General features: G+C 64.0%; 53 protein-coding genes and 1 pseudogene (2 of these 54 running past the window's edge). 28 read left to right on the top strand and 26 right to left on the bottom strand.

The window, feature by feature from the left end; all coding sequences use genetic code 11:
- Positions 1-267: the 5' end (the start) of a PadR family transcriptional regulator gene (locus tag TMO_RS03690; RefSeq protein WP_014744248.1), read on the bottom strand. The gene continues 390 nt to the left of window position 1, outside the view; 267 of the gene's 657 nt are visible here — the first part of the coding sequence; the start codon lies at positions 265-267; the stop codon falls past the left edge of the window.
- A gap of 192 nt (positions 268-459) precedes the next feature.
- On the opposite strand from TMO_RS03690, the gene TMO_RS03685 reads away from it, so the two are divergent.
- Positions 460-1050 (top strand): biotin transporter BioY, encoded by a 591-nt coding sequence (locus tag TMO_RS03685; protein WP_014744247.1) that lies wholly within the window; start codon positions 460-462, stop codon positions 1048-1050.
- Between the two features lie 7 nt (positions 1051-1057).
- On the opposite strand, the gene TMO_RS03680 is transcribed toward TMO_RS03685, so the two are convergent.
- Complete coding sequence (locus tag TMO_RS03680) at positions 1058-2113, bottom strand: DUF418 domain-containing protein (protein WP_014744246.1); 1056 nt, start codon at positions 2111-2113, stop codon at positions 1058-1060.
- 126 nt (positions 2114-2239) lie between these two features.
- Between TMO_RS03680 and TMO_RS03675 the strand changes: the two genes are divergently transcribed.
- A complete protein-coding gene (locus TMO_RS03675) occupies positions 2240-2824 on the top strand; it encodes a TetR family transcriptional regulator C-terminal domain-containing protein (protein ID WP_014744245.1) in 585 nt (194 codons plus the stop codon).
- Between the two features lie 31 nt (positions 2825-2855).
- On the opposite strand, the gene TMO_RS03670 is transcribed toward TMO_RS03675, so the two are convergent.
- From TMO_RS03670 to TMO_RS31990, 5 genes are all read right to left on the bottom strand, one after another.
- On the bottom strand, positions 2856-3608 hold the full coding sequence (locus TMO_RS03670; RefSeq protein WP_014744244.1) for a hypothetical protein: 753 nt from the start codon (positions 3606-3608) through the stop codon (positions 2856-2858).
- Positions 3609-3687: 79 nt separating this feature from the next.
- On the bottom strand, positions 3688-4008 hold the full coding sequence (locus TMO_RS03665; protein ID WP_014744243.1) for a zinc ribbon domain-containing protein YjdM: 321 nt from the start codon (positions 4006-4008) through the stop codon (positions 3688-3690).
- Between the two features lie 79 nt (positions 4009-4087).
- Positions 4088-4408, bottom strand: coding sequence for a hypothetical protein (locus tag TMO_RS29010; protein ID WP_014744242.1), 321 nt, complete (start codon positions 4406-4408; stop codon positions 4088-4090).
- Between the two features lie 271 nt (positions 4409-4679).
- Positions 4680-5768, bottom strand: coding sequence for a glycosyltransferase family 4 protein (locus TMO_RS30235; protein ID WP_014744241.1), 1089 nt, complete (start codon positions 5766-5768; stop codon positions 4680-4682).
- Between the two features lie 49 nt (positions 5769-5817).
- Positions 5818-6942 carry a nitroreductase family protein gene (locus tag TMO_RS31990; protein WP_228382259.1) on the bottom strand — a complete coding sequence of 375 codons (1125 nt, stop codon included), beginning with the start codon at positions 6940-6942 and terminating at the stop codon, positions 5818-5820.
- 282 nt (positions 6943-7224) lie between these two features.
- On the opposite strand from TMO_RS31990, the gene TMO_RS30230 reads away from it, so the two are divergent.
- A protein-coding gene (locus TMO_RS30230) for an IS630 family transposase (protein WP_086015130.1) occupies positions 7225-8297 on the top strand; the annotation gives its coding sequence in 2 pieces (ribosomal slippage) (positions 7225-7717 and positions 7717-8297; 1074 coding nt in all).
- Positions 8298-8561: 264 nt separating this feature from the next.
- Positions 8562-9403, top strand: a pseudogene (locus TMO_RS03635) (IS5 family transposase).
- Here the strand turns inward: TMO_RS03635 and TMO_RS03630 are convergent.
- From TMO_RS03630 to TMO_RS03590, 10 genes are all read right to left on the bottom strand, one after another.
- On the bottom strand, positions 9366-10844 hold the full coding sequence (locus tag TMO_RS03630) for a hypothetical protein (protein WP_041604814.1): 1479 nt from the start codon (positions 10842-10844) through the stop codon (positions 9366-9368). The pseudogene TMO_RS03635 and the gene TMO_RS03630 sit on opposite strands and share 38 nt — an antisense overlap.
- A gap of 20 nt (positions 10845-10864) precedes the next feature.
- Complete coding sequence (locus TMO_RS03625; RefSeq protein WP_041604813.1) at positions 10865-11668, bottom strand: hypothetical protein; 804 nt, start codon at positions 11666-11668, stop codon at positions 10865-10867.
- Between the two features lie 28 nt (positions 11669-11696).
- Positions 11697-13118 (bottom strand): mannose-1-phosphate guanylyltransferase/mannose-6-phosphate isomerase, encoded by a 1422-nt coding sequence (locus tag TMO_RS03620; RefSeq protein WP_014744234.1) that lies wholly within the window; start codon positions 13116-13118, stop codon positions 11697-11699.
- Positions 13119-13286: 168 nt separating this feature from the next.
- Positions 13287-14312: a glycosyltransferase family 2 protein gene (locus TMO_RS03615; protein ID WP_014744233.1), complete on the bottom strand. Its 1026-nt coding sequence runs from the start codon at positions 14310-14312 to the stop codon at positions 13287-13289.
- Positions 14313-14663: 351 nt separating this feature from the next.
- Complete coding sequence (rfbF, locus tag TMO_RS03610; protein ID WP_014744232.1) at positions 14664-15470, bottom strand: glucose-1-phosphate cytidylyltransferase; 807 nt, start codon at positions 15468-15470, stop codon at positions 14664-14666.
- Between the two features lie 278 nt (positions 15471-15748).
- Positions 15749-18313, bottom strand: a complete 2565-nt coding sequence (locus tag TMO_RS29005) for a YjbH domain-containing protein (RefSeq protein WP_014744231.1) — start codon at positions 18311-18313, stop codon at positions 15749-15751.
- Between the two features lie 12 nt (positions 18314-18325).
- Positions 18326-21031, bottom strand: coding sequence for an SLBB domain-containing protein (locus TMO_RS03600; RefSeq protein ID WP_187297807.1), 2706 nt, complete (start codon positions 21029-21031; stop codon positions 18326-18328).
- 220 nt (positions 21032-21251) lie between these two features.
- Positions 21252-22604 (bottom strand): nucleotide sugar dehydrogenase, encoded by a 1353-nt coding sequence (locus TMO_RS30225; RefSeq protein ID WP_014744229.1) that lies wholly within the window; start codon positions 22602-22604, stop codon positions 21252-21254.
- Between the two features lie 6 nt (positions 22605-22610).
- The gene (locus TMO_RS03595; RefSeq protein ID WP_014744228.1) at positions 22611-23597 is read right to left on the bottom strand and encodes an NAD-dependent epimerase/dehydratase family protein; all 987 of its coding nucleotides are present in this window, start codon (positions 23595-23597) and stop codon (positions 22611-22613) included.
- Positions 23598-23756: 159 nt separating this feature from the next.
- Positions 23757-24440, bottom strand: coding sequence for a sugar transferase (locus tag TMO_RS03590; RefSeq protein ID WP_014744227.1), 684 nt, complete (start codon positions 24438-24440; stop codon positions 23757-23759).
- Positions 24441-24920: 480 nt separating this feature from the next.
- On the opposite strand from TMO_RS03590, the gene TMO_RS03585 reads away from it, so the two are divergent.
- The 8 genes from TMO_RS03585 (at position 24921) to TMO_RS03550 (ending at position 32946) form a co-directional block, all read left to right on the top strand.
- Positions 24921-25724 (top strand): NAD-dependent epimerase/dehydratase family protein, encoded by an 804-nt coding sequence (locus TMO_RS03585; RefSeq protein ID WP_014744226.1) that lies wholly within the window; start codon positions 24921-24923, stop codon positions 25722-25724.
- Positions 25724-26746 (top strand): dTDP-glucose 4,6-dehydratase, encoded by a 1023-nt coding sequence (locus TMO_RS03580; RefSeq protein WP_014744225.1) that lies wholly within the window; start codon positions 25724-25726, stop codon positions 26744-26746. The genes TMO_RS03585 and TMO_RS03580 overlap by 1 nt, the downstream gene beginning before the upstream one ends.
- Before the next feature lie 253 nt (positions 26747-26999).
- Positions 27000-28046 (top strand): sulfate ABC transporter substrate-binding protein, encoded by a 1047-nt coding sequence (locus TMO_RS03575; RefSeq protein WP_014744224.1) that lies wholly within the window; start codon positions 27000-27002, stop codon positions 28044-28046.
- A gap of 5 nt (positions 28047-28051) precedes the next feature.
- Entirely contained in the window at positions 28052-28900 is an 849-nt protein-coding gene (cysT, locus tag TMO_RS03570) for a sulfate ABC transporter permease subunit CysT (protein WP_014744223.1), read from the top strand.
- A 4-nt stretch (positions 28901-28904) separates the two neighbouring features.
- Positions 28905-29759: a sulfate ABC transporter permease subunit CysW gene (gene cysW / locus TMO_RS03565; protein WP_014744222.1), complete on the top strand. Its 855-nt coding sequence runs from the start codon at positions 28905-28907 to the stop codon at positions 29757-29759.
- 203 nt (positions 29760-29962) lie between these two features.
- Positions 29963-31021 carry a C4-dicarboxylate TRAP transporter substrate-binding protein gene (locus tag TMO_RS03560; RefSeq protein ID WP_014744221.1) on the top strand — a complete coding sequence of 353 codons (1059 nt, stop codon included), beginning with the start codon at positions 29963-29965 and terminating at the stop codon, positions 31019-31021.
- Between the two features lie 74 nt (positions 31022-31095).
- Positions 31096-31602: a TRAP transporter small permease gene (locus tag TMO_RS03555; protein WP_014744220.1), complete on the top strand. Its 507-nt coding sequence runs from the start codon at positions 31096-31098 to the stop codon at positions 31600-31602.
- Between the two features lie 3 nt (positions 31603-31605).
- Positions 31606-32946, top strand: coding sequence for a TRAP transporter large permease (locus TMO_RS03550; RefSeq protein WP_014744219.1), 1341 nt, complete (start codon positions 31606-31608; stop codon positions 32944-32946).
- 74 nt (positions 32947-33020) lie between these two features.
- Here TMO_RS03550 and TMO_RS03545 read toward each other — a convergent pair whose 3' ends face one another.
- The 3 genes from TMO_RS03545 to TMO_RS03535 are packed head-to-tail and all read right to left on the bottom strand — an operon-like array spanning position 33021 to position 36552.
- Positions 33021-33824: an enoyl-CoA hydratase/isomerase family protein gene (locus tag TMO_RS03545; RefSeq protein ID WP_014744218.1), complete on the bottom strand. Its 804-nt coding sequence runs from the start codon at positions 33822-33824 to the stop codon at positions 33021-33023.
- A complete protein-coding gene (locus TMO_RS03540) occupies positions 33821-35404 on the bottom strand; it encodes a class I adenylate-forming enzyme family protein (protein ID WP_014744217.1) in 1584 nt (527 codons plus the stop codon). The genes TMO_RS03545 and TMO_RS03540 overlap by 4 nt, the downstream gene beginning before the upstream one ends.
- The gene (locus TMO_RS03535; protein WP_014744216.1) at positions 35401-36552 is read right to left on the bottom strand and encodes an acyl-CoA dehydrogenase family protein; all 1152 of its coding nucleotides are present in this window, start codon (positions 36550-36552) and stop codon (positions 35401-35403) included. Before TMO_RS03535 ends, TMO_RS03540 begins: the two co-directional genes overlap by 4 nt.
- A 167-nt stretch (positions 36553-36719) precedes the next feature.
- Here TMO_RS03535 and TMO_RS03530 point away from each other — a divergent pair, with 167 nt between their 5' ends.
- The 8 genes from TMO_RS03530 (at position 36720) to TMO_RS03495 (ending at position 44324) form a co-directional block, all read left to right on the top strand.
- Positions 36720-37625, top strand: a complete 906-nt coding sequence (locus TMO_RS03530; RefSeq protein ID WP_014744215.1) for an SDR family NAD(P)-dependent oxidoreductase — start codon at positions 36720-36722, stop codon at positions 37623-37625.
- Positions 37626-37748: 123 nt separating this feature from the next.
- Positions 37749-38198, top strand: a complete 450-nt coding sequence (locus TMO_RS03525) for a MarR family winged helix-turn-helix transcriptional regulator (RefSeq protein ID WP_014744214.1) — start codon at positions 37749-37751, stop codon at positions 38196-38198.
- 26 nt (positions 38199-38224) lie between these two features.
- Positions 38225-39373, top strand: coding sequence for a CaiB/BaiF CoA transferase family protein (locus TMO_RS03520; RefSeq protein WP_014744213.1), 1149 nt, complete (start codon positions 38225-38227; stop codon positions 39371-39373).
- An 89-nt stretch (positions 39374-39462) separates the two neighbouring features.
- Positions 39463-40377, top strand: coding sequence for a MaoC/PaaZ C-terminal domain-containing protein (locus TMO_RS03515; protein WP_014744212.1), 915 nt, complete (start codon positions 39463-39465; stop codon positions 40375-40377).
- Positions 40374-40793, top strand: a complete 420-nt coding sequence (locus tag TMO_RS03510; protein ID WP_014744211.1) for a Zn-ribbon domain-containing OB-fold protein — start codon at positions 40374-40376, stop codon at positions 40791-40793. Before TMO_RS03515 ends, TMO_RS03510 begins: the two co-directional genes overlap by 4 nt.
- On the top strand, positions 40790-41935 hold the full coding sequence (locus tag TMO_RS03505) for a thiolase C-terminal domain-containing protein (RefSeq protein WP_014744210.1): 1146 nt from the start codon (positions 40790-40792) through the stop codon (positions 41933-41935). Before TMO_RS03510 ends, TMO_RS03505 begins: the two co-directional genes overlap by 4 nt.
- Positions 41932-42741: an SDR family oxidoreductase gene (locus TMO_RS03500; RefSeq protein ID WP_014744209.1), complete on the top strand. Its 810-nt coding sequence runs from the start codon at positions 41932-41934 to the stop codon at positions 42739-42741. The genes TMO_RS03505 and TMO_RS03500 overlap by 4 nt, the downstream gene beginning before the upstream one ends.
- A 41-nt stretch (positions 42742-42782) precedes the next feature.
- Positions 42783-44324, top strand: a complete 1542-nt coding sequence (locus tag TMO_RS03495) for a class I adenylate-forming enzyme family protein (protein WP_014744208.1) — start codon at positions 42783-42785, stop codon at positions 44322-44324.
- Between the two features lie 60 nt (positions 44325-44384).
- On the opposite strand, the gene cysC is transcribed toward TMO_RS03495, so the two are convergent.
- From cysC to cysD, 3 genes are all read right to left on the bottom strand, one after another.
- Positions 44385-45263, bottom strand: a complete 879-nt coding sequence (gene cysC / locus TMO_RS31985; protein WP_416069004.1) for an adenylyl-sulfate kinase — start codon at positions 45261-45263, stop codon at positions 44385-44387.
- Positions 45264-45361: 98 nt separating this feature from the next.
- A complete protein-coding gene (locus tag TMO_RS31980; RefSeq protein ID WP_014744206.1) occupies positions 45362-46315 on the bottom strand; it encodes a GTP-binding protein in 954 nt (317 codons plus the stop codon).
- 19 nt (positions 46316-46334) lie between these two features.
- Positions 46335-47138 carry a sulfate adenylyltransferase subunit CysD gene (cysD, locus tag TMO_RS03485; protein ID WP_014744205.1) on the bottom strand — a complete coding sequence of 268 codons (804 nt, stop codon included), beginning with the start codon at positions 47136-47138 and terminating at the stop codon, positions 46335-46337.
- Between the two features lie 266 nt (positions 47139-47404).
- On the opposite strand from cysD, the gene TMO_RS03480 reads away from it, so the two are divergent.
- Positions 47405-48082, top strand: a complete 678-nt coding sequence (locus TMO_RS03480) for a YjbF family lipoprotein (protein ID WP_014744204.1) — start codon at positions 47405-47407, stop codon at positions 48080-48082.
- A gap of 88 nt (positions 48083-48170) precedes the next feature.
- On the opposite strand, the gene TMO_RS03475 is transcribed toward TMO_RS03480, so the two are convergent.
- Complete coding sequence (locus TMO_RS03475; RefSeq protein WP_014744203.1) at positions 48171-48419, bottom strand: hypothetical protein; 249 nt, start codon at positions 48417-48419, stop codon at positions 48171-48173.
- A gap of 265 nt (positions 48420-48684) precedes the next feature.
- Here TMO_RS03475 and rfaD point away from each other — a divergent pair, with 265 nt between their 5' ends.
- Complete coding sequence (gene rfaD / locus TMO_RS03470) at positions 48685-49671, top strand: ADP-glyceromanno-heptose 6-epimerase (RefSeq protein WP_014744202.1); 987 nt, start codon at positions 48685-48687, stop codon at positions 49669-49671.
- Positions 49672-49681: 10 nt separating this feature from the next.
- Here the strand turns inward: rfaD and TMO_RS03465 are convergent, their stop codons facing one another.
- On the bottom strand, positions 49682-50113 hold the full coding sequence (locus tag TMO_RS03465) for a cupin domain-containing protein (protein WP_014744201.1): 432 nt from the start codon (positions 50111-50113) through the stop codon (positions 49682-49684).
- A gap of 186 nt (positions 50114-50299) precedes the next feature.
- Here TMO_RS03465 and TMO_RS03460 point away from each other — a divergent pair, with 186 nt between their 5' ends.
- Together TMO_RS03460 and rfaE1 are read left to right on the top strand one after the other, a co-directional pair.
- Positions 50300-50914 (top strand): SIS domain-containing protein, encoded by a 615-nt coding sequence (locus TMO_RS03460; RefSeq protein ID WP_014744200.1) that lies wholly within the window; start codon positions 50300-50302, stop codon positions 50912-50914.
- Between the two features lie 40 nt (positions 50915-50954).
- Positions 50955-52469, top strand: a complete 1515-nt coding sequence (gene rfaE1, locus TMO_RS03455; RefSeq protein WP_014744199.1) for a D-glycero-beta-D-manno-heptose-7-phosphate kinase — start codon at positions 50955-50957, stop codon at positions 52467-52469.
- 4 nt (positions 52470-52473) lie between these two features.
- Here rfaE1 and TMO_RS03450 read toward each other — a convergent pair whose 3' ends face one another.
- On the bottom strand, positions 52474-53361 hold the full coding sequence (locus TMO_RS03450) for an alpha/beta hydrolase (RefSeq protein WP_014744198.1): 888 nt from the start codon (positions 53359-53361) through the stop codon (positions 52474-52476).
- A gap of 184 nt (positions 53362-53545) precedes the next feature.
- Between TMO_RS03450 and TMO_RS03445 the strand changes: the two genes are divergently transcribed.
- The 4 genes from TMO_RS03445 to TMO_RS32525 all read left to right on the top strand — a co-directional run.
- Positions 53546-54139: a DedA family protein gene (locus TMO_RS03445; RefSeq protein WP_014744197.1), complete on the top strand. Its 594-nt coding sequence runs from the start codon at positions 53546-53548 to the stop codon at positions 54137-54139.
- A 94-nt stretch (positions 54140-54233) separates the two neighbouring features.
- Positions 54234-55142: an alpha/beta fold hydrolase gene (locus tag TMO_RS03440; protein WP_014744196.1), complete on the top strand. Its 909-nt coding sequence runs from the start codon at positions 54234-54236 to the stop codon at positions 55140-55142.
- A 221-nt stretch (positions 55143-55363) separates the two neighbouring features.
- Complete coding sequence (locus TMO_RS03435) at positions 55364-56359, top strand: BMP family protein (RefSeq protein ID WP_014744195.1); 996 nt, start codon at positions 55364-55366, stop codon at positions 56357-56359.
- A gap of 133 nt (positions 56360-56492) precedes the next feature.
- On the top strand, positions 56493-57228 hold the 5' portion of the coding sequence (locus TMO_RS32525) for an ABC transporter ATP-binding protein (RefSeq protein WP_051045295.1). 875 nt of this gene lie beyond the right edge of the window; the window shows 736 of its 1611 coding nt (coding positions 1-736); its start codon is at positions 56493-56495; its stop codon lies off the right edge, out of view.

The raw sequence follows: 57228 nt of genomic DNA, 5'->3' as shown, positions 1-57228 counted from the left end.
ATGGCGCGGCTGCATCGAGATCAGCTTCAGCAGCACCAGCCGCAGCTGGCCCGCATCGAAGAAGCGCCGGCGGCCGCCCCGCTCCGACATCCAGTCCTCGCCAGAGCGGCCGCGGCCGAAACCGCGGCCGAAGCCGCGGCCCCAGCCATGGCCGCCCCCGGACTCGCGACCAAAATTCCCATCAAGGCCGTCGCTCTCATGCCCGTGACGGCCTTCGCCGTAAAACCCGCGGCCGCGACGGTCGCACTGCCTGTGTCCGAAACGCATCTGCGTCACTCCTCTCTTCCAGACAGGTCTAAGATATATCTTAGACTATCCCAGAACAAGCCCTGACGTTCTCGAACACCAGAAACCCGAAGAACAATCAACTTGTGAGATGGATTTCGCGCCCATGCTTTCTTATGGTTGCATTTTGGGTCGATGTCTCGCCCGCCGCAACCATCCAGGGGTCCGCATCCCATGTCCGACACCAGCCTCCGCAGCTTCAGCCCGCTCCGCCCCGAGACCCGTCCGATCGGCTGGCGCGGCGCCGCCGTGCTGATCGGCGCCGCCCTGCTCGCCGCCTCGTCTTTCGCCGAAGTGCCGATGGTGCCGGTGCCGATGACCATGCAGACCTTCGCGGTCTTCGTGATCGGCGCGCTCTATGGCTGGCGGCTGGGCGGGCTCACAATTCTGGTCTGGCTGGCGGCCGGTGCCGCCGGTCTGCCGGTGCTGGCCGACGGCACCGCGGGCATCGACCGCTTCACCGGCGCGACCGGCGGCTATCTGATCGCCTTCCCGATCGCGGGGGCCCTGACCGGCCTGCTTGCCGAACGCGGCTGGAACGGCGAACGACCGGTGCGTGCGCTGGCGGCCATGATCCTTGCCCATGCGATCTGTCTGGCGCTGGGAGCTGCCTGGCTGTCGACGAAGATCGGTCTCGACCGTGCCATCGAACACGGCGTCCTGCCCTTCATCGCCGGCGGGCTGGTGAAATCGGCGCTCGCGGTGGCGGTGCTGATGCTCCTGGCCCGCCGGTCGTCTGGCGATCGGTCAGCTGACCGACGCTGAAGGCGCGTCAGGCCCCCGACATCCGGCGCAGCAGCCGTTCCAGCGGTCCGCGGCCAGCGACCACCGCCCAGGCGGCCAGTGCCAGAATGGCCGCCCCGGCCAGCGGCAAGGCCACGACCAGCAGCCGCGCCTGACCCACGCTGCCATGGCCGACCAGATAGAAGGTGACACCCCCCAGCACGCCCTGCAGCACATAGATCGACAGCGAGTTGCGGCCGGCCGCGACCAGGATCTCGGGCAGCGGCCGGCGCCGCGTCAGCCGCAGGATCAGCGCCAGCCAGGCGGCTGCCAGGATCGGCGCCCCCGGCGCCAGCGCCCAGACCCCCGCCAGCGTCGTCAGCGCCCATTCCGCCGGCAGCACCCCGCCGGTCGCTGCGGCATGGAACAGGTTGAGCGGCAGGCCGATCACCAGCAGCCAGGGCAGCGCCCGGTCCAGCCGGCGCTGCCACGGATGGTCGGGGGCGAAGAAACCGCTCTTGCCCGCCGCCAGCCCCAGGCAGAACGCCCCGAAGGCGAGCGGGCCCTGAAAGACCAGCAGAAAACCCAGCGTCGACAGCCACTCGTCGATCCGCCGCGACAGCGCGTCGCCGGCCGGAGGCTGACTGAACGCCGCTTCCGGCAGCGACACCCAGAGCACGGTCAGACAGAGCGCCGCCAGCGGCAGCATCGCCAGCGCAAGCCTGGCCAGCGCCGGCGGAGACAAATGCCGCACCGCCACCAGCCCGCAGCCGAGCAGGGCATAGATCACCAGGATATCGCCCGGAAAGACCAGGATGCCGTGCAGGCAGCCGATCACCGCCAGCGCGACCATGCGGCGCAGATGCCGGCGAGCGGGGCTGGCGCCGGCGCGCCGTGCCGCCAGATCCTGAAGATGGAAGCTCCAGCCGAACACGAAGGAGAACAGCAGGAAGAACTTGGCCTGGAACAGTGTCTCCACCATCAGCATGGCCAGGCGGTCGAGGCCGGCATCGGGCAGCACCAGCCCGGCCGCACCCGGCAGGGCGATGAAGGGCAGATTGACCACGCAGATCCCCACCAGCCCGACCAGGCGGATGGTGTCCACGGCTGTATCGCGCGCTGATGTGTTGCGAGCCGGTGTGGTGCGGAGTGGGCCCGGCATGATATCCTCCCGCCATTGAGCATGCGCTCAATTTATTGAGCAACCGCTCAACGAGTCAAGGAGGGACATGTGGCACGGCATGACGATGCGCCCCGCGGCCGGCGGGATCTCATCCTTGCCGCGGCGGCCGAGGTGCTGCTGACGGCGGGGCTGAAGGCGGCGACCACCCGGATGGTGACCGACCGCGCCGGCGTCGGCACGGGGCTGCTGAACCATTATTTCCGCTGGCCGGAACTGCGGGCGCTGGCCTGGTCGGCGATCTTCGACGCCGTGGCCGGGGACATCAACGACGGCAACCGGCCGCCGGCAGTGGCGATGGAGCGCTATCTCGCCACCGCCTTCGCGCCCGATGCCTGGATCTACTGGCGGCTCTGGATCGAGGCGACGGATCTTGCCGGCACCGACACAGCGCTCGCCGAAGCGCTTTCGACCGCGCGGCAGCGCATGCAGGACAGTCTGGCCGCCATCCTGCGCGACGGTCACGCCGCAGGCTGCTGGCGGGCGGATGACCCCGACGCCACGGCGCTCAGGCTGGGTGCGCTTTATGATGGCCTGGCCGGGCTGCTGCTCTCGGGCGCCCAGGGGCTCGATACGGCGGCCGCCGAAGCGCATCTGCGCACCGCCTTCCGCCTGGAATGCGGCGGGGGCGGCTGAGCCAGGGGGCCAGATGGCGACAGGGTCGGCCTCACCAGGGCGGCGTGGAGCCAGGCAGCCAGCGGTCGCGCAGCCAGCGCCGGGCGGCGGCGACGAGCTTGTCGGTATGGCCGGGATACTCGGGGCCGATCAGCGGCAGCCCCATCCCGGCAATGGCGGCGGCGATGCCGTCATCGTCCAGCGCATGGCCGGCCGCCACGGCATGGCGGGCGATCTCCAGCTCCTGGCCCCAGAAATAGATCGCGCCGGCCTGCACATTCGCCTGCATCTGTCGCACCTCGTCCACCCGGCCGTCATTCAGCATCGGCAGCCAGATATCGGGCATCAGCAGGTCGACCGGCCGGTCGGGCACATAGGCATAGGCGTCGCCCTGCACGATCTTCAGCTTGGTCCGCGCCGCCTCGGGCAGCTGTGCCGCCAGATCCAGCTCTTCATGCAGTCCGATCACATCCGGGTCGAACTCGACCACCGTCACCGCGGTCACCGCATCCTGAAGCGCGCTCGCCAGTGCCGACCAGCCCATGCCCATGCCATAGATCAGCACATGGCCGCGTGCCAGATGCACGCCGATCTCCTGGCTTTCGATCTCGAGCGGGGTGGTCGACATCCAGCTCTGCCGGTCGCGCAGCAGCACGGCCATGTTCTCGACCAGGGCCGACATCGTCCAATAGCCCGGGGCCATGTTCATCGGCACCACCCGCAGCTCCCAGCGCCCGCGGCTGATCGGCCGGTAGCGGGGGATGAACAGATCGCTCTGATAGACGGTCGGCATCATCTCGGACATGGCCTCTCGGGGCTGTGGGACCATCCGACTGTACAGGTGACGCGGCATGCACCGCAACCACCGGTACCGGTCCGGATCATCAGCGCTTGCGCACGAACTCGGTCCGCAGCACCAGCCCCTTGATGGACTCGTGCCGGCAGTCGATTTCCTCGTCATTCGCCGTCAGACGGATCGACCGGATCACCGTGCCCTGTTTCAGCGTCTGGCTGGTGCCCTTCACCTTCAGATCCCGGATCAGCGTCACCTGGTCGCCATCCGCCAGCACATTGCCGGCCGCATCCTTCACCACCCGCTCCCCCGCGGGGGCCTGGCCCTCGGGTTGCGAGGCAGCCAACTCCGAGGCCGGCAGCCATTCGCCGGTGGCCTCGTCATACACGTAGTCGTCACCCTGGTCGGACATGTCCGGTCTCCTTCAGGTGCTGCATCAGCGCCGCACCCTCCGCTTCCCCGGCGCCGAAGGCAAGCGCGAACCTGCCCGATCACCGATCGACCAGCCGCCGCAAGACCGCATGAAGGCCGTCATCGCGCAGCCGGGGCAGCAGATCCGCCAGCCGGCGCAGAATATCCGCCGCCGGCACAGCCCCCGCTGCCTGAAGATCGCCTGGTTCCGGCGGCGTGCCGCCCAGCCGCCGGATTTCCCCGGTCAGCACCGCCCGCACCGCCTCATCCCGCCCCACCACATCCTCCCGGCGCAGAAGATCGGTCAGCAGGACCAGGATCTCGTCACGCCCGACATAGCCCATATAGAGATCATCGGCCTCGTCGGCGTAACAGACCGGAGAGGATGGTTCGCGCGTCATGGCCGGGCCCTCCGTTTGGGTCAAAAGCCAACCAATCTGTTCAATCTGTCGATCCGCCGAGCCGGACGCTCATCGTGTGAACAACGGCATATGCTCTCAGAGATCATCCAGATGCCGTAGTCGCGTGCGATGGGGCGAGTATCTGGCCGATTAAAGAACGAAGTTCCCCTCGCGACTGACCCGACAATCCAAGAACCACAGCTTGTAATACAAATGCTTGGCGCCCGATACAGTTATCGCCCACCAGCGCCCCCCAACAAAATTCCAGTCCTCAAGCACCCGATCGCAAATTATTCCCCCGCATAATAGCGACACATGCCTCGGCAAATAGCTTCGGATCATCTTCCGTTGTCAGATTTTCATGCTCAGCAATTCCCTCCGCTCCGACGGAACTCGCCACGGTTGGAATTCCCGAGTGTATAAACTCAAGCACCTTGATCTTGATCCCTGCGCCGCTAAGAAGGGGGGCGATGCCGACGGCACAGCGACGGAAATATTCGTCAGGAGATTCCACAAACCCGGTCCAGGTGACATGAGGCCCGGTCAGAGCCATAGCGGATTTGGGAGGATTTGCACCGGCTGCAACAAGATACGCATTAGGGACCTTCTCACGAATAGCCGGCAAAATCCGCTTTTCGAAATATAGGACAGCATCGACGTTCTCCTTCCGCCCCATATTGCCCCAAAACAAGATCATATTCGGGTCAATCCCGGCGGGCTGCCGGCCTTCAACGATCAGAAATCCGGAGGGCGGCACCACTTCCGCATCATCCCGTCCAGAAAGCTGCCGGACCAGAGCTGCATCCTTTGCGGTAAGCGCCTGCAATTTACCAACACGCCGAAGGGCATGAGGCTCCCACGCCAAGCAACGGCTGAGTTCCAGCTTTCCGATCAAGCCGGATGCAGAGATCCCTTGCGCAGCCTGCCGACGATAAAGCTGCGACATGACATCATGCAGGCGCAAAGTTACTTTCGGCCACAATTTCTGATCGATCGCACCGAGTCCCTGAGTGAAATCGACAAAGATTTCATCATAAGCATGGTGCGACAAAAGGTCTGTCACTTTCCGCCTGGCCAGGTAGTGGCGCACTGCGACTCCGGATGGAGAGAAGGGATGCAGTACCATTGCGACCAGGCGCGCCTTCATGTCGACGTCAAATAAAACGGTATTCACGCCGGCAGGTACGGGGAACGGATCATCATAGCCCTTTGTCATTCCGTTACAGAAGGAAACCAGATCCACAACCTCAAATCTGGATGCAAAGTCCTTCAAGGCCGCACCACTCAGACGATTCCCTGCAGCAGGAATCTCTTCCGAGGGGAGATAGGCGCTGATGAACAGAGCTCGCCCCGCTTTCATAGCGATATTTCCTCGTTCTGCCTTGCAGTATTGACGGGCGTAATCACCGTCAAAGCCAACTCAATATGCTCGAGACGTCGCGGCGGGGTGAGGCCGCAATCCGGACAGTGTCCTTCGGATATCCGGCTCCCAGCATGGTGATGATCGCATATTCATCCCCGATGCCCATCGCGGCACGGGCGAGTTTGTCGTGGCGTGCCTCTACGCTCCAATTGAGCATACAGGCCCCCAAACCGAGCGCATGCAAGCTCATGGCCAATGACATCGCGAAGATGCCTCCATCAATCCAAGCCTGATTGCGCTCCCCCATCGTCGTAAAAGCACGCATATCCGCCGTAATCACGAAGACAGCACCAAGCGTGTCACCGAAGCCTCGATTGCCGTTCTGGAAGGAGAGCACTTCGGCCATTCGTGCCGGATCGTGGGTCACGAATACTCGCGCAGACTGACGATTGCAGACAGAAGGTGCGCGTTGGGCAAGATAGACAGCCTCCTCGATTACATCCTTGGCAATCGCCTGGCCAGTGAACTGGCGAACGCTTCTCCGGCTCAGAACAAAACGACGCGCTGCTTCTCCATCAAAAGGAAAGAGATCCTCTTTTGAGAGCAGCACTGTGCCACCCGCGGCACCATTCATTTCAGAGCGATTGAGAAATGCGTCAAGCTTCGGCAGCTGTAGCCCCTGCTCCGCATTAAACTGCTGATACTCCGCCAGCGCCGCGCGCGCAGTGCAAGTCACATCCGCAGGTCCGTATTTATTCTCGTACTCTGGAATGAATGCGAGGAGACGCTCCACAACATCCTGGCCAAATCCCGGACGAGGAACCGGCAGAGCCAAACCTTTCTCTATTCTATGATAGTCCATCGTGATATGCGCAGACAGTCGCTCCAGATCGTCCGCCTCCCGCGCAGCGGTCGATGAGGCCACGAAGCGTCGCAGGTCATAGACATAATTAGGCAGGATCAAGATACGGTTTGCAATCCGGCGAAGCTTCAGTTTCGTCGGGGCGGACAACCGTGATGCCAAAGCCCGTTTCAGCACGATACCCCTCATCTCCAGACATAATCGGCGGCAGTGGGCGCCGTGCCGATCACTATCAAATACCACAAGTGGCAGAGAATGGCCCACCTCATGGCGGTCGCGATCATCGTATTTAGGCAATGAGGGCTCCATCCGGGTCATCCGGTCGTGCGGGCGCACGCCGGAGCGACCGAAAGAAGAGCAGTACGGCAGGCGGTGCGAAAGATGCAGACAGATCCGTGAAATGCCCTTGAACTAACCCGGCGACATAACGCGTGAGCCATGCAATCGCAACGGGATCACCTTCTGTCGACACCTCAAGACTGCAACAGCAGATCGGTCTGATACCAATGAGCGCTGCCCCCGACTCACGATAGGGGATTCCCAAGACCAGCAGATTATGAGTCACTCCGGCAAACAGCCGGAGCGATCCCCATGGCAGCACCGATCCCCCTTCGCCCCGATTATGACGGCGCCGGCCTTCGTGCCCTGGCCCGACGGTCGAAAGATGCCGATCAGACACGCCGCCTGCTGGCGCTTGCCTTGATCTACGATGGCGGCAGCAGACGTTCGGCGGCCCAGCTGGGCGGCGTGGGCCTGCAGATCATTCGGGATTGGGTTCTGCGTTTCAACGCCCACGGGCCGGACGGGCTGATCGATCGCAAGGCGCCTGGTGCGGTGCCGAAGCTGAACGCTGCCCAGCGTCAGGCACTGGCGGAAAAAGTGGTGCGCGGGCCAACCCCGGCGGTTGACGGTGTGGTGCGTTGGCGGCTCAAGGATCTGGCGCACTGGATCTTCGAGGAATTCGGCATCTCGATCGACGAGACGACAGTGGGACGAGAGCTGAAGGCGATGGGGTTCCGCAAGCTGTCAGCCCGGCCCCGTCACCATGCCCAGGATGTCGAAGCGCTTGAAGACTTTAAAAAAAATTCCAGACCAGACTGGCAGAAATCGAAGCCGCCTTACCGCCGGGAACCGGGATAGAGCTGTGGTGGCAGGATGAAGCCCGGATCGGCCAGAAGAACAAGATGGCAAGAAGGGGCACGCGACGCTGGGCCAGGCGAGGAACACGTCCTGTAGCGCCCCAGGATCAACGCACCAGGTCGGCCTGCATCTTTGGGGCCGTGTGCCCTGAACGCGGTGCCGGCGCCGCCCTGATCCTGCCCCGCTGCGATACCCGTGGCATGCAATGGCATCTCGATGAGATCGCCACCCAGGTCGCGCCCGGAGCGCACGCCATGCTGATGATGGATCGGGCCGGATGGCATATGACCGACAAGCTGGTCGTACCGGCGAACATCACCATCATGGTCCTGCCGCCCAGATCCCCGGAACTCAACCCGGTCGAGAATGTCTGGCAGTTCATGCGTGACAACTGGCTGTCAAACCGCGTCTTCGAATCCTACGACCAGATCATCGCCATGTGCTGCCATGCCTGGAACAAGCTCATCAGCCAGCCATGGAAGATCATGTCCATTGGGTTGAGGCGCTGGGCTCATGGGTTCTGATTATTGCAGATTGGTATTAGCCGGCCCGTTGAGCCTGATACCAGCGCTATTGCCGACCTGCCCAGGCCATTCCTCGCATTCTGCCTTGGAATGGCCTATATCCCTTAAATATTCCGACCATTGCTTTATCACATCCAGATCACAGCCTTGCATATATTAAGGGAATTCTCGACGCAAGAATCTGAGGGCCCGTCCGGAATGTTATTGAATCCGGTGAATCTGTTGTGATTCGATGCCGCCCCAAAGGAAATGGGAGCGGACAGAATGTGGACGAGGGAAAGCCGCCGGATTTATGAGCGGCCGGGGTTGAGATATCCGAGCAACCTGACGGATGAAGAATGAGCGCTGGTCGAACCGCTGATCCCGCCCGCGAAGCGCGGCGGTCGACAGCGCACGGTCGATGTCCGCGAGGTTCTGAACGGCGTATTCTATGTGCTGATGACCGGCTGCCAATGGCGGGCCCTGCCCAAGGATCTGCCGCCGCGGAGCACGGTGCATGAATATCTGGGCCTGTGGGAATGGGATGGCACGCTGGCGCGGATCCACCATGCCCTGTTCGTGGATGTCCGCGAGTTGGCCGGGAAAGAGGCCGGACCGAGCGTGGCAATCATCGACAGCCAGAGCGTCAAAAGCGCGGAAAAAGGGGGGCGCGGATCGATCCGTCGGGCTACGACGCGGGCAAAAAGGTCAAAGGCAAGAAGCGGCACATCGTCGTCGACACGCTCGGCATGATGCTGGAAGCGCAGATCCAGCCTGCCGACATCCAGGATCGGGACGGTGCGTTGCCGGTGCTGAAAGAGGTCCGCCGCCTGTTTCCGTTCATCGAGCGCATCTTCGCCGATGGTGGCTATCAGGGCGCCGCCACGGCTGCCGCCGTGCGTGAACTCGGCGTCTGGCACCTGGAAATCGTCAAGCGTTCCGATACCGCAAAGGGCTTCCAGGTCCTGCCCAAACGCTGGATCGTCGAACGGACCTTCGGATGGCTCGGCCGCTGCCGCAGGCTGGCCAAGGACTTCGAGAACCTCTCACGGATGGCTCTGGCATTTCTCCGCCTCGCCATGATCCGGATCATGATGCGGAGAATCGCAAGGAGCCGGAAATCATAGATAACTTCTCGGACGGACTCTCAGACTCCTCCGACGGCGCCTGTATGGGAGCGGACGGGGCCATACGGCGCCGCTTCCTCATCGGCGCGCCTTTCGGAACGACAACGCCACCCCAATCGTACCGGTTATGAAATATACTGGCAATGACACATAGCCACATAACGAAGTAGAAGGGTTCGTTGATCGTGTTATAGAACATAGAGCTACCGATCAACCCCAACGCAAAGGCGCTGGCTGCAAATACTCCCCGAATTATGCCTTGCGCAACTATCCATAGGATACCGCACATAACGACCAGAAACACTGCAATATTGGCCTCGATCCACAAGGTGCCCCATACCGAGTGGGCGGGAAGATAACCGCGTGCCGCCGTTCGATAGACACTCATGTGGCTCGTCAATTCCAATGCGAGTCCGTTCTCAAGAATCTCATGCTGGTAATTGCCAAGCCCAACACCAAATATAAAATTGCTGAGGCTCAAAAACTTGGAACGGATTGCGAGCTCGATAAGCAGAACATGAGCTTTGAATGAATTATCCTGCTGCTGTTCCAGAACCATAATGACACGCCGGAACGTCGGATTGTTGACGATGGCATCACCAGCTGCGATGAAAACAATTAGCCCGATGATCAAGAAGATCAACGTGAACACATAGAAGAGGGAGACCTTCTTGTGTTGATCGTATCTTTTTCCCAGGAAGAACAGGCACTCGACGGCGTAATACACCTGAAACACAAAAGCAGGAACGAAAAACACAATGAGCCGCGACATCGTCGTGCTGGACATCATCAGAGCGACAACCGAATTAAATACGATCCACAGCGGCACGACCCGGCTGAACCAGATTGAGGGGTAGACGCCCTGAAGTTTACGCTCGCGAGCAATGTCCCTTAGAACCATGGCCCCCAAAAAAAGGAAGAAGCCAATGAAAACCGTGTAATGCGATTTATCATCAAAAAACAGAGAATAACCCCAGGTACCCCGATACAATCCCCCAGATCGCGAAACCAAGAACAGGAAGTCAAACACCGAAAAATATATGGCAAATGCAATAGATATATATGTATAACGAAATATACTAGTTATCGATAGCATGCGATTTCTGATCATATAAAAAACCAGAATGATAAAAAGTGCAGCGCTCGCATAATAAATATTAAATGCAAGATTATACATTGTGCTAGCTTGCGCGAGCGAGATCATTAGGGATACGAGCACGAAGAGCGAAAACTTGGGATACGGAACCGACTTCAAGTTAATGAGTACAAGAACTGAATAAACGGGTGCGGCGACGACAAAGAGCGCCACCGCAGCCGGAGCATCAACAGGCAGCGCCCCTGCGAAGCCGTTCATCAGGACGAGAAAAACGAAGACCGCGCACGTCATCTTGGACGCAAAGGGACGGTACTCGTTCCGCGTCAGGCCATCTCCAGACATCATGGGAGCTGCTCGTGCAGTACTCACTGAGATTCTTCCCGCCTCGCATAGTTAATGATCTGGATAAGGATATAGACCATGAAACTAAGGACAATGCCTGCAAAAATAGCAAGCCCAGCCTGAATCATGGGACTCATGTTAGCTGGCTTTTGGCCTGTGTAAGCAGCATCCAGAATCTTGATTCCGAAGGTCGCGTCTGCGTTTGCCAGAGCAATTCGAGTTGAAATGGTAGAGATCTGGTTCGACAACGCCTGCCCGACGGATACAATTGTCGCACGCGAGAGCTCCGAATAGAGTTCCTCCCTCTGCTTAAGAAGCCCGGCCAGAGCGTTGGATCGGCTGAACTCAATAAAATACTGAGTAAGCAAGTCCAGAAAGCGATGGGACATCTCTGGCGTCGACGCGACAAATTCCAGCTGAAGGATGCCGCTGTCATGCAGTACTGTCACAGTCACCGACTTATTGATAAACGCAACGACATCCTCGGGGCGCAGATCCTCCGGAGAAACCTGACGCGAGGACAAAAACTGGTTGCTACGCCAATACGCCACTTCCTGTCGAACCGACGGCTCCTTCAGGAGTGCGATGGCCGCGCTCTTACCTTGCGTGATCTGGATGAATTCGGTGATGCGCTTGCTGGCATCCGTGTTGCCAAACAGGAGGCCGCCAGCACCACTGGACTGGCTTCTATCAATCGATGCCTGATCAACATATATGATCTCACTCGTTCGATAGATATCATAATCAAACGACAGCTGCTTGATGATCACCCAAGCCAAGCCGGTAAACAAAATAAAGGTCAGAAGCAGGAGACTAAACTTCTTCACCGGGCAAAACTCCAGTCGCTTCGCAGCGTCATCCCGCTACACGCCCAAACTCATCCGCTATGCGGACGATATCATCTTCCCCTAGATAAGATCCGGACTGGACCTCAATCAAATGGAGTGGAATTCGGCCGGGATTGGCGAGGCGATGTACGGCCCCCTGCGGGATGAACGTCGATTGGTTTTCATTCAGCAGGAACGTCCGATCATCACAGGTAACTTCCGCAGTTCCACTGACGACAATCCAATGTTCAGCCCGATGGTGATGCATCTGCAACGACAACTTCTTCCCCGGCTCCACCACAATCCGTTTCACCTGGAAACGCTCGCCAAGATCGATGCCGGTATAATTACCCCACGGGCGATAGACCGTGTCGCTCGTCTCCGCTTCTGAACGGTGCTCCAGAATGAGGGACTCGACAACCTTCTTGACGTCCTGGGCATGTGAAAGCGACGACACCAGGACGGCGTCCCGCGTTGCAACCACGATCAGGTCTTCAACACCAACCGCTGCCACCATGGGCCCCTCGCTCCGAAGATAACTGCCGGTGACGCCATTCGTTATGACATCGCCGACAATAACGGAACGCGTATCATCTTGCGGACTGATCTCCCACAGAGCATCCCAGGTTCCAACGTCAGACCAACCGATATCGACCGGCATCACAAGACCGCGCCGGGTCTGCTCCATGACAGCAACATCAATGGAAACATCCGGCGCTTCTTCAAACTCCGCCCGAGACAACCGAACGAAATCCAGATCCGCAGAGCGTGCTCCGTAGGCCTGGAGGGCTGCTCGAAATACGTCTGGAGCTAATGCGTCGAGTTCCTGCAATATGCCCGCAACCGGAAACATAAACATGCCGCTATTCCAGTAGAAGCCGCCTGCATCGAGATATTCCGTCGCTGTCTGCAGGGTCGGCTTCTCATGAAATCTGCGGATCGCAAACAGGCCGTCGCCTGCGACATCTCCAGCTTCGATGTAACCATACCCGGTGTGCGGACCGGTGGGCCGAATTCCAAACGTCACAAAGGCACCATCGGCCGCCGACGCGGCAGCCGCCGCAACGGCAGCCCGGAACTCATCCGCCTTTCCGATCACGTGATCCGACGGGAGAACAAGCATGAGCGCGTGTGGATCGACGTCCTGAACCGCCCTCGCAGCCACTGCAATGGCAGGTGCCGTATTTCTCCCCACCGGCTCGAGAACAATAGCGGCAGGTTGTATACCTGTCGCCCGGGTCTGTTCCGCCACAAGAAAGCGATGTTCCTCATTGCAGATCAGGACAGGAGACGAAAACCCAGCCGACGGAGCGACGCGCTGCAGGGTCTCCTGGAGCATGGTCTGTGAACCAACAAGTGGCAAAAACTGTTTCGGAAGAGACTTCCGAGATAGCGGCCACAACCGGCTTCCGCCGCCACCGCACAGGATCACCGGCACGATCACGCTCATCGAATGTCTTCTCCTGCATCTTCGCCGGAAGCGCATCCGGCTGACGGTACATTGATAAAAACGATACAGAAGCCACCGGACAACAGCTGGCGGCCCCCCAGCAACGGCATGATCTCGCTAGCGCGACTTTGCAACAAGGCGGAGCCGCCTGTCAGTTTCCTGGTCCCTTCAGGACGGAGAGCGCGCCGGGATCTCCCCCCATTCGCGTCCCTCCCTGAGTTCAAACGCTTCACTGGTCCAGTAGAAATCCTGCCCACTCAACCTGGGAATCCAGCTGCGCGGGAGATTCATTGCATGGTACCCCAGTTTGTAGCCCGCCAATTTGGCAGCGTTCTGAAGGACAGCATATAGAATCAGATGGGGTTGTTCTCGCAGCAGCTGCCTCATCAGCGCTTTCACATACCGGCTGCCGCGCGCTTCATCTCCGCCGCTGCTCAGTAGCAGCTCCTTCTGACGGCGCCGCTCATATCCCACGTCGAACATACGTCTGAACTCCTGCTTCAGACTGTAGGTGTGGGAATGATGCACTATGGCTTCAGCCACATAAGCAATACGATGTCCACGCTGCAGCAACTTAGCTGCACCAATGGCGTCCTCCATGGTCAGCGTAGGTCCGATGCCATCAATTGCGTCGAGGGCGGGATTGGACCACGCTGCACAGCTATCCGAGCAGAAGTAGAGAAAGCTGCCCCACCTGGCGCGCTCATCGTAGGAACGGATGTGGCTTTCAGGCGGATAATTGAACTCGCGCGCGAACCTTTCAAAGATTCCCGCGCCTGTATGCGGTATCTGACGAGCATAAGTGACGGCGGCCAGCCCGTCCACGATCGGCGCCACCAGGTGGCCAATCATATCCGGCGATGTCGCATAGGCATCCGGCGTGATCATCACCACAATGTCCGTTCCCAGGACACGTCGTGCATGTTCTCGCGTCATGCCGTGATTAAAAGACCGTCGGGGAACCACAAGGGTTTCGGCCCCCATTTCCTGCGCGAGCTCAACGGTACCATCATTGGAAGATGAGTTAACCACCAGCACCCGCGGCTTCAACGGCGAGGCGAGCAACGGCGGGAGGCAGTGCGGGAGCATCTTTTTCGCGGTATAGGTGATGACCGCCACCCCGATGGTCGGCCTGCGTCCTTCGGCGATCCAGGGGGCTGCCTCCCGGACAACGCTCTCAGAAACGGGGATCATACTTCTGGCTCCCTCTCTGACTGCCTCGAAATGAGGCGGATTGAGACGGTGGGACAGATCGCCCCTCGGAGGAGATGTCAGCCTTCTGGCGAAGGCTGGCCGAACCCTTTCGGTATTGTCACGGCAGGGCCGAAAAGCCCGGCCTCCTCCATATCACACGATCATGTTCCAGCGCCCCTGACGGCCCGGCCGGGTACGGCATGCCTGAGCACATTGCCTGTCAGGCGAGGCGCCAGAGGCTGGCTGCCTCTGCCAGCCTCTTGATCTGCCAGTCAGGTGCTCGCAAGGCAGCCACACCTCCCGGGCACATCGCCCTGCAGGCAGGCAGTGGATCTCATCTCTCACGAGATCTCAGTCCTTATGAGCCCAAGGCGCTTTGCCCTGCTCCCACATTGCCGTCAGATGCTCCCGATCACGCTGCGTGTCCATGCACTGCCAGAAGCCACCATGCTTGTAGACATGCAACTCTCCATCCGCAGCGAGGCGCGACAAAGGAGTTTGCTCCAGCACCAACGACGCGTCAGTCGAGAGATACTCGCGGAAACCCCGATTAAAGAAGAAGAAACCGCCGTTGATCCACGCATGGATGATCTCGGGCTTCTCGGCGAATGCCTGCAGCTGATTACCATCCATCTGGAATTCGCCGAAACGTGACGGGGGATTAACGCCCAGCACGGTTCCGACCTTGCCATGTGCCTGGTGAAAAGCCAGCTCGGCAGCGAGATCTGCATCAGTGACGCCATCGCCATAGGTCACGGCGAAGGTCGGCGCATCCCCGATGTATCGATCAAACGCCATCGCGATCCGGGCGCCGGTCATGGTCTTCTCGCCTGTATAGGCAAGCGTCACTTCCCAGTCGCAATCATGGTTGATCTGGTGATAGGTGACACTGTTGTCGACGAGGTTAACCGTGGCGTCGCTGTTCATCGAGTAAAAATTCAGGAAGTAATTGCGAATTACCTCCGATTTATACCCCATGCAGAGGACGAATTTTCTGAAGCCAAAATGCGAATAGATTCGCATGATGTGCCAGATAATCGGTTTATCCCCCACCGGAACCATCGGCTTTGGCCGGAATTCAGTCTCTTCCTTGATGCGCGTGCCGAGCCCGCCGCAAAGGATAAAAACGGGGATGGAAGAAGGATGAGGAGGAGTCATGATAGCGGTCTTATCGCCTCTTGAAGCCGCGACTGTCGGACCCGACCACCAAGCGCCGGGAGCATTCGCGGTTGTTCGCTCCGATCGTGCCCGTTCCATATACCATGTTGGTGGCGACGCCACAAGCCACACGCACACCACCGCACCTGCGGGATCCTTTTGATATTACGAGATGTTTACGCCCTCGGAACAGTCGTCACCCCCCCTTTTGCCCCGAATGGGAAGCGATAAAGGAGGCTGATATGGTTAATGCGGAGCGATGCCGCCGGCCGCTGGCGTCAGTCCATCAAATCCGGCCAATACCTCGCGGCATGCTCGACGTCGTATCCGGCGACACGGCCGATCAAAGCGCTGGAGCGGTTGAGCTGGGCGCCACCGTCGCGTGTGACGGGCCTATAAGTTATGCCGAAGCGTGTTTTGGTGGGACGCGTCGCATAAATATCCAATGGGATGCTCAGGAAAAAGCCCTTGTCAAAGCTACCCTCGCCGAAATCCGCGGCGGAAACATCTGTGAGTGTGGCGAAGACACCCGCCCGAATTCCGCTGTCGAACTCGCGAGACAGTTCAAACGTCGCCCCCCAGTCTTTTGCAAGATAGCGGCCCGCGCGGATTGAGCTATTCAGATTCCAGAACGGCAAATCATAATACACGCCGACATGCCCGGTAACGGTGCTGTAGTCACGGAAGCCAAACATCCCATCATAATCGCGCTGCTTCACCCAATTCACATCAACTCCGTATGCCCAGGGCGATCCGATCGACTTGTAGAGAACCTCACCGCCGACACCGCCGAACATCTCTTCGAGAAGCCCCGCATACGCCGTGGCATAGAGACCAGGTGCAAGTGACGTATAATAGGCACCCTGCAAGCGACCGATCCAGGTTTCCCCTTCTTTGAGATAGTTCTTGATATCACTGCGAACCCGCGGCAATCGGCTATCCGATTCGAGGGTAAGATCGTCATAGTTGTTGGTTATGTTCATACCCACATAACCATCGATCTCCGTTCCCGGTGTGGGGCGGATCGATGCCTGAGCCCGCATATACAACTGATAGATCAGGAAGGCGTCCGGCCCTCCGATCTGCTGCCGGGTGCGGGGCGCTATCGACCAATCGAACGCGGGAAACTGACTCGTGTTCAGTACAGCATCATCTGAAGGTGGAGCTGCCTGCGCAATGAGGCTTTTGTGCCAAATTTCCTCAGGCGTCGCCTCGTCTTTCCCAAGGCGCTCGATGTGGCTTCTCAAAATCGTCAACTCAAGCACCGGCAGCCCGTCATCACCAAGCACGATAGCCAGCCGCTCGATTTCAGCCGGCATAGCCTGTGTTGCGACCCGAGCCACGCGACCTGCCGATGTCACAAAGTTCCGGAACGGCATGTTGCCGACAAAAATCCGCGCCGTATCTCCGTTCAGTTCCAGCCGATCGATGACGACGTCATTCTCCTCCGCCACAGCGAACAGGCGTTCAGCAATCTTGCCGGAATCCGCAGGCTGCCGCACCAGGGTCGGAGCGCCGCCGCCGGTATCAGCGGAAGCGGATCCGATGGACGATGCCGCCTCCCCCTTCAGCAGGTCGCTCTTTGCCGCGGTCCAGGTTACCAACGGCGCTTTGTTCGACGCCATAAGGCGAATGTGTATCGTCTCCACCTCTGACGGCACGGCCTTCGCTGCAGCAACTGCCATATCAAAGGCGTCCCCCAGATCCCGCCCCGGAATCCCCCCCGCAAGATCCAGCAAAGCCTTGTCGTCGTGTATCTCGAAGCGGAGAACGGTCATCTGGTAGCCGGCCGCCGCAGCCCTTACGCTCGCTTCCGCAAGCTCGGGAAGCCAAGCCGCCGCCGTCGGCGCCGGATCGATTGCCCTCTCCGGCGACACACCTTGCGGGCCCTCCCGGCCGCGCATGCTGATCTCCGGCGGGACGCCTTTATCCATGAGCGGGTTAAAGCCATTGTGGAAGTCAGCAAACAAGGAGACCCGTGCCATCGCAGTATCACCCCGCTCAAAGCCGGCTGCCACCTGTATCCAGCTCGCCGGCTGCCAGGTAACGCCGAAATTCAAGGGCGACTTTGGTGTCAGATCCGAGAAGGCAGGATCATCTTTGTAATTATTCGGGTCATATTCTACTGTAAAGCGGAGATCATCCTCCAGTAGAGGAACATCTTTCCATAGGTAGCTTATGCTGCCAAAGAGTGCGATAGGCCCGGTAAAGAACGCGGTACCAACTCCGCCTGGAGAATCCGCCCCTCCGACGCGGTTGTCAAAGCGGTCAAAAAAGATGCCCAGCGGATTGTCCAAATGCGCCCGGGTTCCCATCGCGCCAAAACCCAGGCCGCCGGCCACATCAAATTCGCCGAACTTTTTTGACGCAACCACGTATTCGCTACCGAAGAGTCCGGTACCCCCCAGGTCGCGAAAGCCCACAGCGATTTCCGGCCAATCTTTACTCTCCTGAGAAAGACGAACCTTAATGTCGACACTCCGGTCCTTATAATCCTGCCCGTCCGCAAACCCGTCCAGAGAACTGTAAGGTCGATCAGTAATCCGTGTATAACGGAAGGTTCCTTCCAACCATGGCAACGCCTGCAGATTAATGAAGTAACGATGATAGGGCGATACAAGGGAGATACCGACCAGAAACTGTCCGTCCTGTCCGAAGCGCGCGGTGGGTGTCTGAAGGGCTCCAATACCCCCATAGTCGGAAACATTAGGGAGAAGTGGCTTCTCCCAAATGTTCCCGGCTTCCCGCACCTGCTGTGCAGCCGCCGTTGTTGCGTTTCCTGCCGCAAAGGTGGTGGCCAACAGAACGTTGACCACCACCAGATACGCGCCCTTCACCTTCACTGTCTTATGGCCTCAGTTTTGAACTGCATTAAGTGCCGCGGCAGTGAGGGCCAGGCTGCTGACGATACGCGTCACATCTGAGGTTACAGCAAGGAAGTCAAAGGGAGCCAGGTCACGCGGGATCACGAGCATCGAGCCCGGAGGAACATTCGCATCCTGCGTCGCCCAAGAACCAAGGTTCGTCGGCTGAGCTGCACCGTTTGGCAGAACAACGAACGCACGCCCCTCGTCCGAATCCATGGTGTATCCCCCGGCCAGCTTCACATAGTCAGCTGCGCTCAGCCCGCTACGGAACTGCTGTGCACCGGGATTGAGAACCTCTCCGACGATCAGGACATAGTTCGGACGCTTGGGAATGACGACTTCGTCCCCCCCTTCGAGGACCGTGTCGAGCTCCGGGCGTGCCGTCAGCACTGCGGGATCAGCCTCAACCACGACCCGACCATAGGGCTCAACCGCCGTCAGATCACTCACCAGCTCACGCACGACCCGCATTGCATCTGCAATGCCGCTGCCGCCAGAGGAACGCTGTGCCTGCCGTGCCAGCAAAGACACGATGCCCTTCTGCAACTCGTCCGCAGTCCGGCGATTTGCCTGCCGTTCCAGGTTTCGAACACGATCCCGCGTAAAAATCGCGCCGAATGGATAGGCTTCCGAGGTCAGGCCGCCAGCGCGCGTCAGAAGATCGGACAGACGCTCACCACGAGTGATGTCGTAGGCGCCTGGCCGCAGGACCTCGCCACGCACCGTGACCAGCCCCTGTTCGCGAGTCGTGATCCTAGTCGAGACGCGCACGGTATCGCCTGGCCGGATCATTACCGCGTCCAGGCTTACTTGCGTCAGATCAAGTACTTCGCGTCGAACAGTGGTGGTCTGCGCTCCCACCGCCGCATCGTAGCGGGTGACCTCTACCCGAGAAATGTCTGCCGAACGCCCGAGGCCCCCCGCCGCATTGAGCATAAGGCGCAGCGGAACCGGCTGAACGATGGGATAGAGACCCGGCCGCCTGACATCACCGGTCACGGCAGTGATGTTTTCAAGCAGCAGCGGGAGAAGATTGGGATACTGATCATAAATTGCCGGACAGTTCACGTTCTGCGGAGGCCGGGTGGACGTTCCTCCCTGTACCAGGAACTGGCGTGCGCTGATGAAGCTGTCGGCTCGCGTCCTGGACGTGAGGCTGGCAAGTGACGCGAGCGCCGGACAGGCGCCTCCGGTATTTGACAGCGCGCCAGCCACCCCCGGACTGGAGAGGAACGAAATATCCTGTGCACCAAGAACGATGAAGCGGTCCCCCGACGAGAGCGTGACGTCTTGATTACCGCTAAGCACGTTCACAAGATCGACCGGAATGAAAAGCGGCAGCAACGTACTCGGGTCGCGGCTACGGATCACTGCAAAGGGCAGGTAAGGAGAACCGCTCAGCAAATCGAGATTTTCGAGCAGAACCTTCAGGCTTCCGCGACTGTCGATGGCACGCGGTCCCGGCGTGGAAACGCTGCCTTCAACCGTGATCGTGCCACCGACGACATTGCGATCGATGAACACCTGCAAGATTTCGCTTCGATTGAGCGTCCCCGAGCGAGCGTCAGTCGACGCCACGGACTGAACGCCCTCCTTGTCGAAAGAAATGCGCATGAAACGGTTGCCCGCCGGCCGCAAAGGCCCCCCGGCAAGTTTCATAGCCTCCGTTACAGCCATGCTCGAACGACCAGGCGCCGTCTCAAAAATACCCGGCCGTGCAACATCGCCATCCACGGCAACCGTCGGTCCCAGCAGCGGCACCACGATACGATCACCATCCTGCAGCGGCTCGGTCGCAGCACCGCCAGCGCCGCTGAGGTAGTCATACAGGTCAACGGAAATCCGTTCGCCGCTTGCGCGAACCAGCTCGATCCGGCGCAACGAGCCGGATCGAATCACGCCACCAGCCGCGCTGATGGCATCAACCACCGTCGCAAAGCTGTTCACAGGCCTGGCCCCCGGCCGCACGACCTCGCCGAGGACAGACACGCTGATCAACCGCACGCTACCGACCGTCGCGAACACGCGACTTCCCACCATAATCTCGCTGGTGATCTGCTGAAGGCGCTCCCGGAGATCCGCAAGAGTAGAGCCGACCGCTTTCAGCGGCGGCGTTTCCGGAAGCACAATATCGCCGTCGCGGTTAACCTGAACACTGACCGTGCGCGAGGTCTGGCCACGGTAGGTGACGATCAACTCGTCCCCGATGCCCAGCACATAGTCGGGACTGATTTCACCTGACGTGATCGGCGCGCGCGCAGCCTGACGGAAAACACGGTACCCGTACTGGCTGATCGCGCGACCGGTCCTCAGCGCATAATCGCGTTCGATTGAAGAGGGATCACCAAACTGTCCCAGACGGGGCTCATCCGCCTCGTCCGCAGCAGAGCGGCGCTTGTTGGCATCGTCGTCTTCTTCATCGGCCCCTTCCGAACGATCCGTCGCATTAGGATCGAGAGAGGTATCGGCCGTCCCGTCACGGTTATCCGTCAGACCACCGCCACTCTGAAGCGCCTGTGTCGCGGATTCAATCTGACTTTGGAGATCAAAAAGCGTTTGCGCTCGTGAATTTCCGGGAGCGGCGAGCACCAGTGCACCAACGGCCACCGCCATCATCATAATTGCGAAGTGCCGAACGGCGGCACCAGGTCTCCCACGAAGAATTTCGCGGAGCGAAGCGGAGTCGAGGGTCATGCTGCGTCCCGTGGCAGGTTCGATGCTGTATGTTCTGGATCTCGTCGCCCCAGCCGCCGGTCGCATCCTTTAGACCGCCTGAGCCTCGTCATCGGACGCCATTCCTCGCCAGCCTTGGATGGGCAGTTACACCCTAGCACATGCTGACAGAACGGCAATGCGGTAAAAAAAACTGTTACTACACCGACGATATGAACTGTGAGATCCGCGGCTGACGCCTTCACAACGTCCAATAGTTGACGGGTGAAGACCATCGGACGTTACGATAGAGTCCTTTAGGGTCGGCGATCATTCCTCCTGGCGAAACAAGAGCAAGAAGCGCCTCTGGCGAGCGCTCCAGAAAGGCTCGGTGCCCCACTGCAATTACCACCAGGTCAAACGCTTTACCGGGCCAGGCTGTGGCTGTCAGGTCCTGTGCCCGGGCCAGGTCCTTGGGATCGAACCAGGGATCATGCACTTCCACCTGAAATCCATGCCGACACAAACGCCGCACCAGCTGAGGGGTCCGGGAATTCCGCAGATCGGGAACATCTTCTTTAAATGCTGCCCCCAGTACCAGGGCAGAAGGCCGACGGACAGGCTGCGAAACTTCCCGAAACCGAAAGGCAATTCTGTCAGCCACCTCATCGGCCATGTGGTCGTTGAGGCGTCGGCCGGCCAGAATTACATCAGGCTCGTGCCCGATGGACTGCGACAAATAGCTAAGATAGTAGGGATCCACCCCAATACAGTGCCCACCCACGAGCCCGGGCTTGAAATCGAGAAAATTCCACTTCGTCCGAGCCGCATCAAGCACATCATGCACAGATAAACCGATCCGCTCACAAATAAGTGCAACTTCGTTAACGAAGGCAATATTGATATCGCGTTGCGCATTTTCTATAGCTTTAGCCGCTTCTGCGACTTGAATCGAAGGCGCATAATGAATCTGGTCGCCATTAAGCTCACCGTAGAGCTGTCCGAGCGCTCTGGTGACGGCCTCCCCCTGTCCGGCGACGACCTTCACCATTGTCTCAACCCGATGAGCTTTATCTCCGGGATTAACTCGCTCGGGCGAGTAGCCGAGCAATATGTCCTGCCCCACCACCAGGCCTGATGCCTCGGCAAGGGCAGGCCCACACACATCCTCGGTAACCCCCGGATAGACCGTGCTTTCGAAAATCACCACCTTTCCGCGCGCAAGTCGCGGCCCCAGAATCGCGCAGGCGGCAAGCAACGGACCAAGATCCGGCCGCCTGTCCCGAGTGATCGGGGTCGGCACGCAGACCATGATGATCCGCGCCTCAGCCAGCTTGTCGGGATCGGCCGTCGGCACGAGGCCACAGTCAAGGGCGCGCTGCAGGTCAACACGTGCCACTTCACCGGTCTCATCAATGCCAGCCCGGATCCGGGCGACTCGTTCTGCGTTCAGATCGTAGCCAATGACACGCCGGCCACGCAACGCGAAGGCTGCGGCCAGAGGCAAGCCGACATAACCCAAGCCGATGACCCCGAGGACGGCTCGACTGGGATCTGCTTCATCGAAGATCGGAGACAGAAACGGGTCGGACATGTCCTGCACGCGGCTGTTCATCTCGGGTCAGACTCCGTGATACGCCCGGAACCAGTCGACAAAGTGGCGAACGCCATCGCCAATCGACGTCAGAGGCTCAAACCCCAGGAGATCGCGCGCCGATTCGATATCCGCGTATGTGGCCGGCACATCGCCCGGCTGCATCGGCTCTAGAACCTTCACGGCTTCACGCCCCGTGGCTGTCTCAATGGCCCGGATGAAGTCATTGAGCGCAACCGGCGCATTATTGCCCAGATTGAAGATGCGATGCGGGACCGCGTCGGCCCCCGCCCCTCGTACCGGCGGCGTGTCGAGTGCGGAGATCACGCCGCTGACGATGTCGTCGATATACGTGAAGTCGCGCCGCATCCGCCCCTCATTGAAGACCCGGATAGGACGACCACTCAGTATCGCGTCGGTGAACAACCACGCTGACATGTCGGGTCGCCCCCATGGGCCATAAACCGTGAAGAAGCGAAGGCCCGTCAGGGGCAGTTTGTAGAGATGAGCATAGGTATATGCCATCAACTCGCCAGCCCGCTTGGTCGCTGCATAAAGCGAAAGCGGGGTGTCAACGCGATCCGCCTCGGAGAAGGGCAGCTGCGCGTTTCCCCCATAGACCGAGGAGGAGGACGCATAGACCATATGCCTCAATTCGGGTAGGTGCCGGGCAAGCTCAAGAAGGCAAAGATGCCCTTCGACGTTCGCTCGGGTATAGCTGTGCGGTGCCTCAATGGAGTATCGCACCCCCGCCTGTGCCGCCAGATGGACGATGCGGTCAATTTGTGGCGCATGTTCCGTCAAACTCCGGATCGCCTCCCGCTCGGCAACATCCATCTTCCGGAAGATGAAGCTTCGGCGTCCGAGCAGCCTGTCGAGTCGCGCCTGTTTGAGCGATGGGGCATAATAGTCATTCAAGTCATCGATGCCGAGAACCTCCTCCCCCCGATCAAGGAGTACAGATGCCACATGCGAGCCGATGAAACCAGCTACGCCGGTGATGAGGACAGTCATATCATACGGCCCCGTCTGTGGAGATCATCGGCAGGAAGGTAGCGAGGACGTCCGCGGATGTGAAGCGCCTCAAGACGTCGAAAAGGCCTGCCCCGACCCTTCGAAGCAGGCCCTCACAAACTTGTCACGGATTGTCGTGAAGTCAAAGCCGTGGATAGATCAATAAGCACCGCTGTTGGGGGAGAACACGACCCGCACAGTCTGAAATAGCAACTTGAAGTCGAGAAGCGGCGTCCAGCTCTCAAGGTAAGTGCGATTGAAGGCAATGCGCGAACCGTACTCGCTGTCGGTCCGGCCATTGATCTGCCAGAGACCGGTAATGCCCGGACGCAGCGAGGTGTACTCAATCAGGCTCGCCCCCCATCGGGAGGTTTCGTGCAGCGCCATCGGGCGCGGACCGACCAGACTCATATCACCACAGAGCACATTCCACAGCTGCGGGAGTTCATCCAGGCTGGTCTTGCGCAGGATGCGACCGATGCCAGTGATGCGCGGATCCTTACGCAGCTTTTCGAACTGCTCCCACTCGGCACGCGCCTCGGCGTCGCGGGCGAGCAGATCCTTGAGCAGCTTGTCAGCATTCGGGACCATCGAGCGGAATTTGTAGCACTTGAAGCGGTTACCGCGATAACCGAGCCGCTCGTGGCCGTAGAAGATCGGCCCCTTCGTGGTCGCGACGCACAGCCCGAGGATCAGGAAGATGGGCGACAGCAGCAGCAGCAGCGTCGCGGCGCCGACGATATCGAATGCGCGCTTGAAGATACGAGCCCCGGTCGTGGTCGCCGGAACCACGCCGCGATCAAGGCTCGCCTCGAACACGTGGCTGGTGTTGACATCCGTCATGATGCTTGCCCGCTTGACGTTATTATGCCCACCCGACCGCCGAACCGTACAACGCCTTCATCGACGTCGCCCTTGAAGCGAAGACGGTCCATCATCCTGGTCGGGGCGGTCACTTCCGGAGGCATCATCCATCGTCGGATGCACCGCCCGGCCCGCACTGCATTGATTGTTTAACTTATACCGCGCATGTCCCTCACAGCCAACCCGGTTTCCGCAGCGCACAAATCCCCTGAACGGGGGATTAACGGAGTCCCGATTGACAGCTCAGGCCATCACGTCGGCGACGGTAGCAGATTGTTAACCATACGCCTAGACGACCTCGGCGCGAGGATCACGCAAAAAACCACCGGTTAACGACATAGCAGCCATGCATTCCGCCACCCACCCTGCGGATTTCCCGTTGGAGACGGCCGCCCCGGGTGTTAATCATGGAGCCGGTCCGTCGACCTGCATTTTCAGAGGCTGGAGCAACGATTTCGCATGCGCATTCTCGTCTTCGGCGGCGGAAGTCTGCTCGCCAGTGCCTTCACCGGGACAGCCATATCCGGCGGATCATTCCGGATCGCGCGGCATAGCGACATCGACGCACCCGACCTGATGGACGGGATCGACGTCGTGGTGAATTTCGCCCGCCACCCCGACGACATGCGACTGCCACACGACCCGGAACGGGACGTAGATCTTCGCCTGGCCCGGCGCATGGCCGGAACGCAGGCGCGCTATGTGATGCTGAGTTCCCGGAAGGTCTACTCCGCCGACGCACAGCAGGACGCGGCCGAAGACGCTCCGCTGTCCGGCCTCGACGTCTATGGTTGCAACAAGGTTGCAGCAGAAGCGGCACTGCGCGACCTGCTGCCCGCGGATCGGCTCACGGTGTTGCGCATCGGCAACGTCATCGGTCCGGAGCGCATCCCCGGACGCCGCAGCTTCATGGGGTTCATGCTGAACACGCTTGCCGACACGGGTGAAATCGTGTTCGACATGAGCCCGTTCGTCTCGCGCGACTTCGTGACGGTGGAGCATTTCGCGGCCCAGCTCGGCAGAATCGTCGAACTGGGCCTGACCGGCACGTACAATCTGTCCTCGGGAACCGGCATCATGTGTGGCGAGCTTGCCCTTGCCGTGATCCGCGGACATGGCAGGGGGCAGCTGCGGATCATCGATCCGCGCCATGCCGACGCCTTCCGCCTGGACGTCTCGCGCCTCGTTCGTGAAACCGGCCTCAGACAGACGGCCGACGAAATCATCAGCTACTGCTACAATCTGGGAAGGGCTCTTGGATAATGCCGAAGATCGTCATCACCGGCGGCGCAGGCTTCATCGGGTCGCATATCACCGACCACATCTGCGAGCAGTTCCCAGATCATGACGTGGTCGTCTTCGACAAGATGACCTATGCGGCAGATTTCCGGAACATCCAGGAGCTGGCGACCAGCGAGCGCATAGAGCTTGTGGTCGGCGACATCTGCGATTTCGATCTGGCCTGCCGGGTGGTCGACGGTGCGGATTACGTGATCCATGCCGCCGCCGAAAGCCACGTCGACAATTCCTTCGGCAACTCGCTGCTCTTCACCATGACCAATGTCTATGGCACCCATGCGATGATGGAAGCCTGCCGGCGGATGGGCGTGAAGCGCATCGTTCACGTCTCCACCGACGAAGTCTATGGCGAGGTGCTGGACGGGGCCGCCGACGAAAGCACGGTGCTGAACCCGACCAATCCCTATTCGGCATCGAAGGCCGGCGCCGAGATGATCATCTCGGGCTATCTGCATTCGTACAAAATGCCGATCGTCACCGTGCGCGGGAACAACATCTATGGCATCCGTCAGTACCCCGAGAAGATCATCCCGCGCTTCTCGCTGCTGCTGGAATGCGGCAAGAAGCTGACGATCCACGGCACGGGCAACAACCGCCGCCACTTCCTGGCCGCGCAGGATTTCGCCGCCGCCATCGCCCTGCTGATGCGCAAGGGCGAGATCGGCGAGATCTACAATATCGGCTCGGAAGACGAGTTCGAGAACATCGTCGTCGCGCGCATGATTGCCGAGACCTTCGGCTACAAGCTGGACGACGTGGTCGATTTCGTGCCGGACCGGCCATTCAACGACCGGCGCTACGCGATCAACAGCACCAAGATCCGCGAACTCGGCTGGGGGCCCAGGCGTAACCTGCTGGATGATCTGCCCATGATCGTGCGCTGGTATCGCGACAACGCCCCCCGCTTCCGCCGGCTGATGACCACCTTCGAAAGCCATAGCGCCGATATCGACATCGATCTGCGCGCCATCACCCACGGCGCCTGATCCGGCATCAGCCAGCGGCCTCCGATGCCCGCCGGTCTCCGGCGGGTATTGTTCTGCTCATAAATAACATATTATTTTTGTTAAAATTTAATTTTCATATAGTCTATATGAAAAATAGACTTGATTCCCTTTTGGCGCTGCGGCCTCATGGACATCGCAAGGCAGGCATCCGCACCGCGGTCGGATCCGGCCATCGCCCTCGCCCCCGATCAAGTCCGGGATACCTGTCCCGCCTCTACCGGAGCCCCGATCGATGACCCGGAACCATGACATCCGTCCCACACGAGGTTTGCGATACATCGCAAGGGCGGCCCTGATTGCCGCGACCATCGCTACATCGTCAGCAATCGTCCCGGCAGACGCCGCCGATATCGAGCTGCTCAACGTCTCCTACGATCCCACCCGGGAGCTGTACAAAGAGGTCAACCGGGCCTTTGCCGCAAAATGGCAGGCGGAGACCGGCGATACCCTCACCATCCGCCAGAGCCATGGCGGATCGGGCAAACAGGCGCGCAGCGTGATCGACGGGCTGGAGGCGGATGTCGTGACCCTGGCGCTGGCCTATGACATCGATGCCATCGCCGATAATGGCGGCGCCCTCCGCCAGGACTGGCAGACGGCCTTGCCCGACAATTCATCCCCCTACACCTCGACCATCGTGCTCCTGGTCCGCAAGGGCAATCCCAAGGGGATCAAGGACTGGGACGATCTGGTGAAGCCGGGGATCCAGGTCATCACCCCCAACCCCAAGACATCGGGCGGGGCGCGCTGGAACTATCTCGCGGCCTGGGGCTATGCGCTCGATCAGGGCCGGGACGCGACCGGCGCCCACGACTTCGTGAAGGCACTGTTCGCCAATGTGCCGGTGCTGGACAGCGGTGCCCGCGGGGCCACCACCACCTTCGTCCAGCGCGGCATCGGCGACGTTCTGCTGGCCTGGGAGAACGAGGCCCTGCTGGCGGTGAACGAGCTGGGCCCCGATGCCTTCGACATCGTCGTGCCCTCGCTCTCGATCCTGGCGGAGCCGCCGGTGGCGGTGGTCGACCGCGTCGTCGACGCCCATGGCACCCGCAAGGTCGCCGAGGCCTATCTCAACTTCCTCTATACGCCCGAGGGACAGGAGCTGGCGGCACGGCACTTCTACCGTCCGCGCAACGCCGAGGTCGCGGCCCGCCATGCCGCCACTTTCCCCGAGGTGAGGCTGTTCACCATCGACGAGGTCTTCGGCGGCTGGCGCAAGGCCCAGGCCGAACATTTCGCCGATGGCGGCATCTTCGACCAGATCGTGGCGAAGAACTAGGCGTCATGCGTGCCGTTGCTGGCCGCAGCGTCCGCGCCGGTGCCGGGCCCCTGCCGGGGTTCGGGCCGGCGCTCGGCCTGACGCTGACCTGGTTGTCGCTGATCGTGCTGATCCCGCTTGTTGCCGTGTTCGTCCGCGCCTCGGGTCTGGGGGCGGAGGAGATCCTGGCCAAGGCCTTCTCTGACCGCGCCCTTGCCGCCTATCGGCTGAGCTTCGGCGGCGCGCTGATCGCGGCCGCGCTCTCCAGCGTCGCCGGACTGCTGATCGCCTGGGTGCTGGTGCGCTACAGTTTTCCCGGGCGACGGCTGGCCGATGCGATGGTCGACCTGCCCTTCGCCCTACCGACGGCGGTCGCCGGCATCGCGCTGACCGCGCTGACGGCGCCCAACGGGCTGATCGGCGCACCGCTCGCGACCATCGGGATCCGGATCGCCTTCACGCCGGCCGGCGTGATCCTGGCCATGGTATTCATCGGCCTGCCCTTCGTGGTCCGCACCGTACAGCCGGTGCTGGAGGATCTGGATCGAGAGGTCGAAGAGGCCGCCGCCTCGCTCGGCGCCGGCCGCGGGCAGATCCTGTGGCGGGTGATCCTGCCCGCCCTGGCACCGGGCCTCTCCGCCGGTTTTGCCCTCGCCTTCGCGCGGGCGGTGGGGGAATACGGTTCGGTCATCTTCATCGCCGGCAACATGCCCGGGGTCAGCGAAATCGCGCCGCTGCTGATCGTGACCAGCCTGGAGCAGTACGATTATGCCGGTGCCTCGGCAATCGCAGCCGTGATGCTGATCGCCTCGTTCATCCTGCTGCTGATCGTCAACGGCCTGGATGCCCGCCGCCGCCGGGCCATGGAGGGGTGAACCGATGACCGACATCCCCAATACCCCCACGCCCTCGGTGCCGCTGACCGAAAGCCGACCGGTTCGCGTCCTGGCGGTGGTGGCCGCCCTCGGCATCCTGGCGGCCTTCCTGGTGCTGCCGCTGGGCAGCGTCTTTGCACAGGCCCTCGCGAAAGGCACCGGCGCCTTCCTGGAGGCGATCCGGGAACCCGATGCCCTGGCGGCGATCCGGCTGACCCTGCTGGTCGCGGCGATCGCCGTGCCCGCCAATCTGATCTTCGGCATCGCCGCGGCCTGGGCGATCACCCGCTTCGACTTCCGCGGCCGCAACCTGCTGATCTCGCTGATCGACCTGCCGTTTTCGGTCTCACCGGTGATTTCGGGCCTGGTCTGGGTTCTGCTGTTCGGCGCCCATGGCTGGTTCGGGCCCTGGCTTGCGGCGCACGGGCTCAAGATCGTGTTCGCGGTGCCGGGGCTGGTGCTGGCGACGATCTTCGTCACCTTCCCCTTCGTCGCCCGCGAGCTGATCCCGCTGATGCTGGCCCAGGGGCGCGACGAGGAAGAGGCGGCGCTGACCCTGGGGGCCGGCTGGTTCACCATCATGCGCCGGGTGACCCTGCCCAATGTCCGCAACGGCCTGCTGGCCGGCATCCTGCTGTGCAATGCCCGGGCGATGGGTGAATTCGGCGCGGTCTCGGTGGTCTCGGGCCATATCCGCGGCCTGACCAACACCATGCCCCTGCATATCGAGATCCTCTACAACGAGTACGACTATGTGGGCGCCTTCGCCGTGGCGTCGCTGCTGGCCCTGCTGGCGCTGGTCACGCTGGTGGTGAAGGCCCTGCTGGAACGCGGCCATCGCCGGACCGGCGCCCACTGACCATAGGGTCCTTCCCAACCCGATATTCCATGCCCCCGCCGGCCCGTCCGGCGGGGGTTTTTCATGCTCGCCCGGATCGTCGTTCCCTGGCGTATTCGCGACAATTTATGTTGCTAGATGATAATTAGCTTAATATCTTTTTCTGATCCGACGCGCGGATAACCATCTGACGCGACGGCTTAAAAAAATGAGGGAGGAAACAGATGAAACGTCTTGCCGGGCCGTTTCTGGCAGCAGCCTGCACCCTTGCGGCAGCCCTGCCCGCCGCAGCCGAGACCCGTCTGATCCATGCCGAACCCGGGCCGAACCGCGGCGTGCGTGCCGAGGCCACCGAATGGTGGATCGGCGAGGCCGCGCGCCGCAGCGGCGGCGAGCTGGCCTTCGACATCCATTGGGGCGGGGCGCTGTTCGGCGCCAATGCCGCGCTGACCTCTATCTCAAACGGCGTGGCGGATAGCGGGCTGATCGTCGGGTCCTATCTCGAATCCGAATTCCCCGAGCTGTATATGGGCGACCTGCCGCTGTCGGAGCGCGATCCCTGGGTCACCATGCATGCGATGAACGAGATCCTGTCGTCCTATCCCGCCGTTCAGACGGCGCTGGCGGACAAGAACCTGGCCTATCTCGGCATCTATGCGACCTCGCCGCTGCAGATCGGCTGCCGCAACGACGCGCTGACCACGGTCGATGACGTCAAGGGCATGAAGATGCGCTATGGCGGCGTCTACGGGCCGGTCTTCTCGGCGCTGGGCGGCAACATGGTCGAGATGTCGATCTACGACACCTTCCAGGGCATGGAGACCGGGCTGATCGACTGTACCCCCACCTATGCCTATTTCGCGGTCGCGACCAAGCTGGACGAAATGCTCGACAGCCTGACCCCGATCAAGCTCAGCCCGGCGAGCAGTGTCGCCACCTTCATGAACCGCGATGTGTTCGAGGATCTGTCGCCCGAGCATCGCAAGGTGCTGGAGGGGCTGCGTGCCGAGGTGATCGACCACTTCGCAGAACGGCTGAGCAAGGCCGATGCCGATGCGATCAAAAAGATGACCACCCGCGAAAAGCCAGTGGTCATCTACGATCTCAGCGCCGAAGACGATGCCCGGATCCTGGAGGCCGCCCAGCCGGTGATCACGCAGTGGAAGGCCTCCGCCACCGCCAAAGGCTTCGATGCCGAGGCGCTGCTTGCCGAGTACAAGCGACTGCTCGACAAATGGGCAAAGATCCGCGACACGCAGGGCTATCCCTGGGAGCGCGGCTGAGACCGGCGCCCGCTGCCGGAAGCGTGTCACGCTTCCCCGGCGGCGGGCAGCCGGCCGGCCCGGAGGCCCCGCGGATGATGACCCGCATCGAAACCCTGATGAACACGATCGCCACGCTTTCGGTCGTGGCGCTCTGTCTGCTGATCACCGCCAATGTCGCCGGCCGCATCTTCTTCGGCGCCGGCGTGCCCGACGCCATGGTGCTGGTGCGCGAGCTGATGGTGCCGGCAATCCTTTTCCCCCTCGCCTCGGCCACCGCCGCGCGCGCCCATGTCGCGATCGAGGTGGTGGCCCAGTTCTTCCCCCCGGCGCTGGCGCGCTGGATGGCGGTGCTGGCAGCACTCATCGGGCTGGTGATCGTGCTGCCGCTGCTCTGGGCGGGCTGGCGCGAATTCACCGATGCCTTCGGCAGCGGCGCGCTGTTCACCGGCGATCTGGGCCTGCCAAAATGGCCGGGACGGGCGCTGTTCGTGATCGCGCTCACCATGTTCGCGCTGCGCCTGATGCACGTGGCGGCGATCGATCTGGCCGCCGCCCTGCGCGGCCAGGACACGCCCCGCACCGATCCGCAGGGGAACTGACCAATGGAGCTTTGGATCTATGGCATCATCGCCTTCGGCGTGATGCTCTCTCTGCTTGCCCTGCGCGTGCCGATCTCGTTTGCGCTGGGCGGCGTCGCGGTGACCGCGATCTTCCTGCTGTTCGCCTGGCGGACCGGCAACTTCATGCCCGAACGCGCGATCCGCGCCACCCTGTCGCTGATTTTCGCCAGCACCTACGATCTGGTGCACAGCTACGACCTGTCGATGATCCCGCTGTTCATCGCGCTCGGTCACGTCGCCCATCGGGCCGGGATCACCACCGAAATCTACGAAACCGCCAGGGTCTGGCTGGTGCGCCTGCCGGGCGGTGTCGCCATCGCCTCGGTCGCCGGCTGCGGCGGGTTCTCGGCCATCTCGGGCTCGTCGATCGCCTGCGCCTCGACCATGGGGCGGATCTGCACGCCCGAAATGCTGCGCCTGAACTATGATCCGCGGCTCGCCACCGCCAGCGTGGCGGCGGGCGGCACGCTGGGCTCGCTGATCCCGCCCTCGGTGCTGTTCATCATCTACGGCATCTTCACCGAAACCTCGATCAATCAGCTGTTCCTGGCGGGCATCCTGCCCGGGCTGCTGTCGATGGCGGGCTATGCGGCCGCGATCATGATCTGGGTGCGGCGGGATCCGTCGATCGCGCCGGTGCCGGCCGAGACCATCCCGCTTCGCGAGAAGCTGGTTGCCGCCGCCCGGTCCTGGCCGGCGGTGGTGATGTTCGCGATCGTGGTCGGCGGCATCTATGGCGGCATCTTCACGGCCACCGAGGCCGCTGCCCTCACCCTGCTCTTCGCTACCCTGGTCGGGCTGGGGCGCGGCCGGATGCGGCTGGCCGACATCGTGCCCACCATGCGCGAGACCGCGAAGACCACGGCCGCGATCTTCTTCATCGCCGCCTGCGCCAAGACCTTCGTCGCCTTCATCTCGCTGACCGGCCTGTCCAACCAGATGGTCACCGCGGTGGGCGCCGCCGAATTCGGCCCCTGGGCCTTTCTGGCGGCAGTGGTGGTGATCTATCTGGTGCTCGGCATGTTTCTCGACCCCGTGGGCATCATGGTGCTGACCCTGCCGCTGATGATCCCGATGGTCGAAAGCTACGGCATGGATCTGATCTGGTTCGGCGTGGTGATCGTGAAGCTGCTGGAAATCGGCCTGATCACGCCGCCGGTCGGCCTCAACGTCTTCGTGCTCGCGGCCGTGATCGAGGACAAGGTGCAGATCGGGCGGATCTTCGCCGGCATCACCCGCTTCCTGGCCATGGATCTGGTGGTTCTGGCCCTGCTGATCGCCATCCCGTCGATCTCGCTGATCGTGCCGCTGACCATGCGCTGACGGCACACACAAGAACAAGGGCCGCTCCCCGGCGACAGGGAGCGGCCCTTTTTTGTCAGGCAGACGATCGTTTCTCAGATGCCCGGAAACAGCGGCGGCAGCTTGCGGGTGAAGCGCTCCAGCGCCTCCAGATGATAGGCGCTGGTCAGGCAGTCGGCCTGGGCCTCGGCCTCGGCCGCAAGCAGGGCCTCGCCGTCCAGATCGAAGGCCCGGCCCGTCACCTGCTTGGTCCAGCGCACCGCAAGCGGCGAGGCGAGCGCCAGGGCCTCGGCCATGGCGATCGCCCGCTCTTCCAGGGCGTCCGGTGCCGTCACCTCCATGACGATGCCCCAGGCTTCGGCCTCGCGCGCGTCGATCTCACGACCGGTCAGGAACATCATCCGGGCACGCTGCACCCCCGCCATCCGCGGCAGGGTGCAGAACAGGTTGAAATCGGGCACGGCACCCAGCTTGCAGAACGAGGCACAGAACCGCGCCTCTTCCGAGGCGAGCACGATGTCGGCGGTCAGCGCCAGGCCGAACCCCGCCCCATAGGCGACGCCGTTCACCGCCGAGATCACCGGCACCGGCAGATCCCTCAACCGGCGCAGCCAGCCATGCAGCACCTCGAACCGCCCGGCGATGCTCTCGGGGCTCTCGCCCGCACCACCGGCCGCCCGATGGCGGGCGAGCATGCCTTTCAGGTCACCGCCGGAGCTGAACGCGGCCCCCGTGCCGGTCAGCACCACCGCCCTCAATTCCGGATCGGCCTCCAGCCCGGCCACCGCATCGGCAAGGGCGGTCTTCATGGCATCGGTCAGGGCGTTGCGGGTGGCCTGATCCTGCATGCGCAGGATCGCGACCGCCCCCCTGCGCTCGATCGGGAGCGGTTCGGTCATGCCTCCTCCTTCGGCGCCAGCGCCCGGGCGCGCAACAGGGTCTTGTCGATCTTGTTGGTGGGCGACAGCGGCAGCGGCTCGCGGAAGATGTCAATGCTGCGCGGCGATTTGAAGTCGGCGATCTGGCTGCGGCACCAGGCGATCAGCTCGGCCGCATCGGCCTCGACGCCATCGTGCAGGGCCACAGCCGCATGCACCCGTTCGCCCCACAGCTCGTCCGGCAGGCCGAAGACGGCGCATTGGGCCACGGCCGGATGGCGCGACAGGCAGTTCTCGGTCTCGATCGGATAGACGTTCTCGCCGCCCGAGATGATCATCTCCTTGGTGCGGCCGGCAAGGAACAGATAGCCGTCTTCATCCAGATAGCCGGCATCGCCGGTGTGGTAGAAACCGTTCCGGATGGCGCGCGCGGTCTCGTCGGGGCGGTTCCAGTAGCCGGTCATGACCTGGGGGCCGCGGATGACGATCTCGCCCACCTCCCCCACCGGCAGCTGCCGGCCATCGGCATCGACGATGCGCAGATCGCCGTAATGGATCGGCCGGCCCACCGAGCCCAGCTTGTCGAAGAAGCGGCTGCCCGGCACATGATCCTTCCAGGTCAGCACCGACAGCACCGGCGAGGCCTCGGTCATGCCATAGCCCTGGCAGAAGGTGACACCCGGCACCTTCTCGATCGCGCGCTCCATCAGGCGCACCGGCATCGGCGCCGCGCCATAGGTGAAGCAGCGGATCGACGAGAAGTCGAACCGGTCGAACTCGGGATGGTCCAGGATCATCCGCAGCATGGTCGGCACCAGGGTGACGGTCGTGACCCGGCAGTCCTGGATCAGCTGCATGGTCTCTTCCACCCGGAAGCGCGGCTGGACGACCATGCCGGCGCCGAAGACCAGGGCGGTAAAGACCCGCGATCCGGTGCCCAGATGGAACAGCGGCCCCGAGAGCAGCAGCACGTCCTCCGCCGAGAACTCGTAGAGCGGCCCGGTGCCGGCGGCATTGGCGAAAAGGTTCAGATGCGACAGCATCACCCCCTTCGGCACGCCGGTGGTGCCCGAGGTGTAATAGAGGATCAGCGTGTCACCGTCGCAGGAGGCCAGATGGTCGAAGCGATCCTCGGCGACCGGCGGCCCGGCGGTGATCAGCGCGTCGTAAGAGAGCGTGCCGGGCGGCAGGGCCGGATGGCTGCCGTCCCAGTCGGCGAAGATCAGCCGGTCGAGCGCCGGACAGGCCGCCATCAGCCGGGCGCCGGTCTCGGCCATATGGCGGTCCACGATCAGGATCTTCGGCGTGCAGTCGGCGATCAGCCCCACCAGTTCGGGGAACCCCAGCCGGTGGTTCAGCGGCACCGGAATGGCGCCGATCACCGAGGGCGAGAGATAAGTCTCGACCAGCCAGTGGGAATTCCAGCCCAGAAAGGCGACCCGGTCGCCGGGGCCGACGCCGAAACCGTGCAGCACCGATGCCATGCGGTGCACACGATCATTCGTCTGGCTCCAGGTGAAATCGCGGCCTTCGAAATGCAGGGCGCGGCGATCGGGGGCTGCGGCCGCGTATTTGCGCAACAGGTCGGGGATGCGGATCATTCCGACCTCCCCACCAGGGCGCGGCCGATGATCTCGCGCATGATCTCACCCGTACCGCCGGCGATGCGGCCGACACGGGAATCGGCCCAGGCGCGGGCGATCGGATATTCCCACATATAGCCGTAGCCGCCATGCATCTGCATGCAGACATCGAGGCATTGGAACAGGGTTTCGGAGCTGACCATCTTGGCGAGCGCGGCATCGACCGCGTCCAGCTCACCCTTCAGATGCATCTCAAGGCAGCGGTCGACGAAGACCCGCATCACCACCGCCTGGGCTTTGACCTCGGCCAGCTTGAAGCGGGTGTTCTGGAACTGGGCGATCGGCCGACCGAAGGCCTTGCGGTCGGTGGTGTGGGCGACCGTCCAGTCGAGCGCCGCCTCCAGCGCCGCCGCGGCCCGGACCGCCTGAAGCAGGCGTTCCTGCGGCAGCTGCTCCATCAGCTGCACGAAGCCGCGGCCTTCGCGGCCCAGCAGATTGCCGGCCGGCACGCGCACATCCTCGAAGAACAGCTCGGCCGTGTCCTGGGCCTTCCAGCCGACCTTGTCGAGCAGCCGGCCCTTGGTGAAGCCCGGCCGGTCGGCCTCGACCAGGATCAGGCTCACCCCCTTTGCGCCCGCGGCGGGGTCGGTCTTGCAGGCCAGCACGATCAGGTCGCAATTGCCGCCATTGGTGATGAACACCTTCTGGCCGTTGATCACCCAGTCGTTGCCGTCGCGGACCGCCGTGGTGCGGATGCCCTGAAGGTCGGATCCGGCGGCAGGCTCGGTCATGCCCACGGCGCCGATCGCCTCGCCCCGTGCCATGCGCGGCAGCCAGTGCCGCTTCAGCTCTTCCGAGCCGTAATGAAGGATGTAGGGGGCGACGATGTCGGAATGCAGCGAGAAACCGGGCCCCATCGCCCCCGCCCGCGCCAGTTCCTCCATCACCACCATCGAAAACAGGAAGTCGGCACCGGCACCGCCATAGACCTCGGGCATGGCGGCACAGAGCAGCCCCGCCTCACCCGCCTTCCTCCAGGCGTCGCGGTCGACGGCACCGGCCTTCTCCCAGGCGGCGTGGTTGGGGGTGATCTCCCGCTCGACGAATCGGCGCACCTGTTCGCGGAAAAGCTCGTGCTCCTCCGTGAAAATCTGTCTGGTGAACATCCCAGACGTCCTCCCTGGCATTTTTTCTCCGGCGGTCGTGTCTGCCTGCCGGGCAAGATCGAGGTTAGGCAGCTTGAAAAGCATAATCAAGCATATTATGATCATGCTAATTGAATACGGAAAACGGCTGTATTCCGCCAGAAAACACACGATCAGGGAGGAGACGCATGCTCGAAGGTAAATCCGTCGTCGTCACCGGCGCCGGGCGCGGCATCGGCCGCGACATAGCCCTTCTGCTCGCCGCCAAGGGTGCTAAGGTGATGGTCAACGACCTCGGCGGCTCGGACAAGGGCGACGGTGCCGACGATGCGCCGGCGCGCGAGGTGGTCCGCGAAATCGAGGCCGCGGGCGGCGAAGCGGTCGCCGATTTCGGCGACGTCTCGCAGCTGGACGATGCCGAGGCGATGATCGAGACCGCCGTCCGCCAGTTCGGCCGGATCGACGGCGTGGTCAACAATGCCGGCATCCTGCGCGACATGATCTTCCACAAGATGACCCCCGAAGCCTGGCAGGCGGTCATCTCGGTGCATTTGAACGGATCGTTCAACACCTCCTATGCCGCTGCCCGCCATTTCCGCGAGCAAGGCTCGGGCCGTTTCGTGCACTTCACCTCGACCTCGGGGCTGATCGGCAATTACGGCCAGGCGAACTACGCCGCCGCCAAGCTCGGCATCGTCGGCCTGTCCCGGTCGATCGCGCTCGACATGGCCCGCTTCGGCGTCACCTCGAACTGCATCGCCCCCTTCGCCTGGAGCCGGCTGATCGGCACCATCCCGGTGACCAACGAGGCCGAGATGGCACGGGTGCAACGGATCAAAGAAATGACGCCGAACAAGATCGCGCCCCTGGTCGCGGCCCTGCTCTCGGACCAGTCGGCCGACGTCACCGGCCAGATCTTCACCGTGCGCAACAACGAGATCTTCCTGATGAGCCAGCCGCGTCCGGTGCGCTCGGCCCATCGCTCGGAAGGCTGGACGGCCGAGACCGTGCTCTCCCACGCGCTGCCGGCCATGCGCGCCGGTTTCACCCCGCTCGAACGTTCGGGCGACGTCTTCTCGTGGGATCCCGTCTGATCCTCCGCCCCACCCGATCCAACCCGGTCTGCAACATCGGGGGCCGGTCGCTTGCCGCCCCCGCCGCTGCGCCATAGATTGGGGACCGCTCCTCTCCGAAAGCCCTCTGCCGGAATGACACGCATGTCGAAGGCCCGCGCCAAAGCAGACAAGGACAACCCCGTCTTCCAGGACATCGCACGCTTTCGTGCGCTGATCTTCGACCGGCTGCTGAAGCCGCATGATCTGACCATGTCCCAGGGCTGGGTTCTGGTGCATCTGTTGCGCGAGAACGGGCTCAGCCAGTCGGAACTCGCCAACCGGCTGGAGATTGCGACCGTCACCACCGGCAAGCTGATCGACCGGCTGGAAGAACGCGGCTTCGTGGAGCGCCGCCCCCATCCCGAGGATCGCCGGGCGAAGCTGGTCTTCGCCACCGACCTCGCCAAGCCGGCGGTCAAGTTCCTGACCCGCTGCATCGGCGAGGTCGACAAGATCGCCTTCGCAGGCATGAGCGACGAGGACGTCGCCTTCATGCGCGACCGTCTGGATCTCGTCCGCGAGAACCTGCTGAAGGCGTGCAACCGGGGCTGAACCGGCCCCCCGCACGGGTATCACACATGACCGAGACTGATCCGGGCGCGCCCCCTCTTGCGGGGCTGCGCGTGGTCGAGTTCGCCGGTATCGGGCCCGGCCCCTTCGCGGGCATGATGCTCGCCGACATGGGGGCCGAGGTGCTCAGGGTCGAGCGGGCGGGCGACATGCGGCCGGGGGCCGCCACCGACGTGCTCGCCCGCGGCCGCCGCTCCGTCGCCCTCGACCTCAAGACCGATGCCGGCCGCGCGGCGGCCCTTGCCCTCATCGACCGCGCGGATGCGATGATGGAGGGCTACCGCCCGGGCGTTATGGAACGTCTGGGCCTCGGCCCCGACATCTGCCGGGCCCGCAATCCCCGGCTGGTCTATGGCCGGATGACCGGCTGGGGCCAGACCGGCCCCGCTGCGGCCGCCGCGGGACATGACCTCAATTACATCGCGCTCTCGGGTGCGCTCTGGGCGATGGGCGATGCCGACCGGCCGCCGCCGGTGCCGCTCAACATCGTCGGTGATTTCGGCGGCGGCGGCATGCTGCTGGCCTTCGGCATGGTCACGGCCCTGCTGAAAGCCGCCCGCACCGGCCGGGGCGACGTGGTCGATGCGGCGATCTGCGATGGCACCGCGGTACTGATGGCGATGACCTTTTCGATGCGCGCCGCCGGCCTCTGGTCGGACCGACGCGCCGACAACAAGCTGGATGGCGGGGCGCCCTGGTACGGCGTCTATCGCTGTGCCGATGACGGCTGGATCACCATCGGCGCGCTGGAACCCAAATTCTGGGCCCTGCTGCTGGACAGGCTGGGGCTCGATCCCGCGGCGATCGGCGACCGGAACCGGCGCGAGGACTGGCCGCGGATGCGCAGCATCCTGGCCGAGACCTTCGCAGGCCGGCCCCGCGCCCATTGGCAGGCGCTGCTTGAGAACACCGATGTCTGCTTCGCGCCGGTGCTCTCGCCCATGGAAGCACCGGACCACCCCCACAACCGTGTCCGCGGCATCTTCGTCACCCGCGACGGCGTGGTCCAGCCGGCGCCGGCCCCGCGCTTCGCCGAGGCCCGCACGCCCCTGCCCGCCCCGCCGCCGGTGCCGGGGGCCGATACCGCAACCGCCCTTGCCGACTGGGGCCTGGATCCGGCCCTGCTGGCGCAGCTCGGCTTTTCCAAAACCGGCTGAGCCCCCTCCGCTACCGGCTGCTTGCGCCGGCATGATGAGCTTGCTCAAATTGAGCCTGATAAGACGGATCAACCGTCCGGGAGGAAACGATGATCGATCACGACCGCCTGCTCGCGCGGACGTTCCCGCCGGTCGAGCAGGTCTATGACCATCGCGACAGCATTCTCTATGCCCTCGGTCTCGGCATCGGCAGCGACCCGCTGAACCCGGCCGCGCTGGGCGTCACCTATGAACGCGCCCCGGATTTCGCCGCCCTGCCGACCATGGTCGTGGTTCTGGGCTCGTCCGGGTTCTGGGCGATGGAGCCCGACACCGGCATCACCTGGCAGCAGCTGCTGCATGGCGAACAGGCGATCACCCTGCATGGCTCCCTGCCGCCGGCCGGCCGGCTGACCGGCCGCACCCGGATCACCGGCATCGTCGACAAAGGGCCGGGTCGTGGCGCGCTGATCTACTCCGAGCGCAGCCTGACCGATACTGCCACGGGCCGGCTGATCGCCACCATCGAGGTCACCAGCTTCGCCCGTGCCGATGGCGGCTTCGGCGGCCCGGCCGGCCCGGTCAAGACCCCCCAGCCCACGCCGGAGCGCGCACCCGATGCCGTGCACGAACACGCCACCCTGCCGCAATCGGCCCTGATCTACCGGCTGTCGGGCGATCCCAACCCGCTGCATGCCGACCCGGCTGTGGCGCGGGAGGCCGGGTTCGACCGGCCGATCCTGCACGGGCTGTGCAGCTATGGCGTCGCCGGCTGGTCGATCCTGCAGGCGACCGGCGGCGGCGATCCGGCCCGGCTGACCGCGCTGTCGGCCCGGTTCTCGTCCCCGGTTTTCCCGGGCGAGACGCTCCGCACCGAGATCTGGCGCGAAGGACCGGAAGATTACGCCTTCCGCACCCGCGTTCCCGCCCGCGACGTGACCGTGCTCAGCCACGGCCGGGCGCGCCTTGCCGCCTCTGCCCGCTCTTCCGACTCCGCCCGCCCGACCGAAGGATCCGCCCGATGAGCTTGGCCGACCGCCCCCTGCCCAAACCCATGCCCGAAACCCGGCATTACTGGGAGGGCGCCCGCGAAGGCCGGCTGGTCCTCCAGTCCTGCCAGGACTGCACCACCGCCTATTTCCCCCCGCGGCCCTTCTGCCCGCACTGCGGATCCCGCGCGGTGAAGACCTTCGACGCCAGCGGCCGCGGCCGGCTGTACAGCTTCATCATCAACCACCTGCCCGCCCCCGGCTATGACGGGCCGTTCATCGTGGCGGCGGTGGAGCTGGAGGAAGGGCCGCGGATGATGGCCAACATCGTCGACTGCCCGGCCGACCCGGCCGCGCTTGCCATCGACATGCCGCTTGAGGTGACCTTCGAACGGCGCACCGACGAGATCACCGTGCCCCAGTTCCGGCCCGTTCGGGGAGACGCCCGATGACCCGCGCCCGCATCGCCATCGTCGGTGCCGCCGAGACCACCCGCCTGGGCAAGATCCCCGACCTCAGCCAGACCGGGCTGCATGCCGATGCCGCCCTCAACGCGCTGGCCGATTGCGGCCTCACCGTCCGCGATGTCGACGGCATCGCCACCGCCGGCCATGATGCCGCCGAAATCGCTCAGTATCTGGGCCTCACCCCCACCTGGCTCGACGGGACCTCGGTCGGCGGCTGCAGCTTCATCGCCCATGTCCGCCATGCCGCGGCCGCGATCGAGGCGGGGCTGTGCCGCACGGTGCTGATCACCCATGGTGAAAGCGGCCGCAGCGGCCATCGCGGCCACCGGCCGATCTTCCCGGCCATGCAGCAGCAGGAATTCGAAACCCCCTATGGCGTCACCCTGCCCCCGACCCGCTTCACCCTGCCGGTCGCGCGCAAGATGGCGAAGGATGGGCTGACGGAAGAACAGCTGGCGGCGGTAGCGGTGGCCCAGCGGGACTGGGCGTCGAAACATCCCCGTGCCGGCTTCCGCGACCCGATCACCGTCGACGACGTGCTCGGCAGCCGGATGATCGCATGGCCCTTCCGTCTGCTGATGTGCTGCCTGGTCTCGGATGGCGGCGGCGCGCTGGTGCTGACCTCGGCCGAGCGGGCCGGGGATTTTCCAACGAAGCCGGTCTATCTGCGCGGCACCGGGGGCGAAAGCGCCGAGGGGCCGATGGTCTCGCAGATGGAGGATTTCACCTCCTCGCGCGCCTTCCGCACCTCCGGGCGGCTGGCGTTCGAAAGTGCCGGCATCACCCATGCCGATGTCGACCATCTGATGATCTACGACGCCTTCGCCCATCTGCCGATCTACGGGCTGGAAGATCTGGGCTTCGTCGGCCGCGGCGAGGGGGGAGCCTTCATCGCCGAGGGCCATACCCGCCCGGGCGGCAGGCTGCCGATGAATACCAATGGCGGCGGGTTGAGCTACGCCCATTCGGGCATGTACGGCATGTTCGCCCTGCAGGAAGGTGTGCGCCAGGTGCGCGGTACCTCGCCCGCCCAGGCCGGCGAGGTGAAAGTCTCGGTCGTCCATGGCGTGGGCGGCATGTTCTCGGCCGCGGCAACCGCCGTGCTGACCTCGGAGGACCGGTGGTGAGCCGGGATCTGAGATCGCGCGGGGATTTCGACGGCCGCACGGTGGTGGTCTCAGGGGGAACCAGCGGCATCAATCTGGGCATCGCCCGTCATTTCGCCGCGGAAGGTGCGCGGGTCTTCGTCTTCTCGCGCAGCGCCGACAAGGTCCGTGCGGCGGTGGCGGAACTTGCAGGCTCCGGCGCCGGGGCCGACGGCATTGCCGCCGATGTCCGTGACGCCGCAGCGGTCGAGGCGGCGCTCGCCGCCGCGGCCGACCGCTTCGGGCCGATCGATGTGCTGGTCTCGGGCGCTGCGGGCAATTTCGTCGCCCGCGCCGCCGATATCAGCTCCAACGGCTTTCGTGCGGTGCTGGAGATCGACCTGCTCGGCACCCATCACGTGATGCGGGCGGCCTGGCCGTATCTGAGGAAGCCGGGGGCCGTGGTCATCAACGTCTCGGCCGCACAGGCGAGCGTTGCCATGATCGGCCAGGCCCATGTCTGCGCCGCCAAGGCCGGGGTCGACATGATCACCCGGACACTGGCGCTGGAATGGGGCCCGGCGGGGGTGCGGGTGAATTCGGTGGTCCCGGGGCCGATCGCCGATACCGAGGGCGTGCGCCGGCTGATGCCGGACGCGGCGAGTGCCCGCGCAAAAATGGACGCCATCCCGCTTCGGCGCATGGGCACCACGCAGGACGTCGCCAACCTCTGCGGCTTCCTGGCATCGGACCGCGCCTCGTGGATCACCGGCGCAGTGATCCCGGTGGATGGCGGGTCGATCCTGAACCCGATGCCCGGCCGGCTTGCCGACATCGTCGGGGTCTGATCTGATCTGAACTCAACTGACAAGACCAGGGAAACGCCATCATGCCTCAGCCACAGTTGATTCCGCCCGCGATTCCGGGCGAAGCCTTCATCGGCTTTGCCCGTCGTCTGGCGAACAATGCCGCCCGCTTCCCGGGCGCACCGGCGGTGATCGACGAAAACCGCCGCCTCGACTGGGGCAGTTTCGCAGAACTGGTCGCCCGTATTGCCGGCGGACTGACGATGCACGGCATCGGCCGTGGCGACATGGTGGCGACCCTCGCCTCGAACTCGGTTGAGCATATCGCGGTCTATTGCGCGATCATCCACGCCGGCGCCTGCGTGGTGCCGCTGCCCTGGAGCGCCACCGAGGCGGCGCTGCAACTGATGCTCAAGGATTGCGGCGCCCGCATCCTGTTCGCCTCGGCCGCCCATGCCGAAACGGCCCGCCGGCTCGGTGCCGAAGAGCTGGTGATGGTCGAGGCGCTGGAAAACTGGATCAGCTGGGCCCGCCCCATCCAGCCGGTCGACGTGCGGCCCACCGCTCTGATCAACATGATCTATTCCTCGGGCACGACCGGTGCGCCCAAGGGCATCGTGCACGACCAGCGCTTCCGGGCGCGCCAGGCCGGGCGGGTCGCGCAGTATGGCGTGAGGCCGGGCGCGCGGTCGCTGATCTCGACGCCGCTCTATTCCAACACCACGCTGTTCCTGGCCCTGCCGACCCTCGCGAGCGGGGCCACTCTGATCTCGATGAGCAGGTTCGATACGACGCGCTTCCTGGAGGTCGCCCAGGTCGAACATGTGACCCATGCCGTGCTGGTGCCGGTGCAATACACGCGGCTGATGGACACGCCGGGCTTCGATGCGGCCAATCTTTCCACTTTCGTCTGCAAATTCTCCACCTCGGCGCCGCTGCCGGCCGCGATGAAGGCGCAGGTGATGGCACGCTGGCCCGGCAATCTGATCGAGCTCTACGGCATGACCGAAGGCGGGGTGTCGGTGATGCTCGACTGCGCGGCCCATCCCGACAAGCTCGACACCGTCGGCCGCCCCTCGCCCGGTGCCGATATCCGGATCATCGACGAGGACGGCAACGAGCTGCCGCCGGGGGCGTTCGGCGAGATCGTCGGCCGCTCCGGCGCGATGATGCAGCGCTATCACAACCAGCCAGAGAAAACCGCCGAGATCATCTGGCGGAGCCCGGAGGGGCTGGATTTCATACGCTCGGGCGATATGGGCCGTTTCGACGCCGACGGCTTCCTGCAGCTGCTCGACCGCAAGAAGGACATGATCATCTCGGGCGGCTTCAACATCTATGCGACCGACCTGGAAGCGGCGCTGCGCAGCCACCCGGCCGTGGCCGATGTGGCGGTGATCGGCGTGCCGAGCGATGCCTGGGGGGAAACCCCGCTCGGCCTGGTGGTGCTGCGGCCGGGCCACGATGCCACGCCCCAGGCGCTGTGCGACCACGCGAATGCGCAGCTGGGCAAGACCCAGCGGCTGTCGGCGGTAGAACTGCGCGACAGCCTGCCGCGCAGCGAGATCGGCAAGGTGCTGAAGCGGGAACTGCGCGCGCCCTATTGGGCGAAGGCGACCGCCTGAACGCAGAACGCCCCGGCCCGCATTGCAGGCCGGGGCGTTCTGCGTTCAAGGGTTGCGCCATCAGCGGGCGATCGCGAAGCGCCGCTCGATATAGTCCATCACCGACTGCACCGCCTCTTCGATCGACAGACGGCCGGTATCCACCACCAGTTCGGGCGCCGCCGGCGGCTCGTAAGGGGCGTCGATGCCGGTGAAGTCGCGGATCTCGCCGCGCCGCGCCTTGGCATAGAGCCCCTTCGGGTCGCGGCCCTCGCAGACATCCAGATCGGCGCGGACATGGACCTCGTGAAAGCCCGCCCCGGCAGCGGATCGGGCCCGCTCGCGATCGGCCCTGTAGGGCGAGATGAAGGCGGTCAGCACCAGGAAGCCGGCTTCGGCGAACAGGGCCGCGACCTCGCCCACCCGGCGGATGTTTTCGGTGCGGTCCTCGGGGCTGAAGCCCAGATTGGCGTTCAGGCCGTGGCGGACATTGTCGCCGTCGAGCACGAAGACCTGATAGCCCTTGGCAAAGAGCCGCTGTTCCAGCTCGATCGCCAGCGTCGACTTGCCGGCCCCCGACAGGCCGGTCAGCCAGAGCACCCCGCCGGTATGGCCGTTGCGCCGCGCCCGCGCCTCGGCGGTCACCCGGTGTTCGACCGCGGTGATGTTGGTCGATTTACGGGTCACGGCGCTGCGCTGATCGGGATAGCCGTCCATCGCGATGATGCCGCCGCCGACGGTATCGTAGTCTTCGATCAGCACGAAGCGGCCGGTATTGGGCAGGTCGCGGAATTCATCCAGCGCCAGCAGGCCGCGCGAGCGCAGCACCACTTCGGCGACCGCGTTGCGTTCCACCACCTGCGGCTGATCCCCCTGATCCGCCCCGGCCAGGCTGCCGGCATCGATCACCTTCTCGATCCGGTCGACCGTCACCCGCACCTGACGGGTGGCGAGTTTCATCAGGTAACCGGCACCGACGGTGAGCGGCGTACGCCCCAGCCAGAACAGCCGCGCGCGGAACACGTCGGTCTCGACCGGCGGCATTTCGACATGGCTGATCACGTCACCGCGTTCGATGAAGATCTGCTCGTCGAAGGTGATCCCGACGCTGCGCCCGGTGCCGGCCACGACCGGCGGCACGCCCTTGCCCCAATGCTCGATCGTCTGCACCCGCACGGTCTTGTTGGCGGGGGACACCATGATCGTATCGCCGACCGCCAGCCGGCCACTTTCGATCCGGCCGACGATGATCCGGCGCTCGTCGAATTTATAGACATCCTGCACCGGCAGGCGCAGCGGCCGGTCGTCAAGCGCCGGGGCCGGTACGAAACCGTCCAGCGCGTCCAACACGGTCGGGCCGCTGTACCAGGGCATGGTGTCGCGCGCCCGCTCGACGATATTGCCGCCCTCGCGCGCCGCCACCGGCCGAAATAGGTGGCCGTGACGCCGATCCCGGCCAGATAGTCGGTATATTCGGCGACCACCGCGTCATAACGGGCCTGGTCGTAGCCGACCAGATCCATCTTGTTGACGACCACCGCGATCTGGCGCAAGCCCAGCAGGTGCAGCAGATAGCCATGGCGGCGCGACTGCTCGCGCACGCCCTCGGCCGCATCGATCACCAGCACCGCGGCCTCGGCCGCGGCGGCGCCGGTGATCATGTTCTTCAGGAATTCCTTGTGCCCCGGCGCATCGATGATGACGTAGTCGCGGCGCGCGGATTTGAACCAGATCTGGGCCGAATCGATGGTGATGCCCTGGTCGCGCTCGGCCTTGAGCGCATCCATGACGAAAGACCATTCGAAAGGCATGCCCCGGCGCTCGCTCATCGCGCGGATGGCATCGACCCGGCCTTCGGGCAGCGAGCCGCTGTCGTTGAGCAGGCGGCCGACCAGGGTCGACTTGCCATGATCGACATGGCCGACGATCACGATGCGCATCAGCCGGCGGTCGATCGCGGCGCGCAGATCGTCGTCTTCTGCCAGGACGGGCTGGAGGGTATCGGCAGTCATGGGCTGGGCTCCGTCCCGATCACATATAGCCTTCGGCGCGCAGGCGCTCGAAGGCATCTTCGGATTCCTTGTCCTGGGCACGGCCGGCGCGCTCGGAGGTGCGGGTGGTCTCAAGCTCCGCCACGATCTCGGCCACGGTCGATGCCGTGCTGCGGATCGGCAGGGTGCAGGGCGCGCAGCCGAGCGAGCGGTAGCGCAGCCCGTCCTGATTGGCGAAATAGAGGGTCACCACCGGGATCTCCTCGCGCTGGATGTAGCGCCAGATGTCGACCTCGGTCCAGTGCAGCAGCGGATGGATGCGCACCGAGGTGCCGGCCGGGAATTCGGTCTTGAACTGGTCCCAGAACTCCGGCGGCTGATCCTTGACGTTCCAGGCATTGTCCTGGCCGCGCGGGCTGAACACACGCTCCTTCGCGCGCGTGCCCTCTTCATCGCGGCGGATGCCGGCGATGACGCCGGTGAAGCCGTGAGTGTCGAGCAGCGACTTCAGCCCCTCGGTCTTCAGCGCCGAGCAGCAGACCACGCGGCCGCGGGTGTGGTTCATACCCGCATCCAGCGCCGCCCGGTTCTGGCCGACGATCAGGTTCAGCCCCCATTCCCGCGCCATCCGGTCGCGAAATTCGATCATCTCGGGGATCTTGTACGAGGTGTCGACGTGGAGCACGGGGAAAGGCACATGGCCGAAGAAGGCCTTGCGGGCCAGCCAGACCATGACATTGCTGTCCTTGCCGATCGACCACAGCATTGCGAGCTTGTCGATGCGGTTGAACGCCTCGCGCAGGATGTAGATGCTCTGCGCCTCAAGACGGTCGAGATGATCCATGGAATCCTTCGCTCCTCATGCCCAGGCTGGCGTCGGCGAACGAGGCTGGCGGACAGGCGGGCGGGGTTCGGGTGCGGGCGGTGGATGTGGTTTCCGGCCCCACAGAAATCATGTTCCCGACAGATTGTCCAGGCCCTAATCGGATATTGATTTATTTAACAATTAATATTTGTTTTTTGATGCCGGGGGCGGATGCTGCATCGCGGGCGCGGATGCTGTAGCTTTGGCGCGCTTTCCATGCGATGCGACCAGAGGGTCCGCCTGATATGAGCCATTCTGCCACAAGACGTTTCCGTTCGATCCTGCTGCTGCCGGCCCTGCTGCTCTCCGCCTGCACGGGCAAAGGTGAATTGCCTGCGCCCTTCGATACCCTCCAGGCAGTCTTCTTTCGGAATTCGGCGCCAACGGCGGAAGAGATCGACGTGGACAAGCTGCCGGTCTCTGCCATCCTGGTGGAGTTCGGCCGTGGCTCGGCTCGTGTCGCACTGGCCGATACCCGGGATGGCACGCTGGTCTGGCGGGCCCGCGACCGCGCGGAAGTCCACACCCGTCAGGGCATCCTGGTCCGTACCGTCGGACTGCCGGACAATCTGCGAGTCGTCAGGTTCGAAGGTCTGCCTGGCGGTCTCACTACGCCGGTTCCCGATGCAGCCGGTGCTGGCGGGTATATCAGGCTGTTCGATATGCCAAGCCGGAGGCTGTACGACATCCGTGCCGACTGCAAGTTGGAAGAGGCCGGACAGGAGCAGGTGACCGTGGGCAAGTACACGTTCGATACCAGCGTCTATGACGAAGACTGCACGGTCGAAAGCATGCGCTGGCGGTTCACGAACCGGTACTGGTACGAGTCTGAAAGCAAGCGGATCTGGCGGAGCCGGCAGGTCATCTCCCCGGAACTGGGCACCATGGAAATCACACTGCTACGCCCTGCGCAAATTCCCTGAGCGGGACGGCCTGAAAGCTCTCCCTTGAACAGACGAAAGGCGGCCCCGTTTCCAGGGCCGCCTTCCGTCTCGTCAAACCATCGACGGATCAGCGAGCAGTGCTGGTCGCAGTCGAGGTCGAAGTGCCGCTATCGTCGTCGTCCGAGGCAATGATGGCAATCGCCACGGCGGCGGCAGCGCCACCACCGACGGCCAGGCCGGTCAGCTCGTCGTCGAACAGATAGCCCGCCTCATCGTCGGTGTTGTTCGCCGGCGGCGGAGTCTGCGCCAGCGCGATGCCGGCCGAGCCCGCGAGAGCGAGCGCAACCGCAAGAGCGCGGATCGAGGTCTTGATCATGATATGATCTCCGATATTCCCCATGGGGTAGGTGCTAGCGTTAACAGTTATACGGCACGCGCGTGCCGCCGGGCAACCCGATACCGTGTCGCAATACCCATGCTGCATTGCACAGCAGGGCTGAGTCCACCCCCGGGGCGGGGCCGCAGGTGTGAGTTTTCCGCGGCACGGGCCGATTGATTGCAGAGATGCAACAGGTTATGCAGAAACGCCGACCGGCGCAGGGCCGGTATGACAGAAGGCGCAGCAGCGCAGGAGAAATGCCATGATCGTCGTGACCGGCGGCGCCGGCTTCATCGGCTCCAACATTCTGGCCGGGCTTGAAGCCCGCGGCCATGACGACCTGGTGGTGGTCGATACCCTGGGCACCGACGACAAGTGGCGCAACATCGCCAAGCGTGCACTTGCCGATGTGGTGCGCCCTGAGCGGATCTTCGATTTCCTGAATGCACGGGCAGGCGAGATCGAGGCCGTGGTCCATATGGGCGCCATTTCCTCGACCGAAGAGCGCGACGCCGACGTGATCGTCGCCAACAATATCCGTCTGACGCTCGATCTGGTCGACTGGTGCGCGCGCCATGGCGTACGGCTGATCTATGCCTCCTCGGCAGCCACCTATGGCGATGGCGCACTCGGCTTCGACGATGATGGCGAGGCGGGCGCGCTGGCCGGCCTGCAGCCGCTGAACGCCTATGGCTGGTCGAAGCACATGGTCGACCGGCGGATCACCGCGCTCCGCGCCCGGGGCGCCGCCCTGCCGCCGCAATGGGCCGGTCTCAAATTCTTCAACGTCTACGGGCCCAACGAATACCACAAGGGCGGCCAGCGCAGCGTCGCCCATCAGGTGTTCTGCCGGATCCGCGACGGCGGCCATGCCCGGCTGTTCCGCAGCCACCGCCCCGACTATCCCCATGGCGGACAGCTGCGCGATTTCGTCTGGGTGGGCGACTGCGTGGCCGTGGTCGAATGGCTGCTGGAAACACCCGAAGCCAGCGGCCTGTTCAATGTCGGCTCGGGCAAGGCCCGCAGCTTTGCCGACCTCGCCCGCGCCGTCTATGCCGCGATGAACCTGAAGCCCGAGATCGAGTTCGTCGACATGCCCGAACATCTGCGCGAGAAGTATCAGTACTTCACCGAGGCAAAGATCGGCCGCCTGCGCGCCGCCGGCTTCACCCGGCCCACGACCGAGCTTGAGGACGGCATCGCCTCCTATGTCCGGGATTATCTTCTGAACGCCGACCCTTACGTCTGAGGGCCGTGGATCAGACGGCGGTGGTCGAGAACTCGGCCGGCGAAGTGATTTCGAGCATTTCGAGATCGTCGGAGCCGGCCTCCAGTTCATGGGCGATGCCAGGCGGCTGATAGACACAGTCGCCGGCGGCAAGCGTCACCTGACCGGTGCCTTCGTACCAGAACCGCACCCAGCCCTTCAGGACGTAGACCATCTGAAAGTCCAGCCTATGAGCATGGCGGCCGGTGCCGCCGGTGACGGCTTCCGAGGCCCGGATGACATGGGCGTGGAAGCGGCCCCGGGTGGCGGTGCCGATCGCAAGGTCGCGATAGGTGAAGAAGGCCCTGAGGCCGTCCCCCTCGAAATGCCCCTCGGCGGCGCGGGCGATGGTGACCCGCGGGCCCGCCTCCGATGCATCTGCCGGCGCATCTGCGGGTGTGGTCGTGGCGGTGGCGACGGTCATGACGGTTCTGTCCTCCCTGGCGGCCGCTTCGTCCGGCGGCATGTTCCCTTGCCCATGATCATCGGCTGCCGGGGAGACGGCGTCAAACGAGCGTTCGAGCGATGGCCGCGTCTTGTCACCCGCGGTCCCGCCCCCTATCGTGGCCGCAGCCGGCAGATGGCCGGCCGATCAGCCAGGACCGGGCTCATGGATCTCGACGCCGCCTTCGATGCCGACGCCTTCTTCGATGCAGAACTGGAGGAACATGCACAGGTCGCCGCCCGCACCCGCGCGGCCCTGAAGCAGCCCTTCATCCGCTGGGTGGAGATGGCGCTGGCCACGATCCAGGGCGGCGGCAAGATCATGTTCTTCGGCAATGGCGGCTCGGCCTCGGACGCCCAGCATCTGGCGACCGAACTGGCGGTGCGCTATCGCCGCGACCGCGCGCCGATCGCTGGCCTTGCGCTGACCACGGATACCTCGGCACTCACCGCCATCGGCAACGATATGGGCTTCGATCAGCTCTTTGCCCGCCAGATCCTGGCGCTGGGTCGGTCGGGCGACATGGCGGTGGGCATCACCACCTCGGGCCGCAGCCCCAATGTGCTGATCGGCCTGGATGCCGCCCGCACTGCCGGCATCACCACCGTCGCCCTCACCGGCCGCGACGGCGGCGACACGCTGAGCCGCGCCGATCTGGCCCTGGTGGTGCCGAGCGAGACCACCGCCCGCATCCAGGAGATGCACATCATGCTGGGCCAGATGCTCTGCGGTGCGCTCGAAATCGGCCTCGGCCTGGTGGCCCAAGAACCGCGCGCCTGACCGGCACATTGCCCCACCTTTCAGACCGGACCCCGACCCGATGACGATCCGCCCCGCCCGTGCCGACTTCCTCGATCTCGACCGCGGCTTCGCTGCGGTCAATGTGGCGGTGATCGGCGATGTGATGCTCGATCGGTTCGTCTATGGCAAGGTGGAGCGGATCTCGCCCGAGGCGCCGATCCCGGTGCTGCGGGTCGACCGCCGCACCACCATGATCGGCGGGGCCGGCAACGCCGCCCGCAATGTCGCCTCGCTTGGTGCGACCGCCCGGCTGGTGGCGGTGGTCGGGCCCGATGCCGCAGCCGACGAGCTGCGCGGCCTGTTCGATGCCGAAGCCCGGATCAGCGGCGATCTGGCCGTCGACCCCGAGGGCGGCACCATCGTCAAGACCCGCTATGTGGCGCAAAGCCAGCAGCTGCTGCGCTCGGACGAAGACGGCACCGGCCGCCTGTCGCCGGCCGCCCGCGCCGGGCTGCTGGCGGCGGTCGACGCGGCGATTGCCGATGCCGGCATCGTGCTGCTGTCGGATTACGGCAAGGGCGTGCTGGCCCCCGACATCGTGACCGCGATCATGACGCGCTGTGCCGCCGCAGGGCGGCCGGTCGTGGTCGACCCCAAGGCGCGGGATCTCAGTCGCTATCGGGGCGCCATGGTGCTGACCCCGAACGCGGTCGAACTCGCAGCCGCAGCGGGTGAACCGGTCGACCCGGCCGATGATCATGCCGTGAGCCGCGCGGCCCTGGGGCTGGTGCGCGCCAACGGCTTTCCCTATCTGGTCGCCACCCGCGGGGCCCATGGCGTCAGCATCGTGGGCGCGGACGGGTCGGCGGTGCATCTGCCGGCCCGGGCGCGCGAAGTGTTCGACGTCTCCGGCGCCGGCGATACGCTGGTGGCGGCCCTGGCCTGCGGCCTTGCGGCCGGCGGATCGATCGTCGATGCGGTCCAGTACGCCAATGCCGCCGCCGGCGTGGTGGTCGGCAAGCTCGGCACCGCCACGGTCACCCCCACCGAGGTGCGGGCGGCCGTGGCGGGCGATGCCGAGGCGAAATCGGTCGCAGCCGGCGGTGCCGCCCGCCATGCGCCGGTCTTCACCGATGCCGCCGCGGCGGCCCGGCTTACCGCCGCCTGGCAGGCCGAAGGCCTGAAGGTCGGTGTCACCAATGGCTGTTTCGACCTGCTGCATCGCGGCCATCTGGACGTCATCGCCCGGGCACGGGCCGCCTGCGACCGGCTGGTGGTGGCGGTCAATGCGGATGTCTCGGTCAGGCGGCTGAAGGGCCCGACCCGGCCGGTCCAGGACCAGGAGACCCGCGCCGCGGTGCTGGCGGCGCTAGCCGATGTCGATCTGGTGCTGATCTTCGCCGAAGAAACCCCGGCCGGGCTGATCAGGGCGATCGGCCCCGATCTGCTGGTCAAGGGCGGCGACTACACACCCGAAACCGTGGTCGGCGCCGATGTGGTGACCGCCCGCGGCGGCCGGGTGATGATCGTGCCGATCCTGCCCGGCCATTCGACCACGGCCACCGTCGCCCGCATCGCTGCCGGCGGCGACTGACGCGTCAGCCGATCTCCATCAGCGCAAGCGTCGCCCCGGTCAGTGGATGGCCGTCTTCGCCCAGCGCTTCCACTGCGCTCATGTGATGGCGGCCGGGCAGATCGACGGTGGCGATGCGTGCGCCCGCAGCCGACCAGCGGCGGGCGAAATCCCGGCTCTGGCGATGGAACTCGGCCGATTCATCCCCGCCCACTGCCAAAACCAGCCGGGTATCCGGGCCCGGCACGGCAAAATGCGGGCTGGCGGCACGCGCCGTGGCGGGGGTCAGCCCCAGGCGGGCGTTGATGGTGGTATCGATCAGCGGCTCCAGATCGAACACGCCGCTGATCGCGACGCCGCCGGCAATCGGGCTGCCCTCGATCTCAGGGGCATATGCCTGCCAGGGCGTGGCTGCCAGCTGGCCCACGATCTGCCCGCCCGCCGAATGGCCGGTAACCACGATCCGGCTGCGGTCGATGCCCAGCACCGGCGCCAGACGCCAGAGCAACAGCACCGCCTCACGCGCTTCCGCGGTGATGCCGGCCACCGTGGTCGCCGGGCAGAGGGTGTAGTCCACTACCGCCACCGCTGCGCCGCGCACAACATAGGGCCGGGCCAGATGGGTGAAATCATCCCGCCCCATGGCCTGCCAGTAGCCGCCGTGGAAGAACACCATCAGCGGCACCGGTCCGGCGCCGGTGCGTGACGGCGGCAGGATCAGGTCCAGCAGCTGATCCGCCCGCCGGCCGTAGACCAGCCCGCGCCGCAACAGGCCAGCCCGTTCGAAATCCTGCCGGGCCGCCGCCGCCTCCGCGGCCCAGCGGGCAAAGATCCGGGCGTGATCGGGCACGGCGGCCCGGGCATTGTATTCGCGTTCGGCATCGATGGCGGGGCGGGGTTCGAAATCGGTCATGGCTGCGGGAACATTCCAGGCGGTTCAACGGTATCGATCTACGATAACGTCCCGCGCGGCCGCTGGCTGCGGCGAAGTGGCACCCAGCTTCGTCGATGACCGGGGCTTTTCGGTGACCGGCCTTGTCCCTCCCGTCACCTGTGCCCACCTGACGCGGGCTCGCCTCATCAACGACGGAGCCTTCATGTTCGAGTGGATCGTGTCGACGGTCTCGTCCGCCGGCTATATCGGTGTCTTTCTGCTGATGGCGGCGGAGAACATCTTCCCCCCGATCCCCTCGGAACTGATCATGCCTCTGGCAGGTTTCGTGGCGGCGCGCGGCGAGCTGGACATCCTGGGCGTGATCGCCGCCGGCACGGCGGGATCGGTGGCGGGCACCCTGCCCTGGTACTGGCTGGGCCGCGCCTTCGGCCTGGCCCGCATCCGCCGCCTGGCCGAACGGTGGGGCCGGTGGGCGACGGTATCGCCCGACGAGGTCGACAAGGCCAATGGCTGGTTCGAGCGTCATGGCGGCAGCGCGGTGTTCTTCGGCCGGCTGATCCCGGCGATCCGCACCCTGATCTCGGTACCGGCCGGCATCGCCCGCATGCCGCTGCCGCGCTATCTGGCCTGGTCCACGGCGGGCTCCGCCATCTGGACCGCCCTGCTGGCCGGCGCGGGCTATGCGTTGGAAAGCCAGTACGAACTGGTCGCCGCCTATATGGATCCGGCCTCGAAGGTCATCGTCGCGGCACTGGTGCTGGTCTATGTCTATCGCGTGGTGACCCACCGGGGGTGACGCGGTCACCTGCCCGATCTATCCTGCACCTCCACCAGAACAGGCGCGGGTCTGCTGCACGGCGTCCACGCAGCCGCATGAGGAGGATGCCCGAATGGATGGGATCGAGGGGCGCTTCATCGCCAACGGACCGGTCAGGCTGCATGTGATCGAGGCGGGCCAGGGCGAGCCGGTGATCTTCGTGCATGAATTCGCCGGCGACCGGCGGAGCTGGGAGCCGCAGATGCGGCGCTTCGCCCGCAGCCACCGCGTCATCGCCTATGACGCCCGCGGCTATCCGCCCTCGGACGTGCCCGAAGAGCCCGACGCCTATGGCCAGGAGATGGCCGTCGACGACATCCGGGCGGTGATGGATGGCCTCGGCATCGATCGGGCCCATCTGGTGGGATGCAGCATGGGCGGGTTCGCGGTGCTGCATTTCGGCCTGACCCATCCGGCGCGCGCCCTGTCGATCACCGCGATCGGGGCAGGCTATGGCGCCGAGCCCGAGCTGCGCGAGAGCTTTGCCGCCAATTGCGAGGCCACGGCCGACCGGATTCTGGCCGACGGGCTGGAAGCCGCGGGGCGGAGCTACATGAATTCCCCCGGCCGCCGGCCCTTCGCGACCAAGGATCCGCGCGGCGCCAACGAGGCCTTCCGGGTGTTCCTGGACCATTCGCCGCTGGGCGCGGCACTGACGCTGCGCCGCTACCAGGCACGCCGGCCGTCGCTTTTCGCGCTGGAAGACCGGTTCCGGACCATGACCGTTCCGGTGCTGCTGATCGTCGGCGATACCGACACCCCGGCGATCCGCGCCAATCTGTTCCTGAAAGAAACCCTGCCCTCGGCCGGGCTGGCCGTGCTGCCGATGACCGGCCATGCCGCCAATCTGGAAGAGCCGGAGCTGGTCAATCGCCTGCTCGCCGACTTCTTCGCCGCCACGGAACATGGCCGATGGCCGGTCCGGGATGCGGAACAGGCGGCCGATGACGGCGATGTGCTCGGCATGGGCGGCGGCCGCTGAACCGCCGGGGCCGGCCCGGGACATTTCGCCCTTCCAATTAGAGACCATTTGGTCAAAATTCGAGCGATCCGGCGCAGCCGCTGCCCATGCCGCAGGCAATTACCGCCGGTCATGCGCCGGGCCACCGGATTCCCACGCGGCGGCCTGCGGTTTTGGCGGTACTGGCCCGGTCCTTGCGTTATCATGCAAGTTCCGCGACACCCTTCGGAGATCGCTCGTCCATGTTGCTCGCAAAGCTCAAGGCCGCGGCCGTTGCCGCTTCGGTCGCCCTGGCGGCACTGACCGCCGCCGAGGCATCGGCCGCCGACAAGATCAAGGTCGCCAGCGTCTACACCGTGCCGATCGAGCAGCAGTGGGTGAGCCGCATCCACATCGCCCTCGATGCCGCGGCCAAGCGCGGCGACATCGACTATGAATGGTCAGAATCGGTCTCGAATGCCGACTATGAGCGCGTGATGCGTGAATATGCCGAAAAGGGCGTCGACATGGTGGTCGGCGAGGCCTTCGCCGTGGAACAGGCTGCCCGCCGCGTCGCCCGCGACTATCCTGAGACCGCCTTCCTGATGGGCTCGTCCTTCAAGCCGCAGGCGCCGAACTTCTCGGTCTTCGACAACTACATCCAGGAGCCGGCCTATCTGACCGGCATGATCGCGGGCGGCATGACGAAGTCGAACGTGATCGGCGTGGTCGGCGGCTTCCCGATCCCCGAGGTCAACCGGCTGATGAACGCCTTCATGGCCGGCGCGCTGGAGGTCAATCCGGACGTCAAGTTCATGGTCAGCTTCATCGGCTCGTGGTTCGATCCGCCGAAGGCCAAGGAAGCCGCTTTTGCCATGATCGAGCGCAAGGCCGACGTGCTCTATGCCGAACGCTTCGGCGTGTCGGATGCCGCCAAGGAGCGCGGCGTTCTGGCGATCGGCAACGTGATCGACACCCAGGCCCAGTATCCCGACACCGTCGTGGCCTCGGCGCTCTGGCATATGGAACCCACCATCGACGCGGCGATCGCGGCGGTGAAGGCCAAGAGCTTCAAGGCCGAGGATTACGGCCACTATTCCAACATGAAGCCGGGCGGCGCCTCGCTTGCCCCCTATGGCACCTTCGAGGACAAGATCCCGGCGGAGCTGAAGGCGAAGGTCGAGGCGAAGAAGGCGGCGATCCTGGACGGCAGCTTCACGGTCGAGGTGAACGACGCCGAACCGAAGCCCACGATGTGAGCTTTCAGGCCCGGCCATGAACGACCTTGGGAGGGGCGGGCGACCGCCCCTCTCGCCATCCGGGATCCCGCCGGCGGCGTGTCACACATGCGGCAGGCCAGAAACGCGACGGTCCAGAAACGCGAAGGGCCTCATGACCAGATCTGCCGACCCGTCCGTCACTGAGCCATCCGGAGCGGAAAGGGCACCGGAAACCGTGCTCCGGCTCTCGGGCATCACCAAGCGGTTCGGCGCGCTGACCGCCAATGACGCGATCGACCTCGATCTGCGCCGCGGCGAGATTCTGGCCCTGTTGGGCGAGAACGGCGCCGGCAAGACCACGCTGATGAGCATCCTGTTCGGCCATTACGTGGCCGACGAGGGCCGGATCGAGGTCTTCGGCGACCCTCTGCCCGCAGGCTCGCCCAAGGCTGCGATCGCGGCCGGGCTCGGCATGGTCCACCAGCATTTCACCCTGGCCGAGAACCTGTCGGTGCTCGACAACGTCACCATCGGCACCGAGCCGCTGTGGAAACCCGGGCGCGACCGCGCCGGCGCCCGCCGACGGATCGCAGAGCTGGGGCAGCGCTTCGGCCTGGCCGTCGATCCCGATGCCCGGGTGGGCGCGCTGTCGGTGGGCGAGCGGCAGAAGGTCGAGATCCTGAAGGCGCTCTATCGCGATGCCCGGATCCTGATCCTGGACGAGCCCACCGCCGTGCTGACCCCGCAGGAAAGCGAACGCCTGTTCGTCACGCTGCGTGCCATGGTCGCCGACGGGCTGTCGATCATCTTCATCAGCCACAAACTGCCCGAGGTGATGGCGGTGAGCGACCGGGTCGCGGTGCTGCGCGCCGGCCGGATGATCGATCAGCGCCCGGCCGCCGGCCTCG

The sequence above is a fragment of the Tistrella mobilis KA081020-065 genome, from assembly GCF_000264455.2.
GTDB lineage: Bacteria > Pseudomonadota > Alphaproteobacteria > Tistrellales > Tistrellaceae > Tistrella > Tistrella mobilis.
Note: the sequence above shows the minus strand (reverse complement) of the source record. Positions and strands in the feature narration are given on the sequence as shown.

Excerpts from the sequence above, each read along its gene's own strand:
- TMO_RS03685 (WP_014744247.1), top strand. The coding sequence starts at position 460 with ATGTCCGACACCAGCCTCCGCAGCTTCAGCCCGCTCCGCCCCGAGACC.
- TMO_RS03670 (WP_014744244.1), bottom strand. The coding sequence starts at position 3,608 with ATGTCCGAGATGATGCCGACCGTCTATCAGAGCGATCTGTTCATCCCC.
- TMO_RS03665 (WP_014744243.1), bottom strand. The coding sequence starts at position 4,008 with ATGTCCGACCAGGGTGACGACTACGTGTATGACGAGGCCACCGGCGAA.
- TMO_RS29010 (WP_014744242.1), bottom strand. The coding sequence starts at position 4,408 with ATGACGCGCGAACCATCCTCTCCGGTCTGTTACGCCGACGAGGCCGAT.
- TMO_RS30235 (WP_014744241.1), bottom strand. The coding sequence starts at position 5,768 with ATGAAAGCGGGGCGAGCTCTGTTCATCAGCGCCTATCTCCCCTCGGAA.
- TMO_RS31990 (WP_228382259.1), bottom strand. The coding sequence starts at position 6,942 with ATGGAGCCCTCATTGCCTAAATACGATGATCGCGACCGCCATGAGGTG.
- TMO_RS03630 (WP_041604814.1), bottom strand. The coding sequence starts at position 10,844 with ATGATGTCTGGAGATGGCCTGACGCGGAACGAGTACCGTCCCTTTGCG.
- TMO_RS03620 (WP_014744234.1), bottom strand. The coding sequence starts at position 13,118 with ATGAGCGTGATCGTGCCGGTGATCCTGTGCGGTGGCGGCGGAAGCCGG.
- TMO_RS03615 (WP_014744233.1), bottom strand. The coding sequence starts at position 14,312 with ATGATCCCCGTTTCTGAGAGCGTTGTCCGGGAGGCAGCCCCCTGGATC.
- rfbF (WP_014744232.1), bottom strand. The coding sequence starts at position 15,470 with ATGACTCCTCCTCATCCTTCTTCCATCCCCGTTTTTATCCTTTGCGGC.
- TMO_RS03600 (WP_187297807.1), bottom strand. The coding sequence starts at position 21,031 with ATGACCCTCGACTCCGCTTCGCTCCGCGAAATTCTTCGTGGGAGACCT.
- TMO_RS30225 (WP_014744229.1), bottom strand. The coding sequence starts at position 22,604 with ATGAACAGCCGCGTGCAGGACATGTCCGACCCGTTTCTGTCTCCGATC.
- TMO_RS03595 (WP_014744228.1), bottom strand. The coding sequence starts at position 23,597 with ATGACTGTCCTCATCACCGGCGTAGCTGGTTTCATCGGCTCGCATGTG.
- TMO_RS03590 (WP_014744227.1), bottom strand. The coding sequence starts at position 24,440 with ATGACGGATGTCAACACCAGCCACGTGTTCGAGGCGAGCCTTGATCGC.
- TMO_RS03585 (WP_014744226.1), top strand. The coding sequence starts at position 24,921 with ATGCGCATTCTCGTCTTCGGCGGCGGAAGTCTGCTCGCCAGTGCCTTC.
- TMO_RS03580 (WP_014744225.1), top strand. The coding sequence starts at position 25,724 with ATGCCGAAGATCGTCATCACCGGCGGCGCAGGCTTCATCGGGTCGCAT.
- TMO_RS03575 (WP_014744224.1), top strand. The coding sequence starts at position 27,000 with ATGACCCGGAACCATGACATCCGTCCCACACGAGGTTTGCGATACATC.
- cysT (WP_014744223.1), top strand. The coding sequence starts at position 28,052 with ATGCGTGCCGTTGCTGGCCGCAGCGTCCGCGCCGGTGCCGGGCCCCTG.
- cysW (WP_014744222.1), top strand. The coding sequence starts at position 28,905 with ATGACCGACATCCCCAATACCCCCACGCCCTCGGTGCCGCTGACCGAA.
- TMO_RS03560 (WP_014744221.1), top strand. The coding sequence starts at position 29,963 with ATGAAACGTCTTGCCGGGCCGTTTCTGGCAGCAGCCTGCACCCTTGCG.
- TMO_RS03555 (WP_014744220.1), top strand. The coding sequence starts at position 31,096 with ATGATGACCCGCATCGAAACCCTGATGAACACGATCGCCACGCTTTCG.
- TMO_RS03550 (WP_014744219.1), top strand. The coding sequence starts at position 31,606 with ATGGAGCTTTGGATCTATGGCATCATCGCCTTCGGCGTGATGCTCTCT.
- TMO_RS03545 (WP_014744218.1), bottom strand. The coding sequence starts at position 33,824 with ATGACCGAACCGCTCCCGATCGAGCGCAGGGGGGCGGTCGCGATCCTG.
- TMO_RS03540 (WP_014744217.1), bottom strand. The coding sequence starts at position 35,404 with ATGATCCGCATCCCCGACCTGTTGCGCAAATACGCGGCCGCAGCCCCC.
- TMO_RS03535 (WP_014744216.1), bottom strand. The coding sequence starts at position 36,552 with ATGTTCACCAGACAGATTTTCACGGAGGAGCACGAGCTTTTCCGCGAA.
- TMO_RS03530 (WP_014744215.1), top strand. The coding sequence starts at position 36,720 with ATGCTCGAAGGTAAATCCGTCGTCGTCACCGGCGCCGGGCGCGGCATC.
- TMO_RS03525 (WP_014744214.1), top strand. The coding sequence starts at position 37,749 with ATGTCGAAGGCCCGCGCCAAAGCAGACAAGGACAACCCCGTCTTCCAG.
- TMO_RS03520 (WP_014744213.1), top strand. The coding sequence starts at position 38,225 with ATGACCGAGACTGATCCGGGCGCGCCCCCTCTTGCGGGGCTGCGCGTG.
- TMO_RS03515 (WP_014744212.1), top strand. The coding sequence starts at position 39,463 with ATGATCGATCACGACCGCCTGCTCGCGCGGACGTTCCCGCCGGTCGAG.
- TMO_RS03510 (WP_014744211.1), top strand. The coding sequence starts at position 40,374 with ATGAGCTTGGCCGACCGCCCCCTGCCCAAACCCATGCCCGAAACCCGG.
- TMO_RS03505 (WP_014744210.1), top strand. The coding sequence starts at position 40,790 with ATGACCCGCGCCCGCATCGCCATCGTCGGTGCCGCCGAGACCACCCGC.
- TMO_RS03495 (WP_014744208.1), top strand. The coding sequence starts at position 42,783 with ATGCCTCAGCCACAGTTGATTCCGCCCGCGATTCCGGGCGAAGCCTTC.
- cysC (WP_416069004.1), bottom strand. The coding sequence starts at position 45,263 with ATGAAACTCGCCACCCGTCAGGTGCGGGTGACGGTCGACCGGATCGAG.
- TMO_RS31980 (WP_014744206.1), bottom strand. The coding sequence starts at position 46,315 with ATGACTGCCGATACCCTCCAGCCCGTCCTGGCAGAAGACGACGATCTG.
- cysD (WP_014744205.1), bottom strand. The coding sequence starts at position 47,138 with ATGGATCATCTCGACCGTCTTGAGGCGCAGAGCATCTACATCCTGCGC.
- TMO_RS03480 (WP_014744204.1), top strand. The coding sequence starts at position 47,405 with ATGAGCCATTCTGCCACAAGACGTTTCCGTTCGATCCTGCTGCTGCCG.
- TMO_RS03475 (WP_014744203.1), bottom strand. The coding sequence starts at position 48,419 with ATGATCAAGACCTCGATCCGCGCTCTTGCGGTTGCGCTCGCTCTCGCG.
- rfaD (WP_014744202.1), top strand. The coding sequence starts at position 48,685 with ATGATCGTCGTGACCGGCGGCGCCGGCTTCATCGGCTCCAACATTCTG.
- TMO_RS03465 (WP_014744201.1), bottom strand. The coding sequence starts at position 50,113 with ATGACCGTCGCCACCGCCACGACCACACCCGCAGATGCGCCGGCAGAT.
- TMO_RS03460 (WP_014744200.1), top strand. The coding sequence starts at position 50,300 with ATGGATCTCGACGCCGCCTTCGATGCCGACGCCTTCTTCGATGCAGAA.
- rfaE1 (WP_014744199.1), top strand. The coding sequence starts at position 50,955 with ATGACGATCCGCCCCGCCCGTGCCGACTTCCTCGATCTCGACCGCGGC.
- TMO_RS03450 (WP_014744198.1), bottom strand. The coding sequence starts at position 53,361 with ATGACCGATTTCGAACCCCGCCCCGCCATCGATGCCGAACGCGAATAC.
- TMO_RS03445 (WP_014744197.1), top strand. The coding sequence starts at position 53,546 with ATGTTCGAGTGGATCGTGTCGACGGTCTCGTCCGCCGGCTATATCGGT.
- TMO_RS03440 (WP_014744196.1), top strand. The coding sequence starts at position 54,234 with ATGGATGGGATCGAGGGGCGCTTCATCGCCAACGGACCGGTCAGGCTG.
- TMO_RS03435 (WP_014744195.1), top strand. The coding sequence starts at position 55,364 with ATGTTGCTCGCAAAGCTCAAGGCCGCGGCCGTTGCCGCTTCGGTCGCC.